Source organism: Nostoc sp. (genome assembly GCF_036916975.1).
GTDB lineage: Bacteria > Cyanobacteriota > Cyanobacteriia > Cyanobacteriales > Nostocaceae > Nostoc.
Genome location: NZ_JBALFF010000126.1, coordinates 114084 through 171754, shown reverse-complemented (window position 1 = coordinate 171754; position 57671 = coordinate 114084). Strand labels below are relative to the sequence as shown.

The following is a 57671-nucleotide window of genomic DNA, read 5'->3' as shown; positions in this document are numbered from 1 at the left end:
CAGCAATAGAAAACATTTCCACTCTTAAACTCACCCAGAAAATTTTGACTGATGATGCTTATGTGCGATCGCTCTTAAATGATGCCATATTAGCCGCCAAAAAAGCTGTAGAGCATGAGGCAGCTACTTGTGACAAACAACCTCAAGATTTAGCAACTACCTTAATTGTGATGGTTGCTACACCAGAAGTTGTAGCTGTAATGCAAATAGGTGATGGTTTGGCAGTGGCAAAAGATGGCATGGGTAATCTGTTGGCACTTACCATACCTGATAGCGGCGAATACATCAACGAAACCACTTTTTTAACTTCACCTACTGCCTTAGATACAGCGCAGATGAGAGTCTGGCGCACAGACATAGTAAATGTTGGCATCATCACCGACGGACTACAAATGCTGGCTTTGAATATGGTTGTTGGCGAACCTCACAAACCCTTCTTTTTTCCCCTGTTTGAATTTGTAGCTAATACCGAGGATAAGACAGAAGCGAAGGAGCAGTTGGTAAAGTTTTTACGCTCAGAGCGGATTACACAACGCACTGATGATGATTTGACACTCATTATAGCTGCATTCAACAACTCATAAGCAAAAAATTTACAGGTTTCACATCTTACAATAACTCCGTTAGCGGTAATTTCATTATGCAGGTACTACGTTGTTCCCCTAGAAAAGAAATCCTCAGTCTCAATGTCAGTTTGGGACGTGGCGGTGAGGCTTGTGTTTATGCGGTGCCATCTGATAACAACTTGGTGGCAAAGATTTACCACAAGCCAACGACTGCCCATGCTGATAAACTCCAAGCGATGCTTGCCAACCCGCCAGAAAACCCAACGGCGAGTTTAGGGCATATTTCTATCGCTTGGCCAGAGGATTTATTACGGGCGGCAGATGGCAAAAATATCATCCTGGGTTTTTTGATGCCACGCATTCAAGGGATGCGTCCAATCATCGACTTTTACAACCCCAGAACCCGCCGCCAACACTGCCCCCTATTCAACTATCAGTACCTGCTCCGCACGGCTCGTAACTTAGCGGCGGCAATTGCTGCTTTACACGCAAGTGGATATTGCATTGGTGATGTGAATGAGTCAAATATCCTCGTCAGTGATACAGCACTGGTGACTTTGATAGACACAGACTCTTTCCAAGTACTCGACCCAAACACCAATGTTGTTTATCGCTGCCCAGTGGGTAAACCAGAGTTTACCCCACCAGAACTACAGAATAAAACTTTTGCCCAGCACGATCGCGAAATTTCTCACGATTTATTTGGGTTAGCGGTGCTAGTATTTCAACTCTTAATGGAAGGCACCCACCCATTTTCGGGGATTTTTCAAGGCGCTATTGAGCCACCGCCCTACGAAGCCCGCATTGCATCGGGTCATTTCACTTACAGCCAAAAGCGTTACGTACCTTACCTGCCGACACCGATTGCACCCCCTTGGGAAATTCTTCATCCCAGCTTACAAGAACTATTTGTCCGTTGTTTTGAAGAGGGTCACAACAACCCACAGTTGCGCCCCAGCGCCCAGGCTTGGGTATCAGCAATTGCTGAAGCCGAAGATTCCCTGATTACCTGCACGACAAATCCTCAGCATCGCTACAACAACCACATGCGTAGCTGTCCCTGGTGTGAACGTACCGTGCGATTAGGCGGACGCGACCCCTTCCCATCACATCGGGCTATAGAAGCTAAAGAACATCTCCAACCGCGAATCAAACGGAAAAAGCAGTACACCCAGACACCGCATTTTCCACAGCGAACCATGTCACCGCACTCAGGTAATTATTGGCAGCCAGTAATTAGCCCAAGCGGTACATCTTATAAACCTTCCAAGAAGTCAAAGTTGTACCCGATTATTTGTTGCTTGCTGGGTTTTGGTTTATTGGGATATGCGGATGTAATGATTAAATTTACTCAGCCGTTGGTTTCCCAAAATGCTTACACTCAACAAACACTGATGTCTCGCCAGACAAATAACAAACTCAGCTTCGCTGATTATTATCAGCAGGGTTATACTGCTTACAAAGACCGAGATTATGAAAAAGCAATTGCCAGCTTTAGCGAAGCAATTACACAAGAACCGACACATGCCAGAGCGATTGTAAATCGTGGCAATGCCCGCTATAACATGAAAGACTACGAAGGAGCAGTTGTAGATTATAGCCAAGCTCTCAAAATCAATCCCAATCAAACCAAAGCTCTGGTGAATCGGGGTAATGCCCGCTATATGCTCGCCGACTATAGCAACGATCCCGATCTAGAGTATAACCTAGCGATCGCAGACTATAATCGCGCCATTGGTCTGAATAATAATGAAACTGAAGCTTATATCAGACGCGGAATTGTCCGCACCCAAATGGCTAAATATAGCGGTGAATCTCAACAAGCTTACAAAAAAGCGATCTCCGATTTTACTCAAGCCATAAAACTTAATGTATCCAAAGCAGAAGCTTACTTTCAACGTGGTGTAGTCTATTATCAAATTGCTCAATATAGCAGCAATTATGAGCAAGAATATCATCAAGCGATCGCTGACTTTAACCAAGCATTAGCTATCAGCCCCAAACTAGCAAAAGTGTATCTCAAACGAGGTATGGTTCGCTATGAACTAGCACAATATGGCGGTAGCGAATCTAACAAAAATCAGGCGAAAGCTGTCGAGGATATACAGGCATCTGCCAAAATGTTTCTTGAACAAGCTGATATGGATAACTACCAGCAAGCACTCAGTAACATGTGTGTAGTCGTAGAAAACAAATGTGACCCTTTATTCCAAACTTCAAGTAATGTGGAAAAAACTAACTAGAAACAAGTAAGTTTTATCACTTGCATATTATTGGTTTAGATTTCAAAAATCAAGCCTGATTAGGGTTAGCGTCAGCTAACCCTAGTTATTTATTGGGTAACAATTATATTTATATTGAGTAATTTATTTTCCAATTTTTAAATATTCATAGAGCTTTTATATAGAAAAGATTTTAATTTATATTTCCTTCATAATTTTGGCAAAAATAATAGTTAGATTATGGACGGAGAAAAAGAAAAAATAAATCAATTTTTCTCTATCTAAGTGCATCCTCTTCATGTCGATAAAGTCAAGCAATTTTGGATTTTGGACTTGTCGTGAGCATTCAGTCGAACGATTTGGGATTTTCGATTAAAAGAGTTTTTTGATACATGCCCTCCTATAAAAATGGGTAGAACAAATCAACTCATAGGCTCGTGACGTTCAATCACTAATCCCAAATTGCAAATCTAAAATCTAAGATTGGCACGGTTAAATAATATAAATCTCTACAAATCTCCGAGGTAATTGTATGAAAGCGGTGATTTTGGCTGGAGGACTTGGTACACGCCTCAGTGAAGAAACTAGTATCAGACCTAAGCCGATGGTTGAAATTGGTGGTAAGCCAATTCTCTGGCACATAATGAAAACTTACTCAGCCCACGGCATTAATGACTTCATTATTTGTTGTGGTTACAAAGGTTACATAATTAAGGAGTATTTTGCTAACTACTTCTTACACATGTCAGATGTTACCTTTGACATGCGATTTAACCAGATGAACGTGCATTCTGGTTATGCTGAACCCTGGCGTGTCACCTTAGTAAATACGGGTGATAATACAATGACAGGCGGACGCTTAAAGCGAATCAGCGAACATCTTGGTAATGAAACTTTTTGCTTTACTTATGGTGATGGTGTAAGTAATATTAATATCACCGAGCTAGTTAAATTTCATAAAGAACAAAAGACCTTAGGAACACTTACAGCCGTTCAACCAGCCGGACGTTTTGGTGCTATTTCTTTAGGATATGAGCAAACTAAAATCACCAGCTTTCGAGAGAAACCTGAAGGTGATGGAGCTTGGATTAATGGTGGTTATTTTGTGTTAGAACCAGAAGTAATCAATTTGATTGCTGATGACTCTACCGTGTGGGAGCAAGAGCCATTAGAAAAGCTAGCTGATATGGAACAACTATCGGCTTTCAAACATGATGGTTTTTGGCAACCGATGGATACTTTACGCGATAAAAACTACCTAGAGGGGCTATGGAAAAGTACTCAAGCCCCTTGGAAGGTTTGGTAAGAGAAGAGTTAGGAGTTAGGAGTTAGGAGTTAGGAGTTAGGAGTTAGGAGTTAGGAGTTAGGAGTTAGGAGTTAGGAGTTAAGAATTATCCCCTCATCTCCCTCATCTCCCTCATCTCCCTCATCTCCCTCATCTCCCTCATCTCCCTTATCTCCCTTATCTCCCTCATCTCCCTTATCTCCCTTATCTCCCTTATCTCCCTCATCTCCCTTATCTCCCTCATCTCCCTTGTCCCCACTCCCCACTCACAATTTTATAGATTTACTGTAATTTCAAGTACAATAATCCTAATGTATGATTTTGCGATTATCGGCGGAGGAATAGTTGGACTCTCGACAGCGCTGGCTTTAGGAAAACGCTATCCCAATGCCCATATTTTAGTAGTAGAAAAAGAGAGTCAATGGGCATTTCACCAAACCGGCAATAATAGCGGTGTAATTCATTCTGGTATTTACTACAAACCAGGGAGTTTCAAAGCTAAATTTTGTCGTGACGGTTCTCGCTCTATGGTAGAGTTTTGTCAAGAGCATGGAATTGAGCATGAAGTTTGTGGTAAGGTAATTGTCGCAACAGAAGAACAAGAACTACCACGCTTAGAAAATCTCTACAAACGTGGCTTAGACAATGGCATAGAAGTTAAGAGAATTAGCCCCGAAGAAGTCAGAGAAATTGAACCTCACGTAAAATGTGTAGGTGGACTTCGGGTATTTTCAACTGGTATTGTTAATTACAAGCAAGTTTGTTTGAAATATGCCCAGCTAATTCAAGAGCAGGGCGGGGATTTACACCTGAATACAAAAGTTCTGAAAATCTCCCCAAGTGGTAAAAATCAGGTACTGCAAACAAACAAAGGTAACTTTGAAACCCGCTTTGTAATTAATTGTACTGGATTGCATAGCGATCGCACTGCCAAATTAGGTAAAGTTGAACCCCAAGCAAAAATTGTGCCATTCCGGGGAGAATATTACGAACTCACAAAAGAAAAACGTTATCTGGTTAAAACTCTAATTTATCCAGTTCCCAATCCAGATTTTCCGTTTTTGGGTGTTCACTTTACCCGGATGATTGATGGTAGCGTCCATGCAGGGCCAAACGCGGTTTTGTCACTCAAGCGCGAAGGTTACAAAAAAACCGACTTTGACTTACGAGATTTTCTTGAAGTCATCACCTATCCTGGGTTCTGGAAATTGGCAGCAAAACATGCTGATGAAGGGATTCAAGAAATCATTCGTTCTTTTAGTAAAGCAGCCTTCACCAGAAGTTTGCAAAAACTAATTCCTGAAGTTCAAGCAGAAGATTTAGTTCCCACCCATGCAGGAGTTCGCGCTCAAGCCTTAATGAACGATGGTAAGCTTGTAGACGACTTTTTGATCGTTTCTGGTCAAAACTCCATTCATGTTTGCAATGCTCCTTCTCCTGCGGCTACATCTTCTCTAGAAATCGGTAAAGCGCTTGTGGCAGAAATTCCCCAACTTTCGCATCTAGATATTGCAGTAACTGCATAGATAACATAGTTATTACTTCCGGGCTGCTGAATAAAAGGATGAATCTTGTATAGTGGGCATCTTTTACAGCCTGGAAATACAAGGGATGGGTATCTTAACCATCCCACAAGAAAGTGTAGTGCATCAATTAAGAACCGCTATAGAGTGCTGTTATCTAATGGGTTAGTCGGCAAACTATGTAATGATTGTTAGCCCATTTATATATAGCGCTTCTGGGTTGAGTCCAATGACCTAACCCCCGACCCATTCCCTACAAGGGAATGGGAGTAAGATTCAAAGCCTCTCTCCTCAAAGGAAGAGAGGAATGGAAGTGAGGTTATTTACATACAAACGAAAAATATAGCGGTTCCCTCTCGGATGTAACACGTAGTAGGGCGAACATCTGTGCGCCCCTAATTTAACTCATCAATACAAAGGCATTAACTACAATGAAAATATTAGTAACTGGAACAGAAGGCTATCTAGGTTCGTTATTACCCCCTCTGTTAATTGAACGGGGACATGAAGTTATTGGTCTAGATACTGGTTTTTATAAAGTTGGTTGGCTGTACAACGCTAATGGGGTGACACCTAAAACCCTCAACAAAGATATCCGCAACATCACCCCTGATGATTTAGAAGGTGTTGAAGCAATAGTTCACATGGCGGAACTCTCCAACGACCCAGCCGGACAATTAGCACCTAATATTACCTACGAAATTAATCATGTAGGTTCAGTTCGTCTAGCTAGCCTAGCTAAGGCTATGGGGGTGCGTCGTTTTGTATATATGTCTTCGTGTAGCGTCTACGGTGTTGCTACCGCAGGTGATGTCACAGAAGAATCCCCAATTAATCCCCAAACAGCCTATGCAGAATGCAAAACTCTCGTAGAAAGAGATGTCAGACCACTCGCTGACGATGATTTCTCTCCTACATTTATGCGGAATGCAACTGCCTTTGGTGCTTCTCCCAGAATGCGCTTTGATATTGTTTTAAATAACTTAGCAGGGTTGGCATGGACTAGCAAACAAATCAAAATGACCAGTGATGGTACACCCTGGCGGCCATTAGTCCACGCGCTGGATATTTGCAAAGCAATAGTCTGCGCCATAGAAGCACCACGGGATATTGTACATAACCAAATCTTCAACGTAGGAGATACAGCAAATAACTATCGCGTCAAAGAAATCGCAGAAATTATTGCTGATATTTTCCCAGATTGTAAATTGTCCTTTGGTAACAACGGTTCAGATAATCGCAGCTACCGGGTATCCTTCGAGAAAATCAACACAATTTTACCTGGATTTAAGTGTGATTGGAATGCCCGACTTGGTGCTGGGCAGTTATTTGATTTATTCAGTCAAATACACATGGCTGAAGATACTTTCTTGTTTAGAGGATTTACCCGCTTAAAGCAACTAGAGTATCTGATTCGGACTGAGCAAATTGACAAAGATTTTTTCTGGAATAAAAAACAGTTAGAGTAGCCTAACAGCAGCGAAAAAATAAACTAAGTTTCCGAATCAATCCTTTTTGATTCGGACTTATTCCATCTATCAAATTATTTGCAATTAGTGAGTTAAAGTTTATGGCGATCGCAAAATGTCGTTTCAGTGGTCAACCCCTGCACAAAACCTTTATTGATCTAGGAATGTCGCCCTTCGCAAATGCTTATTTGACAGCAGAACAACTAAATAATGCCGAGAAGTTTTATCCTCTCCACGCTTATGTTTCTGAAGACACTCTTTTAGTTCAATTAGAACAGTTTGAAACACCAGATCACATTTTCAGCGATTATGCTTATTTTTCTTCATACTCGGTAAGTTGGCTAAAACACGCCAAGGATTACACGGATATGATGGTAGAAAACTTTGGCTTTAATCATCACAATCAAGTTATTGAAATTGCCAGTAATGACGGCTACCTACTGCAATACTTTTTAGAAAAGGGAATCCCTGTTTTAGGAATAGAACCAGCAGCAAATATAGCTAAAGTTGCTGAAGATAGAGGCATTCCTAGTATTAACAAGTTTTTTGGAGTTGAAACTGCTAAAGAGCTTGTGATACAAGGAAAACTAGCTGACCTTTTGATAGGTAATAATGTTTTAGCTCATGTACCAGATTTAAACGATTTCATAGCTGGAATCAAACTCATCCTCAAACCTAATGGCATTTTGACGATGGAGTTTCCTCACATTTTGCAACTTATTCAACAAAATCAGTTTGATACTATTTATCACGAGCATTTTTCTTATTTTTCATTCCTGACTATCGAAAAAATTTTTGCAGCACACAACTTGCAACTTTTTGACGTAGAGGAATTACCAACTCACGGCGGTTCTTTAAGAATTTATGCTAAACATGACTACGCTGATAATCACAGGATTAGCGACCGAGTTAGCCATCTGAAAGCAAAAGAAATCGCCGCTAGGCTGCATCAGATAGAGACTTACATTACATTTGGAGAAAAAGTCAAAGAAACAAAGCGCAAGCTATTAAATTTTTTCTTGACGGCTAAAGCAGAAGGTAAATCAATCGCTGGTTATGGCGCACCTGCTAAAGGTAATACATTGCTCAATTACTGTGGAATTGGTAAAGATTTTATCGATTATACAGTAGATTGCAATCCCTACAAGCAGGGATTATTTCTACCTGGAACTCATATTCCCATCTTTGAACCAGATAAAATCGGCGAAACCAAACCAGATTATCTCCTAATATTGCCTTGGAATCTCAAGGAAGAAATTATGGAACAAATGGCATTTATTGGCGAGTGGGGTGGACAGTTTGTAGTACCAATTCCTGAAGTTAAAATTTATCCATGTCCTGTTCCTGATCGGCTTTTAATAACCTTGTAATTACTAAATGTGAGGGAAGATACGCTTTTTGCTACTAATCATTTAATTGCTAGCATAATAAACGGTTATTGACCAGTAATTAAAAAGCGTATCTCCTGGAAAATTGGTTATTGAATCAAAAACAATTAGATGAAAAAGCAACTTAGTAATTAATAAGCTGTTGTTACTGCCAATATTCTTAACTACAGAATTGAACTTAATATGAATAAATTGCTTACCATTGCCATTCCTACATTCAATCGGGCTGGGTTACTTGATAAACAATTAGCATGGTTAGCTCAAGCTATTAAAGGTTTTGAAGCTGATTGTGAGATTTTAGTTTCTGATAATTATTCAACAGACAATACTCAAGAGGTGATCCAAAAATGGCAAGTAATACTTAGTAATATTACATTTAAATCAAATAAAAATCCTAAAAATTTAGGCTTAGTCAAAAATATTATGTATTGCCTAAATTCTACAACAACAAAATATGTTTGGACAATTGGTGATGATGATCCAATTCAAGATAGAGCTATTGCTTATGTAATTAGCAAGCTCAAACAACATGAAGATTTATCATTATTGTTCCTCAACTTTTCTGGGCGGAACCAAATTACTGGTGAACCAGTTCATCCACCCACAATTGTTGGTAATCGCTGGTTTGATATAGATAGTGAAAATGGTGATAATGATGGGAAAGCTATATTTGAACATTGTTTCTCAAAAAGTGTTGGTGCAGTTATTTTTCTGACTGCTACAATCTACCGCACTGATTTAGTGAAACGCGCTCTCAAAAATTGGCAAGATGCAGAGAATAACTGGATATCTTTAGCTTATTTAGCCGGTTATTGTGCTGCTAATGGTAGTGTAATTGTCACTAAAGAGACTTATTTAGAATGTGTTGTTGGTGTGAGTTACTGGCAGAAAGAACCAAAATCTGCACTGTTAATGCAATACAAACATATACCCGAAGTGATTTTGAAACTGGAAGAGAATGGATATTCTAAGCAGTTTTGTAGGCGGATGCTTTTGCATAACAGTAAAGAAGTCAACTGGAAAGTTTTCTTGGGTGCTTTAAGAAGATGGCCGATGTCCGCCATCAAGATAGTAGTTCCATTTTTGGCTTTAGTCAGCTTGTGTGCTTTTGACGTGATGTTTTCTAAAGAGTTTGGATTAGCAGAATCAAGCGAAATACCGACTCAAGAAGTGCGGAGTTATAAGCCCTAAGCTCTTAAATTGCTAACAAATATGTATCAAAAAGAGGAGGATTTACGCCATGTTTAATGCAATTAAGCACAAAATATCTACACTGTCTTCTGACTTTGAATATTACGTAGCCCGTTGGAAGCATAGCAGAAATTTACCAGCATTAGAAGGAAGCGATCGCACCATTCTAAATGCTCTCAAAAAAGATGGCGTTTACGTCACAACCCTTGCAGATTTAGGGTTCAACTCTAGCTCAGAACTGCTCAAAGCTTCTTACCATCAATTGTCTCAGATGGAAAATCCCAACAACGACCATTTAGAGCAAAAGTTACCCCAAATTTGCACAGTTACAGGTTTACCAGAATTTTATGCCTGGGGAATAGAGAAAAGACTGCTCAATATCATCGAAAATTACATTGGTCTTCCCATTGCTTTTCATGGTGTACATTTACGCATAGATTTTAATAATAAACATCAGTTTGGCACGCTGTTATGGCATAGCGATGCAGAAGACCGGCGGATTATCAAAATCATTATTTACTTGAATGATGTAGAAGAAAAAACTGGGCCTTTTGAATATATCCCTCGCTCTTTAACTTCCTTATTTAGTTGGAATTATTTTCAACTTTACTACAAACTTTGGAAGTCACGCTATATGGGTATCGACGATGAACAAGTAAAACCAGTCATCCCCAAATCAGCTTGGAAATCCTGCTCAGGACCAGCCGGTACTGTGATTCTTGTAGATACGAAAAATGCTTTGCATCACGGCACAGTTCGCACAGAAGACCGGTCAACACTATTCTTGTGTTACACCGCCAATCCTCCTGAAAGACCAGACCTCTGTACCCAATACTGGGATGATACTTATCCTAGAGCAGATTTCCGTTCTGCATCTGATTCAGTTAAAGTATCAACTTAAAAATGTTATCGCCGGAAGAATATCTAATTTAATTAACCGCAGAGGCGCAGAGAACACAGAGGAAGAGAAGGAAAGAAGTTGCACCCAATTTGTAGGTTTAGGATATCTCTGAGCCTCTGTGGTTAGTTTATTTTTTTACTCAACATTCATCTCAAAGGAATCATAATGATTTTCACCGAAACTGCACTTAAAGACGCATTCATTATTGAGTTAGAAGAAAAGCCTGACCACCGTGGTTTTTTTGCTCGGTCTTTCTGCGCTCAAGAATTTGAGGCACACGGATTAAAGCCAACTGTTGCTCAATGTAACCTGTCTTTTAATTATAAAAAAGGCACTATCCGGGGAATGCATTATCAAATTCTGCCAGCAGCAGAAACAAAATTAATTCGCTGTACTAAAGGCGCTATCTATGATGTAATTATTGATATGCGTCCAGAATCTCCTAGCTTTTTATCATACATTGGCGTTGAGCTAACCCCAGAAAACCGCCGCGCTTTGTATGTTCCAGAAATGTTTGCTCATGGCTATCAAGCACTCACAGATGAAACTGAAGTTGTATATCAAGTGGGTGAATTTTATACGCCAGGATATGAAAGAGGTTTACGCTATGATGACCCATTCTTTGCCATTGATTGGCCTCTAGATGTAACTGAAATATCTGAGAAAGATTTAAATTGGCCTTTGTTGAGAATGATGACTGTTGGCGGTACAGTTTCTAGATAATTATAGACTCTTTCTCTGCACTAGCCGTATGTCCCAAAAGTTTTCAGAGGTTCGTGGTGTTCAGATCCCCGACTTATTCAAGAAGTCGGGGATCTCGCAGACTCGCAAAATTAATCGGACAAACCACTAGTCGTATGTCAAGTTTAAATTGATGGGTAAGTTCGTAGTAAGGATTTTAGTCCTTATCCTCTAAGCACGCTTTGTGCTTATTACAAACTTTTGATTACTAGCTTAGACATTGTACTGGCACAACACACCGGCTCCTCTGCATGAGGTAATACAATAATTAATTAGGATAGAAATAAATGCCAAATAATCTTCTATCTCGTGTCGGTAATACTATCTCTTTTGTCTCTAAAAAAGTCCAAGCTCGAATCAATTACGCTAAGAGCTTACAGGTTGTTTCTCTAAAGCCTAAACAGCCTTCCAAAGGAAATGTACTTCTTTCTTATCGGATTGAACCATTCCTGTTAAAACCTGGTCAGCCAATGCCTAAAGACCATACTTGGTACTGGGAAGTTTGGCAAATCGCCCAAACTTTTTTAGGCTTGGGTTACAATGTTGATGTTATCCAGTTCCACAATGATAAATTCGTTCCTCAAAAAGATTACGCATTTTTCATTGATATCCGTCATCGAATGGAAGCGCTTGCACCAAAACTCAATAAAGATTGCATCAAGATTTTTCACGTTGACATTGCTAATATGGTGTTTCGCAATGCAGCAGAATGCAACAGGCTTCTAGAATTACAACGTCGCAAAGGTATCACCTTAAAACCACAGCGATTTGAAGTTCCTAACTTGGGAATTGAATATGCCGATTGCGCGATTGTGTTGGGTAATGATTTCACAACTGATACATTCAAGTATGCCAATAAACCAATGTATCGTATCCCAATTTCTTCGCCTGTGGTTTATCCTTATCCCGACAATAAAGACTTGGAAGCGGTAAGAAAGCGTTTTCTGTGGTTTGGTGGTAGTGCTTTAGTCCTTAAAGGATTAGATTTAGTTTTAGATGCCTTTGCCCAAATGCCGGAATATCATTTAACAGTTTGTGGCCCGGTAAGTAATGACAAAGAATTTGAGCAAGCTTTCTATAAAGAACTATACGAAACACCTAATATCCACACTTATGGTTGGATTGATGTTAGTAGCCCTGACTTTATAAAAGTGACAAATAACTGTTTAGGGCTTGTTTATCCTTCTGTTTCTGAAGGACAGTCAGGAGCAGTAATTAGTTGCTTACAAGCCGGGTTAATCCCGATTTTGAGCTACGAATCTGGTGTAGATGTTCACGATTTCGGTGTGATTTTCGATAATCTTTCCGTTGAACAAATTAAGGACAAAGTTAGAAATATTTCCAACTTGCCTGTTGAAGACCTAAAGCTGATGTCTCTTAAAGCATGGGAATACGCAAGAGCAAATCATACCAAAGAAAAGTTTGCTCAAGTTTACAAAAATGTTGTGGAGCAAATTATCGAAAATCACAGCCAGGAAAAACAGACTGCTTCCACAGCATCTAGCAAACAACCAGTTAGTATTTAGCCTTGGTGATTAGAAAGAAATTGCGGTTATACAAACAGGACTTACGCAAAAACTCTCTCAAACTCTTATTCCTCTGTGTTCTCTGCGTCCTCTGCGGTTCGTTTTTTGGTCATTTTGCGTAAGTCCTAACAAACTTTCGTCCGCCTGCGCGGACTGATAAAAATTAAGGGTTTAAAACCCGCGCAGGTGGGTTTTGTCTGTGTAGCCGTGACTTATAGTCGCTTGGTGCAAGCTAATTTTAATTACCATGAAAATGTACTTAATATTTAGCTGTAAAAAATTATTAAGTGCAAAATTATCCAGAATTTGTATCACAACCAACAGTTCCAAAAAGGAGTTTAGTTCATGATTATTATCGATCGCGCCTTACAAGCCAGAGCAGCAGCAGGAAATCCTATCAAAGTGGGAATGATTGGTGCTGGTTTTATGGGTCGAGGAATTGCCAACCAAATTGTCAATTCAGTGCCAGGAATGGAATTAGTTGCTATCTCCAATCGCAAGATTGATGCAGCTAAACAAGCTTATTCCGAAGCTGGAATTGAAGATATTCAAGTTGTTGCAACTGTCAGCGAATTAGAAGATGCGATCGCAACCGGTAAATATGCAGTCACAGAAGACGCTAAGTTACTGTGTCGCGCCCAAGGCATCGATGCATTAATCGAAGTCACAGGTGCAGTGGAATTTGGCGCTCACATCGTCATGGAAGCGATCGCTCATTGCAAGCATGTGATCATGATGAATGCCGAACTCGACGGCACCATTGGCCCCATCCTCAAAGTCTATGCTGACAAAGCAGGTGTGATTCTCAGCGCCTGTGATGGCGATCAGCCAGGGGTGCAAATGAACCTTTACCGCTTTGTAAAAAGCATTGGTTTAACTCCCTTATTGTGCGGTAACATTAAAGGACTCCAAGACCCCTATCGCAATCCCACCACCCAGGAAGGATTTGCTAAACGTTGGGGTCAAAAGCCCCACATGGTGGCTAGCTTTGCCGACGGAACCAAAATTTCTTTCGAGCAAGCGATCGTTGCCAATGCCACAGGGATGAAAGTCGCCAAACGGGGAATGTTGGGATATGACTTCAACGGTTATGTCGATGAAATGGCCCATATATATGATGTTGAACAACTCAAAGAACTGGGCGGCATTGTCGATTATGTAGTTGGAGCAAAACCTGGCCCTGGGGTATATGTATTTGCCACTCACGACGACCCCAAGCAACAGCACTATCTCAACTTATATAAATTAGGCGAAGGCCCACTTTACAGCTTCTATACTCCTTATCACCTCTGTCATTTTGAAGTTCCTCTGTCCGTAGCGCGTGCTGTCCTATTCGGTGATGCGGTTATGTCTCCACTAGCAGGCCCCTTGGTAGATGTTATCACCACTGCCAAAATTGACCTGAAAGCAGGAGAAACCTTAGATGGCATCGGTTACTACATGACCTACGGACAATGTGAAAATTCCGATATCGTCCAACAGCAAAATCTTCTACCAATTGGTTTAGCCGAAGGATGTCGCCTCAAACGAGATATTTCTAAGGATCAAGTCCTCACTTATGAGGATGTAGAATTACCCGAAGGCAGACTGTGCGACCAACTAAGAACTGAGCAAAACAACTATTTCGCCTCAGAAAAAATCTTGGTAGCAGTTGGATAATATCGGTTCCAAAAATATTTGTAATAAATGAATTGGCTGTAGGAATGTAAAGTCAGGGCGAATAGAATTCGCGGCTACACAAACGAAGTCCACCTCCGTGGACTGAGGAAAAATTGAGGGTTATTAACCCACGGAGGTAGGTTTTGCATGTGTAGGCGCGGTTTCTAACCGCCGATTTAACTAAAGTTGTTGATAATAACTTGCTGGGGAGCGTTGAAACAAACCTGATCGAAACTTTAGGTCAAATTCATGAAAATTGCTCTAGTCCACGATTATTTAACCCAGCGAGGTGGGGCAGAGCGTGTGTTTGAACTGCTTTGTAAGCGCTATCCCGAAGCAGATATTTTCACATCTCTGTACGATCCCGAAAAAACTATTGATTTAGGCGATCGCATAGTCAACACAACCTTTTTACAAAAAATTCCTGGTGCAGTAAAATATTTTAGGTCAATGGCTCCTTTATATTTTCCTGCCTTTCGTTCGTTGGATCTGCAAGACTACGATCTAATTATTAGCAGTAGCACCAGTTTCGCCAAAGCAGTGCGAAAAAATCCTAATGCCCGTCACATTTGTTTTTGTCATAATGTCACCCGTTTTTTATGGGACACAGCAACTTATTTAAGAGAGTACGGAGACTATAGATATTTTGCTCCTTTAATCGAACAAATATTTCAAGTAATGAGAAAGGTAGACCTAAAATATGCACAGGAACCTGACCTTTACATTGCTAATTCTAGTGTTGTTGCCCGCCGTATTGAAAGTATTTATGGCAAAAAGGCAATGATGGTAAATTATCCAATTGATACTAGCAAATTTCTTTTTTCGGATATAAAAGAAGAATATTATCTGGCCTCAGCCCGGATGATTAGCTATAAGCGCCTTGATATAATAGTCGAAGCTTTTAATTGGCTAGGATGGCGCTTATTAATATCAGGTGATGGGCCAGAACTTGCACGGTTAAAATCTAAAGCATTAAAAAATATTGAGTTCTTGGGACACGTAAGTGATAGAACCCGCAAAGACTTGTTTTCCAAAGCCAAGTCTATTATTGTCGCAGCATTAGAAGACTACGGATTAGTTCCAGTAGAGGCTAATGCTAGTGGTACACCAGTTATCGCTTATGGTGCAGGTGGAGTATTAGATACTCAAATTCCAGGTGAAACAGGAGTCTTTTTCAAAAGACAAACACCCGAATCTCTACAAATTGCATTACTAGAAGCTAATGGCATTTCTTGGGATTACGATCGCATCCGTAATCATGCAGTAGCAAATTTTTCAGAAAATGCCTTCTTTGGGAAGGTTGAGCAAATTATTAACCAAGCTTGCGGTGTGCATCAAATACTCATTTGATAAAGTAATCTTTTTCTACTATAAGATTACCTATTTATTTTTATCTCTCCTTCTGAGTGGTTCGTAAAAAGAATAGGTATTATTCGGGATATCTCTTAGCGTAAGTCTTGAAGACAAGGATAATAAAAGTGGTTCAAAGTAGTCTAAATCCTCATATAACTCAAGTTACAGAAACTGAACCAAGCTACGGACAATTGTTTGCGGTATTTTTGCGAAGATTTCCTTGGTTCCTAGCAGTATTAATTACTTCTATTGCTATTGCAGGCATGGTAACTTTAAAAACCAAGCCAACTTATAAAAGTTCAATGCAACTTTTAGTAGAACCTAACTATCAAGGTAAAGCAGAAGGAGCGGGGGTAGACAACCAATTTACCGACTCTAATGTGGTCATAGATACTGCAACCCAGCTTAACTTGATGCAAAGTTCGGGACTTATCCAAAAAGCAGTTGATAAACTTCAATCTGATTATCCAGATATAAGTTCAGCTGAAATTAAAACTTCCTTAGTTTTAACTCAATTAAGGAGCAAAGAAGATAATGTTGCTACTAAAATATTTCAAGTTGAATACACTGCCGGAGATCCAGAAAAGACACAAAAAGTTCTGAGCGCAATTCGACAAGTTTATGTGGAATATAACAAAGAACAACAGAGTTCGCGTTTACAAAAAGGTCTGCAAATTATCAGAGAACAGTTAAGTAAAGCTAGTGAAGAAGTAAACGCGGCTGAGACAAATTTACAAATGTTTCGCAGAAATCAGAACTTAATTGATCCAGAATCACAGGCCAAAGCAATTGAGACAGCTTTGAATAATATTGCCCAAGAAAGACAGGCAACTCGCGCTCAGTATGGCGAAGCTTTAGCACGCCAAAAATCTTTAGAAGAACAACTTAACCGTTCTCCTCAAAATGCTTTAGTTGCTTCTCGTCTGAGTCAATCTACTCGCTATCAAGGCTTACTAAACGAAATCCAAAAAAGCGAACTCGCGCTAGCACAAGAACGCTTACGCTTTACAGATGAAACTCCGAGTGTGCAAAAGCTCAAAGAACAGCTTCAAAGCCAGAAGGAATTATTGCAACAAGAAGTAGGAAGAACTTTAGGCGAAAAGTCTGCTGGTACATTCACAAATGGAGACTCTCTTCTGGAAAAAGGACAGCTTGGGCAAATTGATCTCAGCCTAGCTGGTCAGTTGGTAGAAACACAGACAACTATAGTTGCTTTAACTGCTCGCGATCAAACTTTAGCCCAAAAAGAAAACGAGCTACGTTTTGAAATCAAACGCTTCCCGCCTCTTTTAGCTTATTACAATCGGATGTTACCGCAGTTGCAATTTAGCCGTGAAAGGTTAGAGCAGCTTTTAAGAGCAGAACAGCAATTGCGCCAAGAACTTTCTAAGGGTGGATTTAATTGGGAAGTTGTAGAAGAACCTCAAAAAGGTGGACAATTAGGCCCCAATCTTCAACAGAACTTGCTGTTAGGTGCTGTGGTTGGGTTTATGTTAGGAGGCATTGCTGCCTTTATTCGAGAATCGGCTGATGATGCGGTTCACACTACTGCTGAATTAGAGAAGCAAATGGCCATGCCGTTGTTGGGAACAACTCCCAAATTACCGCCAGCCAAACCCAAAGAATCAATGATTAAGTTGCCTTTTGGTAAGCCAGAAGTTCTCGCTCCTTGGACAATTCAGGTATTGCAATCTCCACCGCGTTGGGAATCACTGGATTTGATTTACAAAAACATTGAACTTTTAAATACTGTTGCTAACTTAAAATCTTTGATGATTACCTCAGCTTTAGCCGATGAGGGTAAGTCAGCTTTGGCGTTGGGTTTGGCAATGAGTGCTGCGCGTTTGCACAAAAGGGTACTGCTGATTGATGCCAATTTACGCGCTCCTAGTCTGCACGAACAGTTGAATCTTCCTAATGAACAGGGGCTTTCAACTCTATTGGCGAGTGATGCAAATCTACCCAACCAAATTAGTTTTCAATACTCAGGTTCCGCCTACATTGATATTTTGACTGCTGGCCCCAAACCTGCTGATCCAGCTAATCTGTTGAGTTCCCCTCGGATGATGGAATTAATGGCAGCATTTGAGGAAAACTATGATTTGGTACTCATAGATGCTCCGCCAGTTCTCGGCTTGGTGGATGCCATGCTTACCGCATCATCTTGTCGGAGTGTAGTTATGGTGGCAAGCATTGGGATTGTGACGCGAAGTCAGCTTAGTCAAGCTACAGCCATGCTGAGTAAGTTAAATCTGATTGGGGTTGTAGCTAATGGGGTATCCAACTCTAGTAGTAATTACGTACCTTATATCAAACAACAGCAATTAGCTCTGCGTCAAGCTGTAGAAAAATAGTTAGTCCGGCGATGAAAGATCCCCGACTTTTCTAAGGAGTTGGGGCTATTCCTGCCAATTCAGGTTATATGGAAAAGCCCACAAAGACCTAACCCCCTAACCCCCTTCCCGACACGGGAAGGGGGAAAATTCAAAGTCTTTCTCTTTAATATTTAGAGAGAGGGTTTTTTAGATATCGAATTTTGCCCTCACCCCCAACCCCTCTCCCAATATTGGGAGAGGGGAGCAAATTCTCCAGTTTCCCGAATCACAATTTTGGGAGAGGGGAGCAAATTCTCCAGTTCTCCGAATCACAATTTTGGGAGAGGGGAGCAAATTCTCCAGTTCTCCGAATCACAATTTTGGGAGAGGGGAGTAAATTCTCCAGTTCTCCGAATCACAATTTTGGGAGAGGGGAGTAAATTCTCCAGTTCTCCGAATCACAATTTTGAGAAAGGAGAGCAAATTCTCCAGTTCCCCTTCTCCCAATTTTGGGAGAAGGGGCTAGGGGATGAGGGCAACTCTGGAACACTATCTCTTACCTGACTTATACGTTAAGTTGACACCTATGCACAGGTGTACCAACCTATGTTTTTTATGAACAAAATTTAATTTTATTGCGATCAGGAAAATTTCAGTATATTTATGCTATCTTTATGGGTTATCAGAGAAAACACTGGCTCTTTAAAGAGTAAATAAAGAATTTATTTGAGCGATCGCTATTTCTACATACTCTTATATTCTAGAGATTAAAGCACCTTCAAAAAGGCTAGAAGACAACAGGGGACTGGTTTTGTTAATATCGACACAAAAAACACCACAGTGCAATTAAACGTCGATATAGATTCATGGGTAATTTGCCTCTACATTTTTCTACTGTCAGTAGTTACCGGAAAATACTGATTGCTCATGAATATTGATAGTAACGTTAATTTGTAAACCTCTACACCAGCAGAATTCTGAGTGGCAAATAGCAATAACATATTTTGCCCTCAATTACCTCTAACTTTTTGGACTGACACAAGATTCGGATTTGGGTCTAAGGCATTGATAGCCTTTGATAACGCCTCAGCAATTCACTCCTGTATAAACCCAAAGACATTATGACAACTTCAATAATTCCAACTCTAGAGAATTTATATGATGTAACCCAGCAACATCAAGATAATGGTGGGTACTGCACACTCCAGTGGCGACGGGGTAAGCTGTTGGTGAAGCCGCTTGGACGTGTGAAACAACCATATCTGCCTTCATTAAATAGTAAGCGATCGCTAGTAGAATGCTTACAACATTCTCCCGTCAGTTTGGTAAGCATAGATCCCAAATTGGGTGAGGCTTTGCTCAGATTTTGGGCAGATGCATGTGAAGAAGCTCAAAAACCAATATTCCTAAGCATACCCGCTAGTAAAAAACTCTTTAACCAACCCTTCTTGCGACTAATTGATTGGATTGCTGCTTTGGTGTTGCTGCTATTAGTAAGTCCAGTCATGTTGGGATTGATTGTGTTAATGCAGGTTTACTCGCCAGGGTCAATTTTTTGCCGTGAGTGGCGTGTTGGAGAACGCGGTAAACTGTTTTGGGCAATGAAGTTTCGCACGCAAAACATCACACTGCTAGGGCGTTGGATGGGTAAATCCAGTCTCGATAATCTGCCACAATTATTTAACGTGCTGCGGGGTGACATGAGTTTAACCGGATCTCGTTGTTGGACTTTAGAAGATGCAGTACAGCTAAATAAATTACCAGAAATTAAAGCTTCGTGGAAAGTAGAAGCACAGTCTCACCTGTTAAGTAAGAGGGTCAAATTAAATATAAAACCTCACCTTGTCTCCGGCTTCCCCCGACAAGACTAAGGAGAGGGATTGAGGGTGAGGTTTATTATATGTTTAATTACGTCTAAGTAAGTGGGCGCAAATAATCATCACTGGTTCGTAGTTGCGCTTTAGCGCATCTTTATCCGGATGCGCTAAAGCGCAACTACGAGCCAAATACAGAGACTTTACTTTTCGTTACATAGTTTGGTTTTATCTTGTCTACCTACTTACCTACTTACATCTAGATAGCCAAACACTGTAATTTATCTGTGCGGTAATTGATAATTTCATCTACCGTACTGAGGCTAAAGCGGTCTATCTACCTGGCCAAACTATTATTATAAAATCCATGCATTCCCAAGTTCCTCAAAAACTCCGTAGTCTGCTTAAAGCTTCTAGTTTCTGGCAAGACAACTATTTGCTATTGCGAGAATTTAAACACTTTCGCAAAATTGTAATTTTAGCTTTGATATTCTCGATTCTGGCGGCAACTTTTGAAGGTGTAAGTATTGGTTTTTTACTGACATTTTTACAAAGCTTAACTAGTCCCGACGCTAAACCTGTCCAAACAGGAATAGAATGGTTTGATAATTTAGTATTGGGGGCGAATACATCGGCAATTAATCGTCTGTACCGGGTATCTTCGCTGATTTTATTGAGTACTTGGTTACGTGTTGCCTTCAATTATTTTGGACAAGTCTATACTGAATTATCTCAACTGCATTTTGGCGATCGCTTACGTAAGCAAATTTTTGAACAGTTACAATCCTTCTCGTTAAGTTACTTTGCCAAAACTCGTTCTGGTGAACTAATTAACACAATAACTACAGAAATTGAAAGAATAAGACAGGGTTTCAGTGGCGCAGCTTTTTTAATAACTAGGGGAATCACAACTTTTGTCTACTTAATATCAATGTTTTTGATATCATGGCAACTGACTGTAATTTCAGCATTACTATTTACACTTTTAGGTGTAGGTTTATCGAATCTAAATGCCAGAGTCAGAGAATCAAGTTTTGGCATGACAACTGCTAATGCTAATTTTACATCAACAGCCATAGAATTTATTAATGGTATTCGCACGGTTCATTCCTGTGGTACTCAAGAATTTGAGCGCCAGCGTTATTACAAAGCTAGCGATAAGGTAGTAAGTACTACGACTAAAGTTGTATTCACTTGGACACTTGTCAAGCCAATTGCCGAAGGGGTAGCTACTACGGTATTGGTGGGAATGATTATTTTGGCATTCACTAGCCTAGTTAGTAATGGAACACTACAAGTTGCTTCTTTGCTAACATTTTTCTTTGTGCTATTTCGCTTCATCCCATTTGTTCAAGATATTAATGGTACACGAGCATTTCTCAATACTCTACATGGTTCGGCAGACAACATTAAAAAGCTCTTAAAAACTGATGATAAAAATTATTTTCAGAATGGAATACTTAAGTTTAAAGCTTTAGAAAGGGCAATAAATTTAGTATCTGTAGATTTTGGCTACGATGAGAAAAATATAGTGCTGCATAATGTTACCCTAACCATTGAGAAGGGTAAAATGACTGCATTAGTCGGAGCTTCTGGCGCTGGTAAAACAACTCTTGCTGATTTAATTCCCCGATTTTATAATGCTACAGAGGGAAATATTTATATCGATGAACTTGATATCCAGCTGTTTGAAATTAACTCTTTACGTCGTCAAATAGCTGTTGTCAGTCAAGATACTTTTATTTTCAATACTGATGTTTGGCAAAATATTGCTTATGGTACGCCACAAGCTACTAATGAGCAAATTCAAGAAGCTGCTAAACTAGCGAATGCGCTGGAATTTATTTTAGAAATGCCCGAAGGTTTTAATACCCAATTGGGAGATCGGGGTGTTAGATTATCTGGAGGACAAAGACAGCGAATTGCTATCGCCCGGGCGCTATTAAGGAACCCAGAAATTTTGATTTTGGATGAAGCAACTAGTGCCTTAGATTCTGTATCCGAGCGCTTAATTCAAGATTCATTAGAAAAGCTATCTGTTGGTAGAACAGTAATTGCGATCGCTCACCGTCTTTCTACTATTGCTAAAGCCGATAAAGTCGTAGTGTTGGAAGCAGGACGAATAGTAGAACAGGGCAAATATCAAGAGTTACTCGGACGTAAAGGTAAGCTTTGGGAATATCACCAGATGCAATACTATAATTCGTAATTCGTAATAGAGCCTCCGGCACGCTCCGCGGTTTTCATGCCCAAAGGGCTGTACGTAATTCGTAAATTACGAATTCGTTTCCTTAGTCAATTATTTATATAACGAGGAAAAATCAATGGTAAATATAGGCTACCATACTGCTAAAACTCAGGGTAAATTTAATCGCTCCCTATATAAAGCAGCCCTTTCTGTGATTGTCAGCATCCCCATCAAACAAACTCGGCAAGTTCCGATAAGTGTCTATGCTTTATCATGTGAACGCGATTTGCCAGAACAAGTGGCAAGTATTCGCTCATTCATCCGTCATGTCGGCATTCCAGATACATTCACTGTAGTTTCTGATGGCAGTTACACTGAGTCTAGTTGTAATTTACTCCGCCGCATCCATCCCTGTGTTAAGGTAATACTTTTACAAAACTTCCTAAGAACCGATTTACCTCAATGTGTTCTTGATTATGCCCAACTGCATCCAATGGGCAGAAAATTGTCGGCTTTAATGTCAATTCCTGTTAATGGTACTACGATTTACACTGATTCAGATATTTTGTTTTTTCCCGGCGGTATTGACTTAATTGATTTGAGTAAATCGGATGAAAAATCTTCTCTTTATCTACCTGATTGTTCTATGTCATTAGATGAGCGAATTATTTATGAGGATTCTGAAAAATCAAATCCCGTAAATGGTGGATTTATATTATTTAGGCATGAATTTGACTGGAGTTTTGCTATTGAACGTTTAGCAAACCTCCAAGAAGCTCCTACTTATTTTACTGAACAAACAATTGTTCATTTGACAATGCATCACAATCATGGCAAACCTATCTGCTCACAAAAATATGTTCTTAATGTAGAAGATCAGTTCATTTATCCAGATAAATCTGCAAGTAAAAAAATTGCCCTCAGACATTATGTGAGTGATGTGAGACACAAATTTTGGTTTAACGCTGGTATATAAATTGATGAATTTAAGCCTCTATTTAGATGAGGAATACAATTAGTAAAAACGTAAAAAAAATGGTGGTTAATGGTTAACTCAATCAATGATGCCAAGCGAAATAATGAACAATTGTACAGGGGTATTTTTGAAAAAGACCTGATTTATCAATGCTCCAATTTTGATGTAGGTGAGGGCGGAGGTGTTGAAACTTATTTAGCTTCTCTGTTTGAACATCGACCACCTGAAGTTAGCGATCGCGTGATAAAATCACTTAAGAATGTTGACCAAAGCCAGTTTAAGTTACTCCACCTCCACAGCCCAGATTTACTTTTGCAGCTTACAGGCGAGTGTCCTACGGTTTTCAGCATTCATAATCACTCATTGTACTGCCCTAGTGGCACAAAATATTTAGCTGGACAGCGAACAATCTGCGATCGCAACTTCTCTTACTTAGGTTGTACCTGGGGTAAATTAGCAGATAAATGTGGTAGCCGTAGACCTTTAAAAACTCTTAAAGAACTTCAAATTACTCATCAATTATTAGATGTCTTAAAAAAGGTAAAAATTACTTTTGTTGCTAATAGCGAATACGTGCGTCAAGAGTTGATTAAAAATGGTGTAACCCCTGAGCAAATTGTAACGCTGCACTGTGGCATCTCTATACCACAAATAACAACCGCACCCCTGAGTTTAGATATCCACCAAAATCATAGAATTTTGTTTGCTGGACGGATTGTTTCTGATAAAGGTCTGGAATGGCTACTTAAAACCTTAATACATACAAATCCGCAAATTCAACTTGATATTGCAGGTGAAGGTTGGGAACGACCACGGTTAGAAAGGTTAGCAAATACACTCGGATTAAGTAACCGGATTACTTGGCATGGTTGGTGCGATCGCAACACATTAAATAACCTTTACGAGCAGTGTTTTGCAGTCATCTTCCCTAGCGTCTGGCCTGAACCTGCGGGTCTTGTAACCCTAGAAGCATACTCTCGTTATCGGCCTGTAATTGGTAGTGCAGTAGGAGGAATTCCAGAACATTTGCGAGATGGAGAAACAGGTATTCTTGTTCCAGGGAATGATATCAAAAAGCTGGCGGATGCTATTCATAATTTGTATGGAGATTATGAAAAAAGCCGACAGATGGGCGAACAAGGTCATGCTTTATTAATGAAAGAATTCACCATGAATGCTCATGTAAATAATCTCAGAACAATTTATGCAAAAACAATAACTGAATTTGCTTTTCCAAAAAAAATATATAGCATTCCTCAAGCCAAATAAGCTTAATGTAATAAAAATTTACCTATAAAATATAAAGGAAAAAACTATGTCATTGTCTGAAGAATCTCAACAGCCTTTAGTTAGTGTTGTTATCCCCACCTATAATAGACCAGAGTATCTCAAGCAAGCGATCGCTAGTGCTATAAAACAAACTTATCAAAATATCGAAATTATTGTTTCTGATAATTGTAGTCTAGAAAATCCTCAAGCACTTGTCGCATCTTTTGGTGATTCACGCATCAGATTTTGGCGACATCAGCAAAATGTGGGGATGATTGCTAATCAGCAACATGGCTTCAAGATGGCGCAAGGTAAATATGTCGCTAGTCTCCATGATGATGATATCTGGAATGAAGATTTTTTAGCAAAGCTAGTACCACCTCTAGAAGCAAATTCTGAGTTAATTCTTGCTTTTTGCGACCAATATATTATAGATGCTAATAGCATAATTAATCATGCTGGAAGTGAAGAAAATACACGCGGTTATAAGCGAGACAAACTAGCAAAAGGAATTCATCAACCTTTTTATAAAATTGGCTTGGTAGATAAAAGCATACCTACTGCTGCATCTTGTGTAATTCGTAATATTATCGATTGGGATAGTATGCCCTCAGAAGCTGGCGGAATGTGGGATTTATATTTAACTTATCTCTGTTGTATATCTGGTTATGGCGCTTACTACTATCCAGAAAGACTAACGCGATATCGTACCCATGAGCAAACTGATACTATGCTCAGTGGTAGTCGAGATGTACAGGCAAAAATCCGCAAAGCTAAAAGCGAAATTTTTTGTTATCAAGTGTTTATGGAAGATGTTCGGTTACAGCAATTTAAGACTTACTTTCAACAAAAATGGTTAGAAGCTAATACTACTTTAGGAATTGGTTTGCTACGAAGTGAACAGATAGCAGCAGCACGTCGTTATTTTTGGCAAGTGTTGAATAAACAAAAATTTGATTTGCGAACTATAGTGGCACTTAGTGTTAGTTTTAGTCCGCGAGTTGTTGCAGATAAATTAATAGGATTATCTAAATAATAGAGTTAGCATGTTTGAGTTGTAGATTTTTTTAACGAACCACAGAGACATAGAGGTAATAAGAATAAGATTTTTACTTTGCGTCTTTTTTATAGGTTATTTTACCAAGTAAGGTAGTTGATGAAACTTTGTATTGTTACTCATAAAATAAAAAAAGGTGATGGCCAGGGGCGGGTAAATTACGAAGTTGCTCAACAAGCAATTTGTCGTGGTCATCAATTGACATTATTAGCTAGTGAAGTTGCACCAGAATTAGAAGATAATAGTCAAGTTAATTGGATTAAAATTCCAGTCAAAAGCTATCCGACAGAATTTGTGCGGAATTTTATATTTGCCCAAAAAAGTGCAGATTGGTTACGTCAACATCGCTCTGAGATTGATTTAGTTAAAGTTAATGGAGCAATTAATCTGGCTGCGGCTGATGTGAATGCTGTACATTTTGTTCACAGTTCATGGTTGCGATCGCCTGTGCATATTTCCCGCAACCGTCGAGATTTGTATGGTTTCTATCAATGGCTGTTTACGGCTTTTAATGCGCGTTGGGAAAAACAGGCTTTCCAAAAAGCGCAGGTTGTCGTGGCTGTATCCGAAAAGGTAGCGCAGGAATTAGTTAATATTGGTGTGCCGCGTTCTCGGATTCGTGTAATTGTCAATGGCGTTGATTTAGAAGAGTTTGCTCCTGGCCAAAGCAATCGCCAAAAATTAGGTTTACCAGAAAACGTTACCCTAGCACTGTTCGCCGGAGATATCCGCACACCCAGAAAGAACTTAGATACAGTGTTGCACGCCTTGGCGAAAGTTCCCGATTTACATTTGGCGGTGGTGGGACACACCGAAGGTAGCCCTTTCTTAGAATTAGCAGCATCTTTAGGGTTAAGCGATCGCGTGCATTTTGTGGGATTTCGCCGTGATATCCCCCAAATTATGCAAGCAGTAGATTTATTTGTTTTTCCTTCCCGATACGAAGCTTGCAGCCTCGTATTGTTAGAAGCACTTTCTTCAGGACTACCAGTAATTACTGCCACAGCCACCGGGGGCGGTGAGTTGGTGACACCAGAATGTGGCATCGTCTTACCCGACTCAGATGATATTGATGCTTTGGCTGTGGCGTTGATGTCCTTGGTGAGCGATATCCCGTTGATGCAGCAAATGGGCAAAGCAGCTCGTTCTGTAGCCGAACAACATAGCTGGACTACTATGGCACAAACTTATGTGGATCTATTCGAGGAGTTAAGCAAGAATGCGGAACACGGTTCTGATACCGACTTATCGCCGTCCACAAGACCTATCACGCTGCCTTTTGGCGCTACAGGAGCAAACTAAACCCGTTGCTCAGGTGATAGTGGTTGTCCGTGACACCGATGCAGAAACTTGGGAATTTCTCGCCCAATTCAAAGCGCACAACTTGCCATTGCATACCGTGAAAGTGACACAACCGGGGGTAGTCGCAGCCCTCAACGCCGGACTAGCAGCAGTGGAGGGTGATATTGTTTCCATTACTGATGATGATGCTGCACCTCACCCCGATTGGTTAGAGCGCATTGCCGCTTACTTTACCTGTGATAGTCGTCTTGGCGGTCTTGGCGGGCGTGATTGGATATACCACGGTAGCAAATTAGAAGACGAATCCCGCCCAGTAGTGGGACAGTTGCAGTGGTTTGGGCGAGTGATTGGCAACCATCACCTGGGAGTGGGAGAACCGCGTGAAGTCGATATTCTCAAAGGCGTAAACATGAGTTTTCGTAAAGAGGCCATCGGACAAATGCGCTTTGACGAGCGGATGCGTGGCACTGGAGCGCAGGTACATTTTGAAATGGCATTTACTCTGACATTAAAACGGGCTGGATGGAAGATAATTTACGATCCTAATGTTGCTGTAGACCACTATCCAGCAAAACGTTTTGATGAAGATCAGCGAAATAACTTTAATGAAATTGCCTTTATTAATTTAGTCCATAATGAAACCTTAATTTTACTAGAGCATCTGCCATTTATCCGCCGAATTATATTTTTATTATGGGCAGTATTCGTGGGTACATGCGATAGTTTGGGTTTAGTCCAATGGCTGAGATTTTTACCTAGCCAAGGACAGTTAGCGGGCAAAAAATTACTTGCATCCTGGCGGGGACGTTGGCAAGGATATAAACAATTCGTAATTCGTAATTCGTAATTCGTAATTCGTAATGAATTCAATTTATTCTTAACTCTAGTGGTCTGTCCCATTAATTCTGATAGATGAATAAAATTTAAATTTCTTTCTTTCTTTCTTTCTTTCTTTCTTTCTTTCTTTCTTTCTTTCTTTCTTTCTTTCTTTCTTTCTTCGCGTCCTTTGTGGTTCGTTCTCTTATCCTTCAAATTTAATGAGACAGACCACTAGTGATCATTGGTAAATCTAAAATCTAAAATTGAATGAATTCTAGACAGATACTTTTCAATAGTTTTTTACAAGAAAGCTATTCTCCAGAGGAGCGATCGCAACAGGCTTGGATGGCGATCGCAGGCTTTATATTACTGACTGTAGTTTGCTATTTTGCTGGTGCTACTGCTGCATTGCGCCTAATTTACCCGGTGACAGCTTTAATAGTAGCCATCTTTTTATACTTGCGGCATCCCATTCTCTACATCAGCTTTACCTGGTGGATCTGGTTTCTCACGCCCTTAGCTACCCGCTTGGTTGACTATCGGGTGGGCTGGGATGCTACCCGTCAGATGCTCATAGCACCCTATTTAGTAGTATTTGTAACTATAGCAACATTTTTACGACACTTTCCCCGCGCCTCACGTCAAGGGGGCTTGCCGTTTGTTTTGGCTTTTATCGGAGTCTTCTATGGCTTTTTAATCGGTCTGATTTATAACCCACCAATCCCCGTAGCCCGCGGGCTGATGGATTGGCTCAGTCCGATCATTTTCGCTTTTCACTTATTTATCAACTGGCGAGATTATCCCAGCTATCGCCAGAACTTTCAGCGAACATTTTTGTGGTGTGTGTTGATTTTAGGAGCCTATGGAGTATATCAATTCGTCGTGGCTCCTGAATGGGATAAATACTGGCTCATCCAATCAAAACTATTCATGAGTTCTGGAAACCCTGTACCTTTCGGGATGCGCGTCTGGAGTACATTGCACTCAGTCGGCCCCTTTGGTTCGGTTATGCAAGCTGGGTTGTTGTTGTTATTTACCAGTTCAGGAAACTTAATTTTTCCTGCTTCAGTTGTTGGTTACCTGTCCTTTCTGTTGACACAAGCACGTACTAATTGGGGAGGCTGGTTATTAGGAATAATTATGATCGTGGGTTCAGTCAAAGCCAGAATTCAAATGCGGTTAATCATCATAATTGTAGTGATGGCAATTTGTGTTGTGCCATTGACAACCATCCAGCCAATTGCAGGGGTTCTAGCAGCCCGTTTACAAACTTTTTCTAATCTTGAAGAAGATAACAGTTTTAAAGATAGATCGGGAAGTTACGATAAAAACCTTGGTTTAGCCCTTTCTAACGGTTTAGGCAACGGGTTAGGAAATATTTGGAAAGTTAATGAAAAAACTGGTCAAATTGAAGTGGTGGTAATTGATAGTGGCATTTTAGATATGTTTTTCACCCTTGGTTGGTTTGGAGCTATTTTTTATATGGGTGGATTAATTTTTTTAATTATTAGTGTCAGCAGTTATAGTGAAGGTCGTTTCGATAGTTTTCTCAGTGCTGCCCGCGCTATTGGGATCAGTTCTTCTACACAGCTAATTATCGGTAGCGGTATGTTAAGTGTGGCAGGAATGATTCTTTGGGGATTTTTAGCTATGGCTATGGCCGGACATAAGTATTATCAACATCAAAAGAAGTATGAATTATGAATTAATCCGAAAATATTTAACTGGATACAAATTATTTTTTTTGGTTAGTTAAACAACAAAATCTTACAACTTAAATAGGTAGGCAAGATAAAATCAAACTATGTAACGAAAAGTAAAATCTCTGTATTTGGCTCGTAGTTGCGCTTTAGCGCTAAAGCGCAACTACGAACCAGTGATGATTATTTGCGCTCACTTACTTAAATAGGACTAATATATTATGAAAGCAATTATTGTAATGCCACTAGCCGAGCAACGAGGTGGCGGTGAAATGATGCTTTGGGATTTGGTGCAACAGGGACGTAATGCTGGCGTTGAGTGGCTAGTGATATTTTTAGAAGACGGCCCAATGGTAGAACAAGTAAAATCCCTCGGTATTGATGCGCGAGTTGTGGAAAGTGGACGTTTACGCCAAATCCACCGTTTTATTGCCGCCGTTTTTCGGATAGCTGCGATCGCCCGCCGCGAACGTGCAGATATAATTGTCAATTGGATGTGGATCACGCATATATCTGGAGGTTTGGCAGCGATGCTGGCAGGGTTACCTGCTGTATGGTATCAGCTAGAAGTACCTAGTGACAAAACTTGGTTGGTACGAATCGCTACTTTAATCCCAGCCCGGGCAATTATCACCCTCTCCCAAGATGGCAAGCAAGCACAGGCAGAGATTTGGCCTCACAGACCAACACCTTTAGTTTATCCTGGTGTCGCATTAGACCGATTTGAGCCTAATGCTTTGCCATCTCCAGAAGAAGCACGGCGGAAGTTGGGCTTACCTTTACACGGGCCGTTAATTGGAATTGTTGGGCGATTGCAACGATGGAAGGGAATGCACGTACTGGTGCAAGCAATGCCTAAAATTTTACAGAAATATCCTGATGCTCATTGTGTGGTGGTTGGCGGTAAGCACGATTTAGAACCAGATTATCAGGACTTCTTAAAAGCAGAAATCGCCGCCTTGGGTTTGAAAGAGCAGGTAATTATGGCTGGGCTACAGCGTAATATCCCGGAGTGGGTACAGGCGATGGATGTATTCGTTCATGCATCAGATAAAGAGCCGTTTGGGATTGTGATTATTGAGGCGATGGCGCTGGGTAAACCTGTGATTGCTGGTGATGCGGGCGGCCCCACGGAGATTATTACCGATGGCATGAATGGATTATTAACACCTTACGGTGATGCAGAGAAATTAGCGATCGCAATTCTCCGTTATCTTGACGAGCAAGAATTTGCCCAAAATGCCGGAATAGCTGCCAGACAACGCGCCCTCGATTTCTCAACCCAGAATTATGCTCAAAACTTTATTAGTGTACTTCGTTCTGCTAAAGCTTGATCCTCCCTCACCCTCCAATCTATCAGTTACGGTAGTTTACACAAGTCATCTTGTTTATCGAAAATTTGGGTAAAAACCCCGTCATAAAGGACGGCTTTAAGTTAAAATCTATGTAAGTCGCCATAGGGCATTGGGAGACTTTAAACGGACGTGGAGAGACTGTAAGACTACTTAGTAGCAGGTTTCTGTGAAGCGTCAAGGAATCCTCGCTCATGCTGGACGAGGAGGTATGTCAACTAAAACTCCTTAAAACCTCAAACACTCCTAACGCACATCCCTCTCCTTACTAAGGAGAGGGACAGGTTTTACGTAGTAAAACCAGGGTGAGGTTTCTTTCGGCTATTCGATAAACTCTAAATTTTACTTATTTACACCACCGAACCCTTTTTAAGAGCGAGCTACTGCATTTATCCTTCCTCTTTGAATACTTGAGCTACTAACAACGCTAATGCTGCTGTACCGGCGATCGCACCCCACTGGAGAAGCGGATTTTTATCTAGCCAGTCAGAAACACTAGGTATAACTAAGTTACCAAAATCTCCGTTAACTCTTTCGTCTTCAGCAACAGGTTGGTAAAAATTATTTGATGCATCTTCCGATTTCGGCTCGGAAGTATGTTGTAAATTGAAACCCACGAGCAGTAACACTGAATCTACTAATGATGGTGAGACGCGCTGTACCAAATCTAATATTTTAGCTACATCCCCAACCAAGAAGTCACGAGTTGGATGTTCGGCTGTATAGAGGATAGCATCAGCTACAAGTTTAGGCTCATAGTAAGGTGGTATGCCGGTAGGCTTTACCCCTAATTTCGTCAAGCCATTATTCCAGAAGGGGGTATTAATCACTGCTGGCTTTACACTTGTGACACTGATAGGCCATTTTTCATGTTGCAACTCAACGCGCATTGCTTCGATAAAGCCCTCAACCCCGTGCTTGGCTGCCGAGTAAGCACTTTGGTAGGGTAGCGATCGCCTACCTTCCATTGAAGAAACATGGATCAATGCTCCCCTTCCCTCCCGCTTCAGATGGGGTAAGGCCGCCATTGCACCATACACCTGTCCCATCAGATCGACATCAATCACATGCTTAAACTCTTCTGGTGTTGTATTGTCGAAAGTGGCAAAGATGCCGATAGCGGGGACATGTACCCATGTATCAAGTCGCCCGTATACTTCCACAGTTTTATCTGCGATCGCCTTAACTTGCTCAAATACTTCTACATCAGCTACGCAATAAGTGGCCTCGCCGCCAAAGCCGCGAATCTCTTCCACTAAAGACTTTAGCTTTGACTCACCACGAGCCGAAACTACAACTTTTGCCCCGCGTCTAGCAAACTCAATAGCTGTAATCCGTCCGATACCACTAGAAGCTCCAACAACCGAAACAACCTGTTGATTAATTGGCTTTAATTGCATAAATGTTACTCCTTAAAAAAATAATGAATTGTTTTTGCTTGAATAATTCATTTAGCAATAGCAAGCGTAGTTTTAGTTAAACTAAAAACAAAATTAATTCCTTTAACATTACTTTACAATAAACTTTTTAGCAATAAATCCTTCTTTAGAAGTAAACAAAATTGTCTCTAAAAGAATTTATTTTCTCTCTACCGATAGGCTCAGATCCCCGACTTCGTAAAAGTTGTCGGGCATCTTTTTGTTCATAACTCCTGCACGGATTGCTATATAAATAAATCCATATTTTATATTATTTATAGCTAAGTAAGTGGGTCAAATTAAATATAAAACCTCACCCTAGCTCCGGCTTCCCTCTCCTTACCCTCTATCCGGCTTCCCTCTCCAAAACATCGGAGAGGGATTGAGGGTGAGGTTTGATCTTATATTTAATTACCCCTACCTAGTTTGTATCAGTTTTTACCTATATTTTGTTAGTCATTTCTTCTAGTTCTTTGAGGTGCTGTGCGTTCACAAGCCATTTTTCTTCATAGTTAGATTTATCTGTACTATATTGACTTTGTTGTTCTTTTAGTGTTGCAATTCCATGATTAATTATTGGTAATCCTTTCCCTTGGGTAATTACTTTTTTTAGCAACTTAAACCGTGATATTTCATTAATTTGATGCAAGAGTTGTGAGATACAACGACTAATGATAACTTCATTGTCAAAAGCAAGAATGCTATTAGATTCATCATCTTGAGATAATAATTGTTCGCTTACATCAAACAAAGCTTCTACAACTGAAGGGATATAATTAACAGGAATTTCTTCAGTGGATTCTAGCTGTTCTAAAAACACCCTAGCTTGCGTTGTGCCGTTTGGAAGTTTTTGTTTAGCAAGTTCTATCAGATAATTTTTAAATTTCTCTGTATTTTCAACCAAACCAAGGATAATTTTTATCTGAATATTAGATAACTCACCTACTGATAATGACAGACGAAAGTAAATAGGAAATATTTCTAAACTACACACACGTAGTTGTTCGTGCCATTCCAATTGCTTTTCATCTAGATAAGTATTACCAAAAATGAATTTAAACTTAGGAAAAAGGTGCATCAACAGGTTTTTAACGGCCTGCTTGTCCTCATCTCGCAGTTGAGCAATCCAGGTATTCAGAAGATTTTTGAGTTCGTCTATTGAAAGGTTTACCTTTCCTACAAAAATATGAGGATTCTGATGAATTATACTATATATCTTTGGGCAAAAGACTCGCAAAGACTCAATAGCAATGAAATCAACAGGGTTTACTTCATTTTTTACTGCTGGATATGTCACTGCTAAAGTGTTAACCAAACGAACAATATCGCGGATGTTAGTAATAAAGTGATCTATTCCTTGAAAATAAATATTACCCCAGCGAGTTTGGTTAATTTGTTGTTTTGGAGTTTCCGCAAATATACGATCGAGCTTTGCAAAAAGTAGCCTGCGAAGTGAGCTTTTATTAGGAACAGGTAACTCAAAACTAACTTGAATAATTTTTTCTAAGTATGCTTCTCCAGATATTTCTTTAGTATCTGCAATTTTTTTTATGACAATTTCTTTATCAAAAACTAGCAGATAGACAAGATTAGTAAAATTTCGCATTGCTTTGAAAATACGAAATAACTGGTTGATATCTTCAGCAGCCAACCGATCAATATCGTCAATGGTTATAACTATTCGCCTCTGCTGCTGTACTAGCGTGTCTTCTACTTCTTCTTTTAATTCGGCAGCTTCTTTGTCCTTATCGTCCAATAATGCTGCTAATGCCTTACCAGTTTGAGCATAAGGTAGAGGAATATCTGAAATAATCGCGGCAAAATCAGCTACTCTTTCCCTCAAACCTTTTGGGACAGATGACTCTTGGCTTAAAACGTTTTTTAATTGGTCAAAAAAGCGCCTTGTGATATTTTCGTGTCCAGACAATAACCAGGGATTAAAAGGAACGATGATTGGTTTCTCCTCCTCTGGCTTTTGCTGAAGATAGTGAACTACAAAGTTTAATAATGTAGATTTGCCAGAGTTCCAACAACCGTAAACTGCAATAACGAAACCTTCAGGATAGGTCATTTTGCAAATACTATCCGCTAGATACTTGGCAAAGTTCGCATGTCCTAGTAGGTCTTTTTCGGGATCAACTAAAGAGCTATCTGCCGATATATCGTTAATTTCTGTCTGTACCATAAGTTTTTTACTGATGTTGCGCTCCGGCGGGGCATAGCCCATCGTTGCACATTCGGTAAGATGAGCAATGATACCTCACGATAGAAATTTCCAGTGAATAATTTCCTCAAGGCTTATGCAATTGGTTATATATTAGTTATTTACCATCGCCCTGATTAGCAGGTTAAATAGACAAACAGCGTCGGAATGGAAATTCTATCTCCATGTCATCTAGTAAAAGTACTCAAAGAACTCCAACTTAAACCCCAATCCTAACTATTGGTTATATAAATTCAGCATAATTTATGTCTGTGTGTACTAGTGCCAGCTAAATTTTAAGACTCCTCTGCAAAAGTATTAATTCTTAAGAGGGAATTTGGCAAATATAAATTATTTTTTTGCCACAAAATATTATTTAACTGCTAAAAATATATATATAAGGAAGCTTTTAGCAAAATCTCTATACATAAAATTAAATTTATGTCAATAAATTGGCTTTTTTGATTAGAAGCCCAAGCCCAGCTATATGATGCCTGTTTTTTCTGCAAAAGCAGCCTATAGCCAATATTTACTATGAACTAGGGTAGGGCGCGTTTTTAAAGTCTTAGATTCCCCCAATCCCCGATAAATTGGGGGACTTTAAAAGACTCTGATGAAGGCTTTTTAAGGAGAGTCAGCGCTATCTTGCGGTACAAGCAGCAAGTGGCGTGGATTTAGGGGTATCTAAAAATTTAGCAGGCTAAACGAACGAGTAGTTTAGAAAACACACTCTAGTCTTTTGCCCAAGTAAGGAATTGCAATGCGTTAAAGCTTATTGATGAAACATTATATAAGTTTTACTAATTATAGCTAATAGTAGCTATAACAATTTAACCAATTTTGGGGGTTTAAGTCCCCTGTTTCTACAAGCAGCGTGTTTTGTGTCGGGGTTTAAATCCCCGTCACAAAACGTAATTGCGAATGGGCGAAAAAGCGAATTGCGAATTGTTTTAACTCTTCAAATATTGATTAGATAACATGGTTCAGTCCCAAGAAGATGACATTTCAGTAGAGGCTAGTTCTCTTTTCCCTGTCCCCATTCATGAAGTCTCAGAGGATAGGGCATTAACGGAGAAGGTGCTTTTTCCAACTCCGAAGCTGTTTTTGAAAATTTCTAAGCTAGAAATTCGCAAAAGCCTTAAAGCGCTAACTTATGAGAGTGTCTTTGCTACGCTTTTTTATAGTGTCATCGGCGGGGCGTTGCTCACTAATTTCTTGCTAGAGTTAGGGGCTGGGCCAGTACAAATTGGTCTACTGGCCGCTATCCCTCAGATTGTGAATCTGCTGCAACCTCTGGGAGCGTATTTGGTGAACCGAAGTACCAGCTTTCGCTCGTATTTCCTGTCTATTTTCATTCCATCCCGGTTGGTGTGGTTGATTCTTTTGCCAGCGATTGTCTTGGTTACTTCATCTGATATCGCTGGATACCAAGTAGTGCAGTTGACATTGGGAATTCTCTTACTAAGTAATATCATTGAAGCTTTCGGTCGTGCGCCTTGGCTTGGGTGGTCTGCTGTATTAGTACCTGAGCGTTTGCGGGGGCGATATTTCGGTTTTCGCAATAGCATTCTCGGCTTGACTAACCTTATTGCTGTGCCGTTGCTAGGTTTAGCAGTATCGGTTTGGCCTGGTGGAACAGTTGAAGGCTATGGTGCAGTCTTGGTTTTAGGAATTTTGCTGGGATTAATCAGTCAAATGTGTCAGTTCTGGATGACGGATGTAAATCCACAGCTTTTAAAAGCCTCGGCTTCAGACACATCTCAAACGCAGTATCAGGGTATAGATTTTAGCTTTCTCAAAGATGGTAATTTTTGCAAGTTTGTCCTTTACCTGAGCATCTGGTGCTTTGCTGTTAACATTAGCGCTCCCTTCTTTAACCTCTATATGCTGGATAACCTGGATATAGATATTAGTGTGGTAACGATTTATCACGGTTTAGGAACTGGTGCGAACATGTTAATGCTGCTTTTGTGGGGGAAACTGGCCGACCGAATTGGGAATCGTCCGCTACTGCTATTAGTGGGAGTTTTGGTTGCGGTGACACCTCTGCTGTGGCTAGGAGTTGGAAGCGATCAAATTTCTTTTTGGATCTGGTTACCCTTGTTGCATATACTAACTGGCGGGACGTGGGCGGCAATTGATTTGTGTACCAACAATATGATGATGGGAATATCACCCGTGCGTTATCAATCTGCTTACTTTGCGATCGCAGGTGCGATCGCTGGTATAACTGGAGCAATCGGTATCAGTGTTGGCAGCTGTCTAGCAACTCTGCCTGGTGCTGCGGGTTTGCTGGGGCTGTTTGTTCTCTCAGGCTTATTACGAATGGCTGCACTTGTGTCTTTGGTTTTTGTTCAAGAGCAGCGCTCAGTACCAGTGAGTCAGCTAATGCGAGTTTTGTTTCCCATCAGGCAGTCATCTAATCTGATTGAAGTTGAGGAATAAGTTTTTAACTATTATAGGACTTACGCAAAAGTTACGGAATAACGAACCTTATTAGGCGCAGAGGACACGGAGAAATAAGAGTTGGAGAGATATTTTACGTAAGTCCTATATTAATAGGGGCAGGGGTTAGCAGTGGTGCATTTTAAGGAAGCCATTGTAATCCCTTATCCTGTAATTTACGCTCGATATGCTGCATTTGTTGGATATTTTCTCCAGTAACGATCGCATAAATATCTGTGTTGATTTTTCCGTATTTGATTTTCTCTAAAGCCGACAGAATGATTAAATCTTTGCGATCTAGTTCTGGTTTTAAGGCGACTAAAATTGAATCCAGCGTACCTTCCATGCGGTAATCACTGGAATATTTAGCTACTCCCTTTCCCAATCCCACTAGGGTATTACGCTGCAAGCACAACGGAGTCGATCCATTGACTCGGAAATTGGCATCTATGGCATAAAATTGTCCGTCTTGGTCTTCTAGGACATCAAAGCCAATCACGCCGAAATAACCCTGTTTGTGAGCATACTGACCAACGTTAGCAATCATCTCAAAGAACTTGCTCATGTCAGTGTTGCGGTAGTCAATCAGTCCCCCTAAATAGTTGCCTTCTGGAGTGACGAGTTGGGTGGTAGTGCCGATGAGGGTTATTTCTCCTAGTTTGTTAATATAGAACTGTACGCAATAATTCTGCACTTCATTCTTGACGAACTCCGAGACAATAATCGTATCCAGCAACTTAATATCAAGATATTTCCTAATTTCTTCAAGGCAGTAGTTCAAATCGCTGGGACTTTTGATAATATAAGTGCCTTCTCCTGAGAGTCCGTGGGAGGTTTTAATTAAATATGGAAATTGTGGTAATTGAATGTCTTCAATATTGACTTGGTGCAGATTATAGCTCTCGTATTTCGGACATTGCACCCCCAATTCGGCTAGGGTTACTTTGCTGAGTAAGCGGTAATGAGTGTCTGGATCAACAGCGTGTTTTTCAGGCTTGAGGTGATCAAAGGGAAATAGACTAATGAGTTTGTCTAAGCGATCGCTGTGGCTGAGGTCATCCAAATAAGTCAAGCGATCCATCATTGACCTATTGGAGTAGCTGAAGCCGAAATGCTCTTGCCAATATTCAAGCAGCGACTTTGGCGGTGGTATAATCACAATTCCTGGAATGCGATCGCCTAATACAGCCAGATTTTTCCAAGGTTCTTTCTGACAAATCTTGTCGAAGGAGGTTTTGGTGGCTTCACTACTGCCATCTTGAATAAAATATTTTTTCAGGTTGGGATAAGCAGCCCAACTGGCCGTTGCAGGGTAATTTAAAATAAACCCATAAGATGCATCTGTAATATCTTGAGCAAACAGATCAGAAAGAGAACTCCCTTGAAAGTATTGAAAGTTATATTTTGAGTTCATTTAGCCCTCCCTACTTAACTTAGTTTTCTTTATTCTCGCCTACTTACTTATCAAAATCTCAATCTTTCTTAGAGTAAATACCACCTCCATAAACTGCAAAGCCACCGTATACAAAAGCTGGCATAATTAGAACAATCCACCATTTTCCTAATAGCCACCATTGATTTACATCTGTACTCGGATCAATATTGTTAGTTATAAAAAATCCCAAAGTGGTTGCTAAACCCGCGATCGCGTGAATGTAGATAGGGCATCTGAAGCCAGCTTTCCACCACGCCACAATAGCAGATATCAAGATAAAAGCGATGAGAATAACTTTGATCGTACTCACGTTCAGTCCTCAACAAATTGAACTCCTTCAATCGTGTTCAGCAATCTCAATTCCGAGTGCTTCACACTTAGGAGTCGATACCCTACTAGTATTCCCATATTAATTTTAGGTATAACTCAGAACTTAACAATAAAACTGTCTCGCAAATGAAAGTCAGTCTCCGCGCCTTTATGAGTTAACGCCCAGTAAGTGACCTCACCATCTCTATCTTTGATGACAGTCGTAATGGCAACTTCAATAGCTTGCTTGACAGAGATAATTTTATCCAAATCGACATTTAGAGCCAGTGCTAAACTATCAGCTTGATTTTGAACATTAAACGATAGGTTTTCAAACGCTGTTTCCTCTTGCATTCCTTGACGATATCCATCAAAGCGATAGACATTCCAGTGTCCGGCGGGGGAGAGGTTAAATTCCCAATACCGTGCAGAATCTTTGACACCAAGAAAGAACTCGAAGCAGGTGTCTTGCCAAAGTTCATGCTTGCGTGATGGAGTATTTGATAGTGGGACGATTGCAATTTCTTTTAAATCGTCCTCAAGCATATAGCGGATGGCAAGTTGATTACCATTTCTGGCAATATTACCTGCAATTTTCAAATTAGGCAGGGATTTTGTAGAAAGAAAGGGTTGTAGAGAAAATGTCTGATTGTTCATTTCATATCTTTAATAATATTACAAATTTGCGTTTCTTGAGATTCAATACTTTCGGTAAGCTTAAACTGGACGATCGCTCTGGCCAAATTATGTTCTGGGTGTTTAACTTTAAAGTAGACATTCCCTGCTAAATAATCAGCAAAAAATCTCAATCCTAGCTCAAAAGTAATTAGACGAATTGCATCATATATATATGCGTAGTCATTCTCAGTCAGAAACGCCTTTGCTACCGAGAGATAACCTTGTAAGATTCCCTGACACAGGTCGGTATCGAAATAAACACTATCCCAATTCTCAGTTTCTTCTCCCGCTGGATTGCAACCCGATCGCAAGCAATCACCAATATCGTAATGTACCAGACCGGGTTTAACGGTGTCGAGGTCGATGACGCTGACGGCTTGCAGGGTAGCAGTGTCAAACATGACGTTATTGATTTTTGGATCGCCGTGCATCAGACGTAAGGGTAGCTTGCCTTCAATTTTGGCATTTTCTAGGATATGTGCAAAGGTTTGGCGATCGCTAACAAACTGCAAGCAATAATTAACTTCCGAAGATTGACACGCACTAGTTTTCGCCAACACTTCTTGGTAATGTTGGAGATAAAGCGGTGTAATATGAAATCCTTGAAGGGTATCGGCGAGTTTTTCTGGTGGCAAATCGCTGATCAGATTGTGGAACATTCCCAAGGCATAACCGATTTCTTTCGCATGTGAGCGATCGCGCATAGTATCGAAACACTGGGAGCCTTCAATAAAGCTGATCGCCCGCCAAAAGGAGCCGTCTGCATCCGTACAGTAGTCTTGAGCATCCTTAGTCAACAGTACGCGTGGCACTTCCCAGCGACGATTCAGAGGTGTATGTTGTAACCGTTTGCGAACATGCTCAGTGAAGGTACGCATATTCTGCATAATCAGTTGTGGCTGCCGGAATACCTGCGTGTTGATGCGTTGCAAGACAAAATATTGTTCTTTTGAATCATCTAGATTTACTAAGAAGGTGTCATTGATATTACCACTACCAAAAGCTTTAACGTCTGTAACCTTCCTCAGCCTAGCGAATTGAGCAGCGATCGCAACCAGATTATCTGCACCCTGCGTATTGAATTCTTCCGTCATGTTTTTGACCTGTACTACTCCTCATATACATTGCACAAAGGCAATAGGGGATATCGTAGCGCAAGTGTCAAGATAATTCGTAATGACGCTCAGTTTTGCGGCTCATAACTAAAGTCCGTTAAAACTGACTTTAATCTTTTCTCAGTCGTCTTTAGACGACTTTAGCTATACGCCTGGTGAATTCATTCTGAGGCGGGCTAGATGAGAATGAAATAGCCCTGATAACACAGGGCGCAAGTATAAGCTTGCAAAATCAAGGTGCGAGCGACAGTTTTAATTCCTCTATGTTCGTAGTAATTAGTAGTTTGATCTAGGAATGCTGCTACAAAATCTAAATTATCATCAGCAATCTGAATAAAATTACCCAAATGACTAGAAATTGATTGCGGGGTTATGCCTGTTTTGGATACTAACAGGACTTACGCTTTCAAGGCAGTGAAAGCCCTGATTTCCCGTAGGGGCAATTCATGAATTGCCCCTACATTTCGTACCTAATGCGTAAGTCCTAACTAAGTTATTCATCCAATCTTGCACAGAGAGGATGGGGTCATTTCCCCCTGCCCCTTGCCTCTTGTTCAACAGATACTCACCGTTTTGGATGGCACTAACAAATATTGAATGACAGATATTGATTTTTGTTATTTATTCAGTATCATAGTTGTATCACCACAGTGGAAAACTTGCTATGTTGTCACGTCAACTGGGAAAAAACGGTTCAACAATATCAGCACTTGGGCTTGGCTGTATGGGCATGTCTGATGCTTATGGCCCAGCCGATCGCCAAGAAAGTATTGCAACAATTCATGCAGCACTTGATGCAGGCGTTAACTTACTGGATACAGGCGACTTTTACGGCATGGGACACAATGAACTGCTGCTACACGAAGCCCTAGCAGGACGGCGGCGGGAAGATGTTTTCATTGCTGTTAAATTCGGGGCATTGCGATCGCCTGACGGTAAATTTATTGGCTTCGATGGTCGTCCTGAAGCCGTGAAGACTTCACTTGCCTATACATTAAAACGACTGGGAACCGATTACATCGACCTTTACCAGCCAGCCCGACTCGATCCAAGAGTGCCTATTGAAGACACCGTTGGGGCGATTAGCGAAATGGTGAAAGCTGGATATGTTCGCCAGATTGGTTTATCTGAAATGGGTGCAGATACAATTAGGCGTGCTTATGCGACTCATCCGATCGCTTGCCTTCAGATTGAATATTCGCTCCTGAGTCGTGGCATTGAAGATGAAATTCTCCCGACTGTGCGGGAATTGGGAATTGCTGTCACCGCTTATGGAGTCCTTTCACAGGGATTATTGAGCGGTCACTGGTCGAAAGAACGCTCTAATAACTTTCGCGGACATCTGCCCCGCTTTTCTGGAGAGAATCTAGATCGCAATTTATTGCTAGTCGAAGCCCTTGGCCTGATTGCCCAAGAACAGAATGCGACGGTTGCTCAAGTGGCAATTGCTTGGGTGTTATCGCGGGGGAAGGACATTGTGCCATTGATTGGGGCGCGGCGTTGCGATCGCTTGAATGAAGCACTCGGTGCATTGGATCTACACTTAAGCAAGGATGATCTCGCCCGGATTGAAACAGCAGTGCCACTAAATGCCGTAGCTGGCGATCGCTATGATCCAGATCAAATGCGGATGTTGGATAGTGAAAAGAAATGAATGATTCAGCTTTGACACCGGAGCGGATTCTCGACGCTGCCGAAGAGGTTTTGCGCCGTTACGGTCTGGCAAAGGCAACAGTCGTTGATGTGGCTCGCTTTTTAGAGGTGAGCCACGGCACGATTTATCGGCATTTTCCCAGCAAGGCTGCCTTGCGCGATGCGGTAGCAGAACGTTGGCTGCATCGGGTTTCTACACCATTAGCAGCGATCGCCCAAGAACAGGGTTCCGCCGTTGAACGGTTGCACCGATGGTTTGAGCAACTCATGACTCTGAAACGTCAAAAAGTTCTGAACGAGCCAGAGTTGTTTGCAACCTATTCTGCGATCGCTCAAGAGGCGCGAGGGGTAGTTCAAGCTCACATTGCTGAACTGATAAGCCAAGTTGCTGCGATCGTCGAGAGTGGTATTTCCAGTAACGAGTTTAAGGTAACAGATCCGCAGGTAGCAGCGAAGGCAGTCTTTCAAGCGACGGTTCGATTTCACCATCCAGCCCACGCATCCGAATGGACCGATCCAAACATCGACACGGACTTTACCCAAGTATGGCGCTTGGTAGTTGCTGGCCTTGTGGTGGGTGAGTTAATCGTTTAACTGCTAGTCAGCATTGGATCTAAACAATTTTAGATTTGGCTCCCCTTAATCCCCTCTTCGCTTGCTCTTAGGGGAGACAAAGCATAGCTTTGGCTCTTTGGGGTTCTTCGGGTTTAATAAGCAATCAAGCGGACACTATATCACTCCGTGGCAAACTATTCAACACGAATCTTTTAATTCCATTATCCAAAATTTAACTAAACCACGTCTATCTTGAAACCTGTAGTTCAACTCTTTTCAAAAGGATTTGCCCTCATCCCCCAACCTATCCCCCATATATGCCAGAAGAGAAGCCAGAATTTCAAAGTCCCTCTCCCAAAATTGGGAGAGGGATTTAGGGTGAGGGCAAAAACTACGGTTATCAACTTAGATCAGGTTTAGTTCCGTGGGTTTAACATTTTTGAGGGGTCTAAGTCCCTCGCTTCTAACAAGCGACAAGTAATGCGATTGGGGTTAAAATCCCCATTACAAAACAAAATTTACGAATTACGTACAGCCCTTTGGGCATGAAAACCGCGCAGCGTGCCGGAGGCTCTATTACGAATTACGAATTATTTAAGTCCCCCGGTTCTAAAACTGGTAAGTAATGCGATTGGGGTTAAATCCCCATTACAAAACAAAATTTACGAATTACGAATTACGAATTACGAATTACGAATTACGAATTACGAATTACGAATTATTTTAAAATTCGGTCAAGCTGTATTGCCTATTTTCCCGTCTCCAGTTGCTCCCGTTGCTTACCATACTCCCGCAGCTGCTTCAAAAGGTTTTCTTGGGATGAGTTAGAGATAGACAGACTGGGAGTTGGGGTTGGTTCCGGGTTGATGTCGGTACTGGCAAAATTAGCAGGTGGGGGATTAATTACGTAGACCGATAGAGACTTATCATTAGACATTGCCTCTTGAGTTGGTGTTGGGATAGGAATTAGATTCTTTGGTTTGCTCACAGCAGTTTTTACCGAATCTAGAGTACTAGCAACTTGCACTTGTTGCTGCATCTGTTGTGTAGAAGATACTAAACTACTTAGACCATTCACCAATTGCCGCAAATTTTGTCGGAAAGTAGGATCGCCTGTCAACTCATCCAAATCAGATGTAATTTTTTGGCTATTTTCAAAGGTTACTCGTGCTGAATCTAAAGTTTGTTGCAGCAGCACCACATTCTTTGGATCGTTTAAGGTTTTTGAAGCATCACGTAAATTAGCTGAGGCTTGCGCCGCATTTGCTGAAAGAGTTTCTAAATTGTTGATTAATTTTCCTTGAGTGAATCGATTCACAGCTGGTGATAGGCTACTGACTGTAACACGCAGTTGGTTGCTCGTTTCGGTGATATTGTTCAAAGCGCCAACCAGCGAAGAACGATTTGTTGTCAATAAATTATCCAGATTGTTCAGCAAACGATTTGCTTGAGTTGCAGTTGCACCGAATTGATTTATTGTTTGACTCGAAGATGTACTAAGTTGGTTTGTCGCTCGTTGCACTGAATTAGCAGTGGCTGAAAAGGTATTAAGTTGTTGTCGCAAGTTTTTGGTCAAACCTTGTAAATCTTGACTTAGCCCAGTAAAACTGGTTGCTGCGGTTGTGGTAGTTTCTAGAACCCTATTGACATTTCTATAAAATTGGGGGTTATTATATGCAGCTGCTAAATCAGTTGAACTGCGAATTAATTCATCAACACTGATGCCAACCTGACCTTTTAACCGAGAGCCATTACAAATTATCAGGCTCTGATCGCAATTTTTATCTAGGGGTTTAGCAATCACAACCCCAGTAGGTAAGGCTGCTTTTGGTGTGATGTCGATAATACTTTCGCTAATTAATCCGCTTTGATTAGCTTCCACCAGTACATTCCGGGGGAGAAGTAAGTCAGTTTGGCCAATTTCAATCTCTACATCAATGGCATTTGCTCTGGGTCGAACCTGGGAAATAGTTCCTACCTTAAAACCACGATAGCGAACTGCTGCTCCCTTTTGCATTCCGCCAGCGTTAGCAAATTCCACAATAATTTTGTATGAACGACCAGCAGGAGTGAATCTATTTAACCACAAAAAGAGTAACCCAAATACCCCTAATCCTAGCAGGAGCAACAACCCCACAGAGCCTTCTCTAAATGTTCGCCCAGACGCGTTGGCGAAGCCTCTCGGAGAGAAGCGGCTTGTCATAAGACCTCGCATTTTTTTCCTCCACCCAATAATTAGTTATGAGTTATGAGTTATGAGTTATGAGTTATGAGTTATGAGTTAGGAGTTGAATTTAACTCTCCCTCCTGATTCTTAACTCCTCACTTTCTAACCGATGACTTGAATCGGCCCTTGCACACTTCCACTGAGAAATTGTTTGATTAAAGGATTTTCTGTGTTGTATGTTTCACTAACTGTACCCTGCCACTGCACTCTACCTTCATAAAGGAATATAAGTCTATCAGCTGTACGGCGCATAGTACTGTCTTGGTGGGTAACAACAGCATAAGTACTACAAACTCCATGTAAACATTGCAAATAGCGGATTAAATCTTCGATTACTGTTGAGGCAATCGGATCAAGTCCGGCTGTTGGTTCGTCGTATAGTAGAACTTCTGGGCCTTCTGTGAGATCATCGGGATTAGACATAATCGCACGAGCAAAACTTACGCGTTTTCGCATTCCCCCCGAAAGTTCGGCTGGGTAGAGATGGCCTATTTCTGGCAAACCTACCATATCCAATTTTTCTTTTACCAAATCTTGGATGCGCGATCGCGGTAGGTTTGAATTTTGATAAAGTAAAAACCCCACATTCTCCTGCACCGTCAGCGAATCAAATAGCGCCGCCTGCTGAAACACCATGCCAATGCCAACCTGCTGGCCACCATCCTCTATCAAACCCTCTCGCCGCACTCCTTGTACATAAACTTCTCCTTCATCAACAGTAAGTAACCCCGCCATTACCCGTAAAATTGTTGATTTACCAGTCCCCGATGGGCCAATAATCCCTAGTGCTTCTCCCCGGTAAATGCTTAAGTCTACATTATCTAGAACTTTATGGCTACCAAAGGACTTAGAAACACCTTTCAGTTCAATCAATGGTTCAGTCATTAGTTATTAGTCATTGGTCATTGGTCATTGGTCATTTGTCATTGGTCATTAGCAAAGGACAAAGGACAAATAGCCCAATAGTGATGTCATAGTTATTGGTCGGGCTTTGTATGGTACATTATAAGTATATGATTAGCATTTTAATTAAGAAAATTTATTTTTCTAGTATAATACTTAGTTATTTACAATGTTTAACGTCTCCGAATTCCCTAAACGCAAGCTTGACGAAGACACCCTAGTAATTTAACATCTCAGTAATGGAGAACTAAGACTCCAGTTTTTTGTGGAGATTAGCAAAGTGATACAATAGTATAAACTACTTAGCATGAATATGCTGATTATTGTTATAAATACTTAAATAAAAGCTCCGAAAACAAAAAATAATTAACAGCTTGATGCAAGACATAGCAGTAATATTTAATTTGTGATAATCAAAAGGTTAAGATTCACGAGTTTTTAGATAAGTCGAAAATTTTTGTTCCTGAATGATTAAGTAGGGCTATTTCGTTGAACTAGAATTATGTCTCCCCTCTCCCATATTTGGGAGAGGGGCTGGGGGTGAGGGAAAAGATTTAAGCACTCATTGCTCCCTACCCAATACCTATTCAAATGAGAACCGCTATAATTTGAAAGGTTCAGGACTTACGCATAGGTAACGTAAAATCGAACTGCAGAGGACGCAGAGCGCACGGAGAAATAAGAGTTTAAGAGAGTTGTTGCGTAAGTCATAACGTTAATAGCATCTATGTCAATTTTGGAGTTGCCAAAATTAAAATTTATTGCCTAAGATTAGAACAATTACTGATAAAAATTAAAATAGAGATTATGATTAGCCAATTAGAACAGTTTGCAAGTGATAATTCCTCTGGAATTTGTCCAGAAGCCCTAGAATATATGATTAGGGCAAATCAAGGCAGTGTTCCAGCCTATGGAAATGATGAATGGACTCAAAAAGCCACAGATTATTTTCGGGAACTCTTTGAAATTGATTGTGAAGTATTTTTTACCTTTAACGGTACAGCCGCCAATTCTTTATCTTTAGCAGCCCTTTGTCAGTCATATCACAGCGTCATTTGTCATGAAACATCTCACATAGAAACAGATGAATGTGGCGCACCTGAATTTGCATCTAATGGCTCTAAACTGTTACTTGCTCAAGGTAAAAATGGTAAATTAACATCAGAGGCTATAGAGGCAATTGTCACTAAAAGGACTGACATTCATTATCCTAAACCTAAAGTTATTAGCATCACCCAATCAACTGAATTAGGGACTTTATATTCTATTGAAGAACTTCTGAAAATTAAAGAAGTTGCGAAAAAGTATAACTTAAAAATTCACATGGATGGCGCTCGTTTTGCAAATGCAGTTGCCACTATGAATAAAAGCCCTGCTGAAATTACTTGGAAAAGTGGAGTAGATGTGTTGTGCTTTTGTGGTACAAAGAATGGAATGGCATTAGGTGAAGCTATTCTTTTCTTCAACAAAGAGCTAGCAGAGGATTTTGATTATCGATGCAAGCAAGCAGGTCAGCTAGCCTCAAAAATGCGGTTTATCTCTGCTCCCTGGTTGGGTTTATTAGAAACTGGTGCTTGGCTAAAAAATGCCAGACATGCGAATCAATGTGCTGAATACTTAGAAAATCAACTATTGAATATAGAAAATGTTGACTTGATGTTTCCTAGAGAAGCTAATGCTGTGTTTGTTAAACTACCTGAGCAAGTCATTCACACCTTAAAAGCAAAAAACTGGCAGTTTTATACATTTATCGGCGTGGGAGGAGTACGTTTTATGTGTTCTTGGAATACGACTCAAGCAAGGATTGATGAATTGATAGATGATATTAAGAACGCAACTAATTACAATAGCTAAATATTAAAAAGTGAAATTAATGAAATAAGTACAGCAATCCTAAAACTGCTTTTTGTATTGCTGCTAAACGATAGGGTTAGCCCGTCGCCGGGTTAGAGAAGTTTTTTATGAAAGTAGGTGTGCCAATCTTAGAGAGAACCCAAGTACCTAGTGTTAGTCTTGCAGACATAGAAAAAGTGTTGGCTGCTTCAAAATATGGTCTTGAAATTATTCCGTCGTCTGCTGAATCTTCGGAGGTTTAGGCTAATATAACTACAAGCGATCGCTAACTAAACCAGTCAACAAAATTTAACTATAATTCGCGCCTATCTCTGGCGCACGCAATAAACAGACGAGAATTTGTTGCAATTTGAAGGTTTAAGCTTAAATCACCCTACCCGTGAAGTTTTTCTGGTAAACGAAGCATTAAGTTAATAGTAAAAGAGTTTGACTTATTAGAATATCTCCTCTCACATCCGCGCCAAATGTTTACTAGAAACTAAAATCAGAGAGAGTTTGGGGTTACGACTTGATGGGTGATTCTAATATTATTCCGGTTTTTATTGGTTATCTACGACTAAAATTGAAAGACAATAAAGAAAAGCGTGTGATTCATACGTCCCGTGGTGTAGGCTATGCACTGCGGGAGAAATCGTAATGACTTGATGATTTCGGGAAAAAGGAACATATTAAAGACAAAAGAGGATCATGAATAAAAAATGGGCTGTTAAACGACTGACAGTAAATCTCACAACCGAGGAAATGAAGAAACTTCAATCCTACTGTGCTTCGACAGGAAGGCCAGCAACTGATGTAATTCGAGAATTGCTGCGAACTCTTGAGGTTGACAATGCTGAAAACTCTGAGATGAAAACAGCAGACTCAACAAGAATAGTTGGCAATAGGTCAAAATCACAATAACTATTGACTCGAATATCTCGCCAAATCTCAGAAATCTGCTACCGTGATTTACCGACAGATAGGACTAAAGGATGATCGTCTTTTGCTATAGTTTTTGCTGTTCCATGTAGATATCAGCAAAAGTACTCCCACCAACCATTGTGGTGTGGCGGTGACTCTTAATTACAAGATTTGTCAGGGGGTTAAATGCCCCCTCCGATCGCATTCATTTAAAGACTTAGGGGCTTTGAAATAAACAATACCCCACAAGTATGAACATTAATTACTACAATAAAATAATCACGCACCCGATCTCTGGAGTTCTAGCAGTGGGCTTATTTGATGATTTGAGTCGGTTTCTAGAAGACCGTTTAGAAGAATTCTTGCGTAACAATCCACATTTGGAGTTAGAGGCGCTGCTAGAACAGCTGCGTGAGCAAGAGGAAGGCACATTAAAGCTGATCGCAGATTTACAATTACAAGAAAAGCGATCGCAAGAAGAAATTCTCTCCACCGCTCAAGAAATTCAGCGTTGGCATATCCGTATTCAAAAAGCCAAAAACGCTGGTAGAGAAGATTTGGCGGCGGCGGCGGGTGAACGAGAAGCAACCCTATTGCGCGAAGGAAATCAGCGCTGGGGACACATGCAAGGGCTGAAAGAACGCATTAACCAATCTCAGGAACTACTGCGAAAAATTCAGCAGCGACGACAGGAAGTCCAAGCTAAAGCAGCCGTTGCACAGACAGCGCGTGCTAAAGCGCAAACCCAGCAGCATTTTGAAACTAGCGGCTGGTCGAATAAAACTAGCAGTTATTCTGGTGGATTGGATGACTTAGAAGAAAAGTTCCGTAGCTGGGAAACTCAGGATGAGTTAGAACAAATGAAGCGGAATCTAGGAAAATAATAGTCTTTAGGAACGTGGATTAAATAAAATGCAAAACTTCATGAACTATCTAGCTTCCCTCTCCTTTAGAAGGAGAGGGATTGAGGGTGAGGTAAGCTAGGGACATAAATTGTATGTTATTTAATTCTTGTTCCTTATACCAATTCTGTATGAAGATGCGCCATATATGAGGAACGAACCGCAAAGGTCGCAAAGGACACAAAGAAAGAAATAAATAAGAAGTCAATAAAATTTAGCGCAGCCTCACAAAGAAATGGTATTACATAAAACTAATTTAGGTTGGGTTGAGGAATGAAAGCCAACATAATCAAAGCTTTGTTGGGTAATCCTTAAACCCAGGGCTATTTCATTCTCATCTAGCCCGCCTCAGAATAAATTCTGAGTCTAATAGCGAAAGTCGTCTAAAGACGACTGAAAAAAGGTTATAGTCCGTTTTAACGGACTTTAGCTAAAAGCCAAAGAACTTCAGTTCTGGGCGGTTTATATATAGAATGAAATAGCCCTGTCCTTAAACCTTACCTAAGTTAAGAACCGTAGTTTTCATCCTCTCCCTAAATCCCTCTCCCAAATGCTTGAGAGGGAGTTTTAAATCCTGGCTCTCCGAATCCTAAATCTGGGATTCGGGGTTGGGGAAAAATCCTTTTCATCATGGAAGAACTATAGGTTTCAAGATAGACGTGGTTTAAGTTCAACCCAACCGACAAATCTTCAAAACCTACACAGTATTGGTTCCGAGCAGAATATTCAGGGATTTATACTAGTACAGGTTGGCGGAAATAGAGCAATCATTTAAAATCCCTAAAGAGCTTATTCCATAATACTTTTGAATGCGTGAATGCGTGACTTCTGCCAAGCTGTACTAGTCTGACTGAAAAGACTTAAACTTGGTTAAACTTACCAGAGTAAAGTTTATCAGACACTTCTTTGAGTTCTGGTTCAACTACTGTCAAATGTTGCTCTAAAATTGCCAAATTGCGAATATTAGACTTATAGAAAGCATCAAATAAATCACCCACTAAAGGCACAGTACCAACGACTGCTTCCAAACCAACATTAAAAATCATTTTGGTTAAATCTTGGCGTGGAATGCCAAAACGGGTAGCTAAAAATATGATGTAAGCTGAAAACGCTGTACTGATTAAATCACCAGCACCTGGAACCAAACCGATAATTGGGTCTATTCCAATATGAAAACCTGTCAGAGGGATACGTATAGATGTATCCATCAGACGGCTGAGTTTGCGGATGCGGTTGAGAGTAGCAAGGCGTTTGGCAGCGTCCATAATTTATGATATTTACACTACTCTTAATTTGCACCATTTTTATTTTTTTGTCTTGTATCGTTAGAAAGAAAAAGTAGTCAACTATCCAAAGCATCAAAGAGGGATTGAGGGTGAGGTTTTATCTTATGTTTAATTACGCCTACCTACTTAGTACAATTATCAAGCAAAAAAAATCTGGAAATTGTATTTAATTTACTAATCAGAATTTATTTTTCTGATAATGTTTAGTAAAGCCAAGTTTTACCTCTTCTTTGTATTACTACCATCACATCGTAAAAATACCTAAGTTTTTGATTAGCTATTAAGGAGGAGAAAATATCAGAAATCTTATGGTATTGAAAGATAAATGTAATTCAAGACACTTTTTTATTCGCTATCTTGTGTTGTTGCCACAGTATTTCCCAAATGTTTTCTATGAGAACTGAGGCAGAGAGAATAATATGTTTTTAGACATTTTAGCTAGCCTACAACGGTTATTTGTCGGTTACATTCCAGCCGTTGTCTTGGGTAGTTTTATCGGATATTTCATAGGCATTAATAGCATGATTTATCAGCTATTTAGGCTGATATTTCAAATCCCACATAGTATTCCCCCTATAGCTTTGCTACCTATTGCCTTAATAGCATTTCAAGAGAGCGAATCGGCTGCGATTGTAGTAGTTTTTTTAGGAACTCTCTGGACGATGATTATTAATACGGCAATAGGAATGCGGCATTTTCATAGACAGAACAATAACTTTCGAGCAGCTATATTTCATCTATTTCATGCCTTGAAAGTTAGCATTTGGGTAGCCTGGTTTATAGTTATTGCTACAGAAATGTTAATCGGCCCAAAAGGACTTGGCTTTACCCTCTGGGATGCTTATAAAGCTGGCAATGCCGATTATATAATCCAAGTGATTCTCTACATCGGTATCATTGGCTTTTTGCTAGATCAGTTACTAGATTTCGCAGCCTATATTCTTTCGCAAATGGTTTCAGATGGGAAAAAGCCTTCCTAAATTTTAGTTCAAATTCAGGGTAATCATCTAGCGATCGCACAACCAGGCGCAAGTAGAAAAGTTGCCCCTTTGCGTTGATTCTATTTACTCTTCGAGAGGTTGAACTGTTTGTTTGTCAGGAACATCCCGTCAGGTGCAAAAACTTTGTGTTTGCCCTCATCCCCTAACCCCTTCTCCCAAAGATGGGAGAAGGGGAAACTAGAATTATGTCTCCCCTCTCCCATATTTGGGAGAGGGGCTGGGGGTGAGGGAAAAGATTTAAGCTGTAGTTGGGTCGTCATTGACCTTAACAATCAGCTTGCCAAAATTATCACCTCGAAGTAAACCGATGAATGCACTAGGAGCGTTCTCTAAACCAAGAGCTACATCTTCTTTATACTTAAGTTTACCAGACTGCAACCATCCAGAAACATCACGCAAAAAATCATTAAACCGATGTTGATAATCACCAACTAAAAAACCTTTGATTAAAGCTCGTTTGATTAGCAGTGGTCTTAAATTAGGCCCTGATGGAGTAGATGTAGCGTTATACTCCGAAATCAAACCTACTAGTGGAATTCTTGCCCCAATGTTTATCTGTTGCAACACAGTTTCTAAAATCACACCTGCTGTATTGTCATAGTAAACATCAATACCATTAGGAGCAGCTTCTTTGAGCGCTGAATTAAGTTTTTGAGTTTTGCGGTTAATGCCAACATCAAAACCTAATTCTTTAACTATATAATCTTGCTTATCGTCATTCCCGACAATTCCCACGACTCGCGCACCTTTAATTTTAGCAATTTGACCTGCTACAGCACCGACAGCACCAGAAGCGGCTGAAACCACAACAGTTTCACCTTCTTTTGGTTGACCGATATCAAGTAGAGCAGCATAAGCAGTTAGACCAGGCATACCCAGTACACCTAGACTATAGGATAAAGGTGCTTGAGTAGGATCGAGTTTACGCACTGTCTCACCCTTAGATACAGCATAAGTTTGCCAGCCGTTATTACTAAGAACAAAATCCCCAATTTGAAATTGAGGATGATTTGATTTAATTACTTGGCTGACTGTACCACCTACGATAACTGAATCTAATTCTACTGATGCAGCATAAGACTCTCCTGCACTAATGCGGCCACGCATGTAAGGGTCTAGAGATAGATAAATGGTGCGGCTAAGAATTTCGCCTTCACCCGGTTCGGGAGTTGGTATTTCTACTAAAGCAAAATCACTCTCCTTTGGTTCGCCAACTGGACGACTTTTAAGGATGATTTGTTTGTTAATTAAATCAGACATAAGTTATTTTCCTTTAAATTAATCTAACCATACCTTTGTTTTCTCAGGTATCGGCATAGAGTATGAAGCACGAACCGCGTCTCGTTAAAGAAGGACACGAAGGAAATCGAAAATGATACTTTCTTGATATTTTAATTTGCTGATGTCTGCAAATATGTTAAAGTGGTTATGGATATGGTGGTAAAAGCTTGTGATAAAGTGATCCAAATATCTTTTTGGAAAAATTAATCAAGCAAACTCAACATATTCAATAATAGTACCATCAGGATGCATCGCTCGCATATTGACTCCAGTGGGAACTTTGTTAGGTTCCGCCAGAATCACTGCACCCTGCTGAATCAGCGCTTCTCGAAAATCATTGAGTGAGTCAACGAGAAATGTTGCATGTGTAGTCTTGAATGAAGAGAGTGCTTCTGGCGAACCAGCAATTAAAAGAATAGAACCCACACCGGCGAGTTCCAACTCAGTCTCGGAATATTGAAACCACAACCAACATTTTTCTGTAAAGAGGTTTTCATAGAAAGCGATCGCCTCATCCAAGTCTATGGGACTAAGATAGACTCTAGTTAGTACTTTAAGAATTTGCATTGCAAACTGTCTGTTAGGCAGCTAGTGGATTTGATTTTGCTTACTCGGCAAGCATAATTAAATAATTCGTAATTCGTAATAGAGCCTCCGGCACGCTCCGCGGTTTTCATGCCCAAAGGGCTGTACGTAATTCGTAATTAAGTTTTGTAATGAAGAGAAGTTTGTGGGGACGGTTTCCGTCCACAAAACTTCGGGGTATTTAACCCCAATCGCATTACTTGCCGGTTTTAGAACCGGGGGACTTAAACCCACGGAACTAGTTAACTAAGATTGATCAATAATCTATCTTCAATTTTAAAAAGGTCTTCAATTCTCTGTTCACCTAGCTCTAGATAACGTTATTCGCTGTCAATAAAAATACATTTCATTTCTACTCCTTTAATCCCACAAAAGTCATCTGTATAGCTATTACCAATATATATACACGATCAAGCATCAGTACATAACTTAAGGAGTAGTTATAGAAAATCGTCGCCTGATGCTTCCTCATGTTATGTTGAATTGATGTCTCGATTAGAAAAAATACGTCTGATACTGCTATAGCATTTAGTTGATACTGAATCAGTGAGGCATAGTGGAAATTACGAATTTTTTAAACCTTTCTCCCATGTGCATAGATAAAATAGTTATCTGTCACCTTTACCTCAGCCTGAAAGCCTGTTTTTTTAAGCTTATCTTGAACTTGATCAGGCTGATAAAAAATTTTGACAATCTGAAATTCTTGACCATCATTTAACTTTCGGTTTTTATATATGTTTCCGTCGTCTTTAAGAATATGATTCTTAGCCGTTGATGTCGGTTCAAAGTGAGAGTCAATTATAAATACTTGTCCACCCAGGCGAACAGATTGATAGACTTTTGTCAAAAATTAATCGAGTAATTTTGGCGGCACATGAGAGAGCCAAAAGGCAAAGAAAACTAAATTATATTCAGTGTCAGGTTCCCATGTAAATAAATCTATAAGGTGATATTCAACACTCGGTGAATTTAACTTCGAGCGATTAATTGTAATCACTTCTTTAGAGGCATCGATCGCAGTAATTTTTTTACCGATACTTAAAAGCTCCTGTGTCCAGATACCTGTACCACATGCTAACTCTAAAATATCATCCACTACCCCACTTTGGTGTAATGTATTTTTAATAACAGCTACTTCTTTAAACCAGCACTGGTTATTTTGGATACCGCGATCGTAGCGTCCTTTCCTATAGAACCACTGATCATATTCGTTGGCTCTAGCGCAATAGTACTCAATCTGTTGTTGAAGAATATTATCTGTCATTGCGTGCTTTCTAATCCCATTGAGTTTAGATTTGACGTTGCTATGACTTTTAAGGAAAATTTTGTATTCATCGAATAAACTTGCATTTCAGCTTTAATTATGTGATATTTTTATCATTCTGGAGTAATACGGTAAATCAATAAACTTGCCGGAGTTAGACCGTAGTTTTGCTGTAGTCTGATATTAATTTACCTTTTAAAGCAGAGTGATGATGTTGACTAAGTTCTTTCCAACCCGACTGTTGGGTATGGCTTTTGCCTTCCTTGAAAGGTTCCAACAACGAAGAATCCGTACTTTTTTCCTACTGTTTGCAGTGGGACTTAGCTTAACTCTGACTGTCTCTGCTTGTTCTCCAAGCGCAGGCGACAATGGCACAACGCAGACAACCCAAGCCCCCAGTCCAGCAGCTAGCGGTACCACAGTTCACATAGGTTACCAGAAAGCGTCAACTGTTCTCTATGCGCTGAAGGCGAGAGGGGAATTAGAAAAAGCTTTCGCAGCTTCAGGAACTTCTGTAACTTGGTCGGAATTTCCGGCTGGCCCCCCACTCCTAGAGGCATTGAATGCAGGTAGTATTGATTTTGGCTATACCGGAGAATCACCACCTATATTTGCTCAAGCCGGGGGTATTCCTTTAGTTTATGTTGCCTACGATCCTTGGAGTCCCAAGGCTGAAGCTATTCTGGTGCCCAAGGATTCACCTATTAAAAGTGTGGCTGAACTCAAGGGTAAAAAAGTGGCTTTTGCCAAAGGTTCTAATGCTAACTACCTATTGCTGAAAGCGTTGGAAAAGGCAGGGGTACAGTACAGTGACATTCAACGAGTAACTCTGACTCCCGCAGATGCTCGTGCTGTATTTGAGCGAAAAAACGTTGATGCTTGGGCAATTTGGGACCCGTACTTAGCCGCAGCAGAAGCAGCAACAGGCGCACGTACCTTAGCAGATGCGACGGGATTAGCTCCCAATCATGGTTATTATCTGGCTGCAAAATCTTTTGTTGATGCCAAGCCGGATGCCTTGAAAATAGTTCTCGCTCAGGTGAAGAAAGTTAGTGAATGGGCAAAGAATAATCCTAGTGAAGTTGCTAAACTTCTTTCCCCTGCTTTGGGTATAGATGTTCCTGTGTTGGAAATAGCAGAAAAGCGGCGTGACTATGATGTACTTCCGCTCACAGATGAAGTAATTACTAAACAACAAGAGGTTGCAGATACCTTCTACAAAATTAAATTGATTCCGAAAGAAATCAAAGTTAAAGAAATTGTTTGGCAAGGCAAAGTGAATAATTCGTAATTCGTAATACTCGCCTCCGGCAAGAAGCAAGCTAGATAATTCGTAATTTTTGAATTACGAATTTGGATGAAACAGCCCTGGCTTTAAAAAGGGGAGCCACTGGGGTCTTGAAGTCTCCCTCAAGCCTGCGATCGCTGCTGTCAAAAAGAACAGGTAGAAATCTTTATGCGGCTGCGATCGCTGCTATATTTTAGACGTATAAATCCCTTGAGAATTGTAAAATAACTTAACATGCTTCTGAATGATTGCCGTTTCGCAGCCTATCAAGTCTTTTGAGTTTGCTAAGTAGGTAGGCGTAATTAAATATAAGATCAAACCTCACCCTCAATCCCTCTCCGATATTTTGGAGAGGGAAGCCTGAGGCAAGGTGAGGTTTTATATTTATTTGACCCACTTACTTATCATTTGGTTTAATCAGTCTATTGAGGAGGTAAATCTATGGCAATGGTTCTAGAAAAAGTAGTTCCTTTTGGAAGGTCAATGGATGAATATATAAAAATATTCAATTTAACAAATGCAGATTTAAATAAAAGAATTATTGGGATTGGGGATGGGCCGGCAAGCTTTAATGCAGAAATGACGCGTCAGGACAAAAGTGTAGTTTCTGTTGATCCACTATACCAATTTTCTGGTGATGAAATATTGCAAAGATTTAATGAAGTGGTAGATAATATCATTAATCAAGTCAAGGCTACATCAAATGATTGGGTATGGAGCTATCATAAATCTCCAGATGATTTGCGACACAATCGCGTCAAAGTTATTCGAGAATTTCTGTCTGATTATGAAACTGGCAAAAAAAGCAACAGATACATAGTTGGTGAATTACCAAAATTGGCATTTAAAAATCAAGAATTTGATATAGCCCTATGTTCACATTTATTGTTTTTATATTCAGACCATCTGGATTACAATTTTCACCTAGATTCTATAGGTGAGATGCTGCGTATTGCTAAAGAAGTCCGAATTTTTCCTCTCATAACTTTAATGTGGAAACATTCACAACATTTAGATGAAATTGTCAAATATTACACTTCAATTGGTTATAAGGTAGATATTGAAAAGGTTGAATACGAACTACAGCCTGGTGGAAATAAAATGTTGAAGATAACCAGAGATGTTATATAATTCGTATTTATACAGAATTGATATAACCATTAGGGTGCAATCTCATAACCATTCGGTGTATAGGATTATTCCGCAAACATTTCAGCTAAAGTATCTAAAACTTCTTTTTGTTCATCAGAGTTAATCTGACCTAGCTTTTTGACTAATCGAGTTTTGTCAACTGTACGAATTTGATCTAGAACGATTTGCCCATCCTTGCCCTGAAACTGACAAGCAACACGAGTCGGGTAAGACTGTCCTTTAGTTGTCATCGGAGCAACAATAACCGTGGCAATATATTTATTCATCTCATCTGGTGAAATTACTACACAGGGTCTTGTCTTTTGAATCTCACTGCCAATCGTTGGGTCGAGGTTAACCAAAAACACATCAAATCGATTGACTACCACTCCCAATCTAGATGCTCCCACTCTGTAGTTACGGCATCATCGAGCATTGTATCGTCGTGTTGCTTCGCCATTGTTGCAAATGCTTCGTCCCACCCCTGACGCGATTGAGAAGCAGCACGGATAACTAGATAACAATCTTGAATTTCAATTTCTACCTCTTCACCAATACCACTCTGTTCTAGCAGAAGTTTAGGAATGCGGATACCTTGAGAATTCCCAATTTTAACAATACG

General features: G+C 40.3%; 49 protein-coding genes and 1 pseudogene (2 of these 50 cut by a window edge). 33 read left to right on the top strand and 17 right to left on the bottom strand.

Annotated features, from left to right (window positions below):
* The 3 genes from V7K73_RS29235 to rfbF form a co-directional block, all read left to right on the top strand.
* Positions 1 to 584 carry the 3' portion of a PP2C family serine/threonine-protein phosphatase gene (locus tag V7K73_RS29235; protein WP_334885510.1) on the top strand. 199 nt of this gene lie to the left of the window's left edge, so the window shows 584 of its 783 coding nt (coding positions 200-783); its start codon lies beyond the left edge, outside the window; it ends in the stop codon at positions 582 to 584.
* 56 nt (positions 585 to 640) lie between these two features.
* A complete protein-coding gene (locus tag V7K73_RS29230; protein WP_334885509.1) occupies positions 641 to 2809 on the top strand; it encodes a tetratricopeptide repeat protein in 2169 nt (722 codons plus the stop codon).
* 511 nt (positions 2810 to 3320) lie between these two features.
* Positions 3321 to 4094 (top strand): glucose-1-phosphate cytidylyltransferase, encoded by a 774-nt coding sequence (gene rfbF / locus V7K73_RS29225; protein ID WP_229555979.1) that lies wholly within the window; start codon positions 3321 to 3323, stop codon positions 4092 to 4094.
* A gap of 85 nt (positions 4095 to 4179) precedes the next feature.
* Here rfbF and V7K73_RS29220 read toward each other — a convergent pair whose 3' ends face one another.
* Positions 4180 to 4317, bottom strand: a complete 138-nt coding sequence (locus tag V7K73_RS29220) for a hypothetical protein (protein ID WP_334885508.1) — start codon at positions 4315 to 4317, stop codon at positions 4180 to 4182.
* Between the two features lie 67 nt (positions 4318 to 4384).
* On the opposite strand from V7K73_RS29220, the gene lhgO reads away from it, so the two are divergent.
* From lhgO to V7K73_RS29125, 19 genes are all read left to right on the top strand, one after another.
* Positions 4385 to 5599: an L-2-hydroxyglutarate oxidase gene (gene lhgO / locus V7K73_RS29215; protein WP_334885506.1), complete on the top strand. Its 1215-nt coding sequence runs from the start codon at positions 4385 to 4387 to the stop codon at positions 5597 to 5599.
* A gap of 428 nt (positions 5600 to 6027) precedes the next feature.
* Positions 6028 to 7065, top strand: coding sequence for an NAD-dependent epimerase/dehydratase family protein (locus tag V7K73_RS29210; RefSeq protein ID WP_334885504.1), 1038 nt, complete (start codon positions 6028 to 6030; stop codon positions 7063 to 7065).
* A gap of 101 nt (positions 7066 to 7166) precedes the next feature.
* Complete coding sequence (locus tag V7K73_RS29205) at positions 7167 to 8435, top strand: class I SAM-dependent methyltransferase (RefSeq protein ID WP_334885502.1); 1269 nt, start codon at positions 7167 to 7169, stop codon at positions 8433 to 8435.
* Between the two features lie 201 nt (positions 8436 to 8636).
* Positions 8637 to 9644: a glycosyltransferase family 2 protein gene (locus tag V7K73_RS29200; RefSeq protein WP_334885500.1), complete on the top strand. Its 1008-nt coding sequence runs from the start codon at positions 8637 to 8639 to the stop codon at positions 9642 to 9644.
* Positions 9645 to 9693: 49 nt separating this feature from the next.
* The gene (locus tag V7K73_RS29195; protein WP_334885498.1) at positions 9694 to 10545 is read left to right on the top strand and encodes a phytanoyl-CoA dioxygenase; all 852 of its coding nucleotides are present in this window, start codon (positions 9694 to 9696) and stop codon (positions 10543 to 10545) included.
* A 165-nt stretch (positions 10546 to 10710) separates the two neighbouring features.
* Positions 10711 to 11268 carry a dTDP-4-dehydrorhamnose 3,5-epimerase gene (rfbC, locus tag V7K73_RS29190; protein ID WP_334885496.1) on the top strand — a complete coding sequence of 186 codons (558 nt, stop codon included), beginning with the start codon at positions 10711 to 10713 and terminating at the stop codon, positions 11266 to 11268.
* 305 nt (positions 11269 to 11573) lie between these two features.
* Positions 11574 to 12812 (top strand): glycosyltransferase, encoded by a 1239-nt coding sequence (locus V7K73_RS29185; protein ID WP_334885494.1) that lies wholly within the window; start codon positions 11574 to 11576, stop codon positions 12810 to 12812.
* A 345-nt stretch (positions 12813 to 13157) separates the two neighbouring features.
* Positions 13158 to 14471, top strand: a complete 1314-nt coding sequence (locus V7K73_RS29180) for an NAD(P)H-dependent oxidoreductase (protein WP_334885492.1) — start codon at positions 13158 to 13160, stop codon at positions 14469 to 14471.
* A gap of 249 nt (positions 14472 to 14720) precedes the next feature.
* Complete coding sequence (locus V7K73_RS29175; protein ID WP_334885490.1) at positions 14721 to 15821, top strand: glycosyltransferase; 1101 nt, start codon at positions 14721 to 14723, stop codon at positions 15819 to 15821.
* A 128-nt stretch (positions 15822 to 15949) separates the two neighbouring features.
* Positions 15950 to 18178 carry a GumC family protein gene (locus V7K73_RS29170; RefSeq protein ID WP_334885488.1) on the top strand — a complete coding sequence of 743 codons (2229 nt, stop codon included), beginning with the start codon at positions 15950 to 15952 and terminating at the stop codon, positions 18176 to 18178.
* 1082 nt (positions 18179 to 19260) lie between these two features.
* Entirely contained in the window at positions 19261 to 20010 is a 750-nt protein-coding gene (gene hepC / locus V7K73_RS29165) for a heterocyst development glycosyltransferase HepC (RefSeq protein ID WP_334885486.1), read from the top strand.
* Between the two features lie 310 nt (positions 20011 to 20320).
* A complete protein-coding gene (hepA, locus tag V7K73_RS29160) occupies positions 20321 to 22162 on the top strand; it encodes a heterocyst formation ABC transporter subunit HepA (protein WP_334885484.1) in 1842 nt (613 codons plus the stop codon).
* Between the two features lie 115 nt (positions 22163 to 22277).
* Positions 22278 to 23117, top strand: a complete 840-nt coding sequence (locus V7K73_RS29155; protein ID WP_334885482.1) for a hypothetical protein — start codon at positions 22278 to 22280, stop codon at positions 23115 to 23117.
* 69 nt (positions 23118 to 23186) lie between these two features.
* Positions 23187 to 24386 carry a glycosyltransferase family 4 protein gene (locus V7K73_RS29150; protein WP_334885480.1) on the top strand — a complete coding sequence of 400 codons (1200 nt, stop codon included), beginning with the start codon at positions 23187 to 23189 and terminating at the stop codon, positions 24384 to 24386.
* A gap of 46 nt (positions 24387 to 24432) precedes the next feature.
* Complete coding sequence (locus V7K73_RS29145) at positions 24433 to 25422, top strand: glycosyltransferase family 2 protein (RefSeq protein WP_334885478.1); 990 nt, start codon at positions 24433 to 24435, stop codon at positions 25420 to 25422.
* Between the two features lie 120 nt (positions 25423 to 25542).
* Positions 25543 to 26745, top strand: a complete 1203-nt coding sequence (locus V7K73_RS29140; protein ID WP_334885476.1) for a glycosyltransferase family 4 protein — start codon at positions 25543 to 25545, stop codon at positions 26743 to 26745.
* Positions 26663 to 27592: a glycosyltransferase family 2 protein gene (locus V7K73_RS29135; protein WP_334885474.1), complete on the top strand. Its 930-nt coding sequence runs from the start codon at positions 26663 to 26665 to the stop codon at positions 27590 to 27592. Before V7K73_RS29140 ends, V7K73_RS29135 begins: the two co-directional genes overlap by 83 nt.
* Before the next feature lie 239 nt (positions 27593 to 27831).
* On the top strand, positions 27832 to 29268 hold the full coding sequence (locus V7K73_RS29130; RefSeq protein WP_334885473.1) for an O-antigen ligase domain-containing protein: 1437 nt from the start codon (positions 27832 to 27834) through the stop codon (positions 29266 to 29268).
* A 217-nt stretch (positions 29269 to 29485) separates the two neighbouring features.
* Complete coding sequence (locus tag V7K73_RS29125; RefSeq protein ID WP_334885471.1) at positions 29486 to 30598, top strand: glycosyltransferase family 4 protein; 1113 nt, start codon at positions 29486 to 29488, stop codon at positions 30596 to 30598.
* A 407-nt stretch (positions 30599 to 31005) separates the two neighbouring features.
* Here V7K73_RS29125 and V7K73_RS29120 read toward each other — a convergent pair whose 3' ends face one another.
* Both V7K73_RS29120 and V7K73_RS29115 read right to left on the bottom strand, forming a co-directional pair.
* Positions 31006 to 32016, bottom strand: coding sequence for an SDR family oxidoreductase (locus V7K73_RS29120; protein ID WP_334885469.1), 1011 nt, complete (start codon positions 32014 to 32016; stop codon positions 31006 to 31008).
* 460 nt (positions 32017 to 32476) lie between these two features.
* The gene (locus V7K73_RS29115) at positions 32477 to 34219 is read right to left on the bottom strand and encodes a KAP family NTPase (protein ID WP_334885467.1); all 1743 of its coding nucleotides are present in this window, start codon (positions 34217 to 34219) and stop codon (positions 32477 to 32479) included.
* 996 nt (positions 34220 to 35215) lie between these two features.
* Between V7K73_RS29115 and V7K73_RS29110 the strand changes: the two genes are divergently transcribed.
* Positions 35216 to 36682, top strand: a complete 1467-nt coding sequence (locus V7K73_RS29110) for an MFS transporter (RefSeq protein ID WP_334885465.1) — start codon at positions 35216 to 35218, stop codon at positions 36680 to 36682.
* A gap of 142 nt (positions 36683 to 36824) precedes the next feature.
* On the opposite strand, the gene V7K73_RS29105 is transcribed toward V7K73_RS29110, so the two are convergent.
* From V7K73_RS29105 to V7K73_RS29085, 5 genes are all read right to left on the bottom strand, one after another.
* Positions 36825 to 38096: an ATP-grasp domain-containing protein gene (locus V7K73_RS29105; protein ID WP_334885464.1), complete on the bottom strand. Its 1272-nt coding sequence runs from the start codon at positions 38094 to 38096 to the stop codon at positions 36825 to 36827.
* Between the two features lie 58 nt (positions 38097 to 38154).
* Entirely contained in the window at positions 38155 to 38427 is a 273-nt protein-coding gene (locus V7K73_RS29100) for a hypothetical protein (RefSeq protein ID WP_334885462.1), read from the bottom strand.
* 116 nt (positions 38428 to 38543) lie between these two features.
* A complete protein-coding gene (locus tag V7K73_RS29095; RefSeq protein ID WP_334885460.1) occupies positions 38544 to 39083 on the bottom strand; it encodes a DOMON-like domain-containing protein in 540 nt (179 codons plus the stop codon).
* The gene (locus tag V7K73_RS29090) at positions 39080 to 40198 is read right to left on the bottom strand and encodes a phosphotransferase enzyme family protein (protein ID WP_334885458.1); all 1119 of its coding nucleotides are present in this window, start codon (positions 40196 to 40198) and stop codon (positions 39080 to 39082) included. The genes V7K73_RS29095 and V7K73_RS29090 overlap by 4 nt, the downstream gene beginning before the upstream one ends.
* A 197-nt stretch (positions 40199 to 40395) precedes the next feature.
* Entirely contained in the window at positions 40396 to 40566 is a 171-nt protein-coding gene (locus tag V7K73_RS29085) for a hypothetical protein (RefSeq protein ID WP_334885457.1), read from the bottom strand.
* A 317-nt stretch (positions 40567 to 40883) separates the two neighbouring features.
* On the opposite strand from V7K73_RS29085, the gene V7K73_RS29080 reads away from it, so the two are divergent.
* Both V7K73_RS29080 and V7K73_RS29075 read left to right on the top strand, forming a co-directional pair.
* On the top strand, positions 40884 to 41873 hold the full coding sequence (locus V7K73_RS29080; protein WP_334885455.1) for an aldo/keto reductase: 990 nt from the start codon (positions 40884 to 40886) through the stop codon (positions 41871 to 41873).
* A complete protein-coding gene (locus tag V7K73_RS29075; RefSeq protein ID WP_334885454.1) occupies positions 41870 to 42466 on the top strand; it encodes a TetR family transcriptional regulator in 597 nt (198 codons plus the stop codon). Before V7K73_RS29080 ends, V7K73_RS29075 begins: the two co-directional genes overlap by 4 nt.
* Positions 42467 to 43175: 709 nt before the next feature.
* Here V7K73_RS29075 and V7K73_RS29070 read toward each other — a convergent pair.
* On the bottom strand, positions 43176 to 44642 hold the full coding sequence (locus V7K73_RS29070; protein WP_334885452.1) for an MlaD family protein: 1467 nt from the start codon (positions 44640 to 44642) through the stop codon (positions 43176 to 43178).
* A 114-nt stretch (positions 44643 to 44756) separates the two neighbouring features.
* Complete coding sequence (locus V7K73_RS29065) at positions 44757 to 45539, bottom strand: ABC transporter ATP-binding protein (protein WP_334885450.1); 783 nt, start codon at positions 45537 to 45539, stop codon at positions 44757 to 44759.
* An 825-nt stretch (positions 45540 to 46364) separates the two neighbouring features.
* On the opposite strand from V7K73_RS29065, the gene V7K73_RS29060 reads away from it, so the two are divergent.
* The 4 genes and pseudogenes from V7K73_RS29060 to V7K73_RS29045 all read left to right on the top strand — a co-directional run bounded on the left by V7K73_RS29060 (position 46365) and on the right by V7K73_RS29045 (position 49195).
* Entirely contained in the window at positions 46365 to 47411 is a 1047-nt protein-coding gene (locus V7K73_RS29060) for a threonine aldolase family protein (protein ID WP_334885448.1), read from the top strand.
* 288 nt (positions 47412 to 47699) lie between these two features.
* A pseudogene (locus tag V7K73_RS29055) lies at positions 47700 to 48048 on the top strand (winged helix-turn-helix domain-containing protein); the annotation flags it as partial.
* A 50-nt stretch (positions 48049 to 48098) separates the two neighbouring features.
* Entirely contained in the window at positions 48099 to 48311 is a 213-nt protein-coding gene (locus V7K73_RS29050) for a CopG family transcriptional regulator (protein ID WP_334885446.1), read from the top strand.
* 308 nt (positions 48312 to 48619) lie between these two features.
* Positions 48620 to 49195, top strand: coding sequence for a TIGR04376 family protein (locus V7K73_RS29045; RefSeq protein WP_334885611.1), 576 nt, complete (start codon positions 48620 to 48622; stop codon positions 49193 to 49195).
* Between the two features lie 878 nt (positions 49196 to 50073).
* Here V7K73_RS29045 and V7K73_RS29040 read toward each other — a convergent pair.
* Entirely contained in the window at positions 50074 to 50478 is a 405-nt protein-coding gene (locus V7K73_RS29040) for a DUF4112 domain-containing protein (RefSeq protein ID WP_334885444.1), read from the bottom strand.
* A gap of 440 nt (positions 50479 to 50918) precedes the next feature.
* Here V7K73_RS29040 and V7K73_RS29035 point away from each other — a divergent pair, with 440 nt between their 5' ends.
* A complete protein-coding gene (locus V7K73_RS29035; protein ID WP_334885442.1) occupies positions 50919 to 51479 on the top strand; it encodes a nitrate transporter in 561 nt (186 codons plus the stop codon).
* A gap of 258 nt (positions 51480 to 51737) precedes the next feature.
* Here the strand turns inward: V7K73_RS29035 and V7K73_RS29030 are convergent, their stop codons facing one another.
* The 4 genes from V7K73_RS29030 to V7K73_RS29015 all read right to left on the bottom strand — a co-directional run bounded on the left by V7K73_RS29030 (position 51738) and on the right by V7K73_RS29015 (position 54630).
* Positions 51738 to 52760, bottom strand: coding sequence for an NADP-dependent oxidoreductase (locus tag V7K73_RS29030; protein WP_334885440.1), 1023 nt, complete (start codon positions 52758 to 52760; stop codon positions 51738 to 51740).
* A 228-nt stretch (positions 52761 to 52988) separates the two neighbouring features.
* Positions 52989 to 53348, bottom strand: coding sequence for a VOC family protein (locus V7K73_RS29025; protein WP_334885438.1), 360 nt, complete (start codon positions 53346 to 53348; stop codon positions 52989 to 52991).
* 592 nt (positions 53349 to 53940) lie between these two features.
* Entirely contained in the window at positions 53941 to 54213 is a 273-nt protein-coding gene (locus V7K73_RS29020) for a hypothetical protein (protein ID WP_334885436.1), read from the bottom strand.
* A gap of 3 nt (positions 54214 to 54216) precedes the next feature.
* Entirely contained in the window at positions 54217 to 54630 is a 414-nt protein-coding gene (locus V7K73_RS29015) for a class I SAM-dependent methyltransferase (protein WP_334885433.1), read from the bottom strand.
* A gap of 211 nt (positions 54631 to 54841) precedes the next feature.
* Here V7K73_RS29015 and V7K73_RS29010 point away from each other — a divergent pair, with 211 nt between their 5' ends.
* From V7K73_RS29010 to V7K73_RS29000, 3 genes are all read left to right on the top strand, one after another.
* A complete protein-coding gene (locus V7K73_RS29010) occupies positions 54842 to 55921 on the top strand; it encodes a sulfonate ABC transporter substrate-binding protein (protein WP_334885609.1) in 1080 nt (359 codons plus the stop codon).
* Between the two features lie 62 nt (positions 55922 to 55983).
* The gene (locus V7K73_RS29005) at positions 55984 to 56115 is read left to right on the top strand and encodes a hypothetical protein (RefSeq protein ID WP_334885431.1); all 132 of its coding nucleotides are present in this window, start codon (positions 55984 to 55986) and stop codon (positions 56113 to 56115) included.
* A 244-nt stretch (positions 56116 to 56359) separates the two neighbouring features.
* Complete coding sequence (locus V7K73_RS29000; protein WP_334885429.1) at positions 56360 to 57049, top strand: SAM-dependent methyltransferase; 690 nt, start codon at positions 56360 to 56362, stop codon at positions 57047 to 57049.
* Positions 57050 to 57114: 65 nt separating this feature from the next.
* On the opposite strand, the gene V7K73_RS28995 is transcribed toward V7K73_RS29000, so the two are convergent.
* Together V7K73_RS28995 and V7K73_RS28990 are read right to left on the bottom strand one after the other, a co-directional pair.
* The gene (locus V7K73_RS28995; RefSeq protein WP_334885428.1) at positions 57115 to 57459 is read right to left on the bottom strand and encodes a type II toxin-antitoxin system PemK/MazF family toxin; all 345 of its coding nucleotides are present in this window, start codon (positions 57457 to 57459) and stop codon (positions 57115 to 57117) included.
* A protein-coding gene (locus V7K73_RS28990; protein WP_334885426.1) for an AbrB/MazE/SpoVT family DNA-binding domain-containing protein crosses the window boundary here: on the bottom strand, positions 57432 to 57671 show its 3' portion. It continues 21 nt past the right edge of the window; only the last 240 of its 261 coding nucleotides appear in the window; its start codon lies off the right edge, out of view; the stop codon is at positions 57432 to 57434. The genes V7K73_RS28995 and V7K73_RS28990 overlap by 28 nt, the downstream gene beginning before the upstream one ends.

Excerpts from the sequence above, each read along its gene's own strand:
- V7K73_RS29090 (WP_334885458.1), bottom strand. The coding sequence starts at position 40,198 with ATGACGGAAGAATTCAATACGCAGGGTGCAGATAATCTGGTTGCGATC.
- V7K73_RS29075 (WP_334885454.1), top strand. The coding sequence starts at position 41,870 with ATGAATGATTCAGCTTTGACACCGGAGCGGATTCTCGACGCTGCCGAA.
- rfbF (WP_229555979.1), top strand. The coding sequence starts at position 3,321 with ATGAAAGCGGTGATTTTGGCTGGAGGACTTGGTACACGCCTCAGTGAA.
- hepC (WP_334885486.1), top strand. The coding sequence starts at position 19,261 with ATGACAACTTCAATAATTCCAACTCTAGAGAATTTATATGATGTAACC.
- V7K73_RS29185 (WP_334885494.1), top strand. The coding sequence starts at position 11,574 with ATGCCAAATAATCTTCTATCTCGTGTCGGTAATACTATCTCTTTTGTC.
- V7K73_RS29080 (WP_334885455.1), top strand. The coding sequence starts at position 40,884 with ATGTTGTCACGTCAACTGGGAAAAAACGGTTCAACAATATCAGCACTT.
- V7K73_RS29015 (WP_334885433.1), bottom strand. The coding sequence starts at position 54,630 with ATGACAGATAATATTCTTCAACAACAGATTGAGTACTATTGCGCTAGA.
- V7K73_RS29025 (WP_334885438.1), bottom strand. The coding sequence starts at position 53,348 with ATGCAAATTCTTAAAGTACTAACTAGAGTCTATCTTAGTCCCATAGAC.
- V7K73_RS29155 (WP_334885482.1), top strand. The coding sequence starts at position 22,278 with ATGGTAAATATAGGCTACCATACTGCTAAAACTCAGGGTAAATTTAAT.
- V7K73_RS29000 (WP_334885429.1), top strand. The coding sequence starts at position 56,360 with ATGGCAATGGTTCTAGAAAAAGTAGTTCCTTTTGGAAGGTCAATGGAT.
- V7K73_RS29070 (WP_334885452.1), bottom strand. The coding sequence starts at position 44,642 with ATGCGAGGTCTTATGACAAGCCGCTTCTCTCCGAGAGGCTTCGCCAAC.
- V7K73_RS29200 (WP_334885500.1), top strand. The coding sequence starts at position 8,637 with ATGAATAAATTGCTTACCATTGCCATTCCTACATTCAATCGGGCTGGG.
- V7K73_RS29140 (WP_334885476.1), top strand. The coding sequence starts at position 25,543 with ATGAAACTTTGTATTGTTACTCATAAAATAAAAAAAGGTGATGGCCAG.
- rfbC (WP_334885496.1), top strand. The coding sequence starts at position 10,711 with ATGATTTTCACCGAAACTGCACTTAAAGACGCATTCATTATTGAGTTA.
- V7K73_RS29060 (WP_334885448.1), top strand. The coding sequence starts at position 46,365 with ATGATTAGCCAATTAGAACAGTTTGCAAGTGATAATTCCTCTGGAATT.
- V7K73_RS29105 (WP_334885464.1), bottom strand. The coding sequence starts at position 38,096 with ATGAACTCAAAATATAACTTTCAATACTTTCAAGGGAGTTCTCTTTCT.
- V7K73_RS29145 (WP_334885478.1), top strand. The coding sequence starts at position 24,433 with ATGTCATTGTCTGAAGAATCTCAACAGCCTTTAGTTAGTGTTGTTATC.
- V7K73_RS29030 (WP_334885440.1), bottom strand. The coding sequence starts at position 52,760 with ATGTCTGATTTAATTAACAAACAAATCATCCTTAAAAGTCGTCCAGTT.
- V7K73_RS29230 (WP_334885509.1), top strand. The coding sequence starts at position 641 with ATGCAGGTACTACGTTGTTCCCCTAGAAAAGAAATCCTCAGTCTCAAT.
- V7K73_RS29220 (WP_334885508.1), bottom strand. The coding sequence starts at position 4,317 with ATGAGGGAGATAAGGGAGATGAGGGAGATAAGGGAGATAAGGGAGATA.
- V7K73_RS29175 (WP_334885490.1), top strand. The coding sequence starts at position 14,721 with ATGAAAATTGCTCTAGTCCACGATTATTTAACCCAGCGAGGTGGGGCA.
- V7K73_RS29195 (WP_334885498.1), top strand. The coding sequence starts at position 9,694 with ATGTTTAATGCAATTAAGCACAAAATATCTACACTGTCTTCTGACTTT.
- V7K73_RS29110 (WP_334885465.1), top strand. The coding sequence starts at position 35,216 with ATGGTTCAGTCCCAAGAAGATGACATTTCAGTAGAGGCTAGTTCTCTT.
- lhgO (WP_334885506.1), top strand. The coding sequence starts at position 4,385 with ATGTATGATTTTGCGATTATCGGCGGAGGAATAGTTGGACTCTCGACA.
- V7K73_RS29120 (WP_334885469.1), bottom strand. The coding sequence starts at position 32,016 with ATGCAATTAAAGCCAATTAATCAACAGGTTGTTTCGGTTGTTGGAGCT.
- V7K73_RS29040 (WP_334885444.1), bottom strand. The coding sequence starts at position 50,478 with ATGGACGCTGCCAAACGCCTTGCTACTCTCAACCGCATCCGCAAACTC.
- V7K73_RS29205 (WP_334885502.1), top strand. The coding sequence starts at position 7,167 with ATGGCGATCGCAAAATGTCGTTTCAGTGGTCAACCCCTGCACAAAACC.
- V7K73_RS29180 (WP_334885492.1), top strand. The coding sequence starts at position 13,158 with ATGATTATTATCGATCGCGCCTTACAAGCCAGAGCAGCAGCAGGAAAT.
- V7K73_RS29125 (WP_334885471.1), top strand. The coding sequence starts at position 29,486 with ATGAAAGCAATTATTGTAATGCCACTAGCCGAGCAACGAGGTGGCGGT.
- V7K73_RS29095 (WP_334885460.1), bottom strand. The coding sequence starts at position 39,083 with ATGAACAATCAGACATTTTCTCTACAACCCTTTCTTTCTACAAAATCC.
- V7K73_RS29210 (WP_334885504.1), top strand. The coding sequence starts at position 6,028 with ATGAAAATATTAGTAACTGGAACAGAAGGCTATCTAGGTTCGTTATTA.
- V7K73_RS29150 (WP_334885480.1), top strand. The coding sequence starts at position 23,187 with ATGGTTAACTCAATCAATGATGCCAAGCGAAATAATGAACAATTGTAC.
- hepA (WP_334885484.1), top strand. The coding sequence starts at position 20,321 with ATGCATTCCCAAGTTCCTCAAAAACTCCGTAGTCTGCTTAAAGCTTCT.
- V7K73_RS29050 (WP_334885446.1), top strand. The coding sequence starts at position 48,099 with ATGAATAAAAAATGGGCTGTTAAACGACTGACAGTAAATCTCACAACC.
- V7K73_RS29115 (WP_334885467.1), bottom strand. The coding sequence starts at position 34,219 with ATGGTACAGACAGAAATTAACGATATATCGGCAGATAGCTCTTTAGTT.
- V7K73_RS29035 (WP_334885442.1), top strand. The coding sequence starts at position 50,919 with ATGTTTTTAGACATTTTAGCTAGCCTACAACGGTTATTTGTCGGTTAC.
- V7K73_RS29065 (WP_334885450.1), bottom strand. The coding sequence starts at position 45,539 with ATGACTGAACCATTGATTGAACTGAAAGGTGTTTCTAAGTCCTTTGGT.
- V7K73_RS29130 (WP_334885473.1), top strand. The coding sequence starts at position 27,832 with ATGAATTCTAGACAGATACTTTTCAATAGTTTTTTACAAGAAAGCTAT.
- V7K73_RS29010 (WP_334885609.1), top strand. The coding sequence starts at position 54,842 with ATGTTGACTAAGTTCTTTCCAACCCGACTGTTGGGTATGGCTTTTGCC.
- V7K73_RS29135 (WP_334885474.1), top strand. The coding sequence starts at position 26,663 with ATGCGGAACACGGTTCTGATACCGACTTATCGCCGTCCACAAGACCTA.